The following is a 54,527-nucleotide window of genomic DNA, read 5'->3' on the forward strand; positions in this document are numbered from 1 at the left end:
GGCATTACAAGTTCCCCGGGGGCCGGGGAACCTGGGGCGGATTCAGGCCGGGCTGGCGCCTTCGCCCGCGAGCCGGCGATCAAGCTGGAAGCGCCAGCGCACGTAGAGCAGCGCCGAAGTGAACACGGCCAGGCTGGCGAACATCTCCAGCAGGCCGAACATTTGGCGGTTCGGGTCGTAGGCCGCCAGGGCGCCCTTGATGAAGTACAGGTTGACCACGAAGCACATCCACGAATGGCCACGGGCACTGCCGCTGAGCATGCCGGGGGCCATCAGCAGCAGCGGCACCAGCTCGATCAGCAGGATGACCCAGGGGCGGGCACCGTGCAGATCGGCCACCAGCAGGTAATACCCGCAAAGCAGCCCCACCAGGCCGAAGAAGCAGACCAGGCTGAGGATTCGCATCAGGCGGACCCGGGGCTCCAGCCATTCCACCGGGGGCAGGATCTTCGGCTTCTTAGCCACGGCCGTTCTCCAGTCGCAGGGCGGTTTTCGCCAGACGCAGGCCCAGGGCCCGGCACAGGGCAATCTCGTGTTCGTCCAGTGGGCTCTTGCCATCTGCTCCGGCATGGTGGCTGGCGCCATACGGCGTGCCGCCACCGCGGGTTTCCAGCAGGGCCGACTCGCTGTAGGGCAGGCCGGTGATCAGCATGCCGTGATGCAGCAATGGCAGCATCATCGATAGCAGGGTGGCTTCCTGGCCGCCATGCAGGCTGGCGGTCGAGGTGAACACGCCGGCAGGCTTGCCCACCAGGGCACCGGTCAGCCAGAGGTTGCTGGTACCGTCGAGAAAATACTTCAGCGGCGCTGCCATGTTGCCGAAGCGGGTCGGGCTGCCCAGGGCCAGCCCTGAGCAGTGCTTCAGATCGTCGAGGCTGGCGTACAGGGCGCCGCTGTCGGGGATGTCCGGGGTGACCGCCTCGCATTCCGCGGAGATCGCCGGGACAGTGCGCAGACGAGCCTCCAGGCCGGCCTGCTCGACGCCGCGGGCGATCTGCCGGGCCATCTCGTTGGTCGAGCCGTTGCGGCTGTAGTACAGGACCAGGATATAGGGCGCGCTCAAGGCAGGATCTCCAGCACGTTCTCCGGCGGCCGGCCAATGATGGCCTTGTCGCCGGCTTCGAGAATCGGCCGCTCCATGAGTTTCGGGTGCTGGGCAATGGCGGCGACCAGTTGCTCTTCGCTGAGGCTCGGGTCGGCCAGGTTGAGGGTCTTGTACTCGTCCTCGCCGGTGCGCAATAGCTGGCGCGCGCTGAGGCCGAGCTTGGCCAGAAGGCTGCGCAACTGGGCGGCATCCAGTGGGGTTTCCAGGTAGCGGACCACGGTCGGGGCCAGGCCGCGTTGTTCCAGAAGTTCCAGCGCACCGCGGGATTTCGAGCAGCGCGGGTTGTGATAAAGCGTCAGATCGGTCATGTGCGGGTCGCATCTTGCGTAAGGTGGCGGCTATTCTACCCGCGCGACGGGCACTCCTGAACCTTGGGAGTCGTTAGGTCGCAGCGACCCTGGGTCGACGGTTATTTTTCAAGACATCTTTCAAGACAGGAAACAGCGCATGGCAAGGCAATTGGCGGCGGTATTGGCGATCATCACAACCCTGCTGCTGGGCGGTTGTGGCAATGACTACGGGGTCGACCAGTATGGCCAGAAAGTCGCCGCCGAGCGTATCGACAAGCAGTGGCTGGTGCTCAACTACTGGGCCGAGTGGTGCGGGCCTTGTCGTACCGAGATCCCGGAACTCAATGCCCTGAACGAGCAGCTCAAGGGGCAGTCGGCATCGGTGATGGGGGTCAACTTCGACAATGTGCAGGGTGAAGAGCTAAAGAGCGCCAGCGAGAAGCTGGGGATCAAGTTTACCGTGCTGGCACGGAACCCCGCGGAGCTCTTCGATCTGCCACGCAGCGAGGCGCTGCCGGTGACCTACATCATCGACGACAAGGGCAAGGTACGTGAGCAGATGATGGGCGAGCAGACTGCAGCCGGCGTGCTGGCGAAACTGCAGGCCTTGCGCGGGCATTGAGGGCGCGAAGATCTGTAGCCGCTGCCGCGCAGTGCGAGCGCCCTCAAGTGACGCGGGGGCCTGAAACTCGCCAGAGATTCATCCAGGAACATCCTGGTGTCCCGTTCGCAACCTCGCGGGCTCGGCAGCGGCTAGCGCACTATCAGCCTTCTTCCAGCCACCAGCGCAACGGCTTGCCCTCGGCAGGCCAGAACCGCACCTGCTCGATCGGCGAGATGTCCCAGCGCTCAACGGTTTCCAGCGCCTGAAGGAAGCGCCGCTCCTGCTCCATCAACGCCGGTGCACAGAGTTTGCGGGTACTGCCGACCTTGCCAAAGATGAGTTTTTCGCCGTCCAGGGTGTAGGGCGCGAACCAGTGGTTGCAGCCGCCATTGCCATAGGCCCGACCGTCCTCGCCGAGCGTGATGGTCAGGTGGCTGTAATCGATCAGCGGACGCTCGCCAATCCATTCCAGGACGTAACTGCGGTCCTGCTGCAACTTCAGCGGCTCGGCGGCGCAGCCCAGCAGGCCGGCCCCCAGCGCCGCAGCCAGCATCAGGCGTTTCATTGGCCGGCCTGCTGGCATTTCGGACAGCGGTGATGCTCACCCTCGCTACGCCAGCCGAGCTCGGCAATGCGCGCGCTGGCGGCAGGCTTCTGGGCCTTGCTGCCCAGCTTGGCATCCACTGCGAACTCGAAGTCCAGGGTGGCGTCGCAGCTGTCGCAATTGACCTGCCACTGGTGGATCGCCAGTTCGCCGAATACCGGGCCACGCGCCACGGCGACCCACTGGCCGACGGGGTTGATCAAGTGGCGCACGGTGTCCACGGTCAGGCGCATGGAGAGGTCCTTGCTGCCCTTGAGGGTGACCAGAAGCACGTCGTCGGTACGGATCGAGCCACCGTTGCCGGTGACTTGATAGCGGCCGGGCACCAGGGCACGGCATTCGATCAGGGTGTGTTGCGGGTTCATCAGGTTGTAGCGGAAATCGTGTTCGACCATGGGTCCTCCAAATCTGCCGCGTATGCTAGCACGGGCCCCAGCGGCGCAGGTTGCGGGCAGGTGACCTTCGATCAGCCCGTGGCGCGGATTTCAGCCGTGGACCCGGTTCTGCGGCTGGCCAGCTGCCCAACTGGCGATGTTGCGCAAGGTGGTCTCGGCGATGGCCGCCAGGGCTTCGCGGGTCAGGAACGCCTGGTGCGCAGTGACTATCACGTTGGGAAAGGTCAGCAGCCGCGCCAGCACGTCATCCTGCAGGGGTAGATCGGAGCGGTCCTCGAAGAACAGTTGCGCCTCTTCTTCATAGACATCCAGCCCCAGGTAGCCCAGCTGGCCACTCTTGAGCGCCTCGATCAGCGCCGGGGTGTCCACCAGGCCGCCACGCCCGGTGTTGATCAGCATTGCTCCCGGTTGCATGTGGGCCAGGCTCTGCTGGTTGATCAGGTAACGGCTGTCCTCGGTCAGCGGGCAGTGCAGGCTGATGATCTGCGACTGGGCCAGCAGCTCGGGCAGGTCCAGGTAACGGGCACCGAGGGCTTCTACAGCGGGATTGGGGAAGGGGTCGTACGCCAGCAGCTGGCAGCCGAAGCCGGCCATGATCCGGGCGAAGGTGGCGCCGATCTGGCCGGTGCCGACAATGCCTACGGTCTTGCCTACCAGGTCGAAGCCGGTCAGGCCGTGCAGGGTGAAGTCGCCTTCGCGAGTGCGGTTGTAGGCCCGGTGCAGGCGGCGGTTGAGCGCCAGGATCAGGGCCACGGCATGTTCGGCGACCGCATGGGGGGAATAGGCCGGGACCCGCACCACATCCAGCCCCAGGCGCTGGGCCGCGCTCAGGTCGATGTGGTTGTAACCGGCCGAGCGCAGAGCGATCAGGCGGGTGCCACCGGCAGCCAGCTGTTCCAGTACCGGGGCACTGAGGTCGTCGTTGATAAAGGCACAGACCACTTCATGGCGTTCAGCCAGGGCGGCGGTATCCAGGCTCAGCCGGGCGGCCTGGAATTGCAGTTCGATGCCTGCTGGCAGTTGAGCGCCGAGGAAACTCTCGCGGTCGTAGTTCTGGCTGCTGAAAAGAATCGTACGCATGGCTGCATCCTTGTTCGGGGCGCCCAGCATGGCGGCTGGGCGCCGGGCAGGTCTTGCCCTGGGTCAGGCGTTGGTCCGCGCTTCGGCAGCCAGGCGGCCGATGGCGTGGTCCAGTTCATCCAGGGCGGCAAAGGCTTTGGCATCTTCCTGCTTGAGCAGGGTCTCGCTGCGCTGGCAGGCGGCGCGCAATTGCGGCACACCGCAGTAGCGGGTGGCACCGTGCAGGCGATGGACCCGTTCGATCAGGGCGTTCTGGTCATTGGCGGCCCGCGCTGCCTTGATGGCTTCGCGGTCGGCGTCCAGGGACGCCAGCAACATGGCCAGCATGTCCGCCGCCAGATCGGCCTTGCCGGCGGCCAGGCGCAGGCCTTCATCCTGATCCAGTACCTGCAGCTCCAGCCCCAGTTCCGGGCGCTCGCTGGCCCGCTCCGGGCCCTGGTTGCGCAGGGCCAGGCCGGTCCATTTCAGCACCACCTGGGCCAGTTGGCGCTCACTGATGGGCTTGGTCAGATAGTCGTCCATGCCGCTTTGCAGCAGGGCGCGCTTCTCGTTGGCCATGGCGTGGGCAGTAAGGGCGACGATGGGCAGCGGCGTACCGTGTCGCTCGCTTTCCCACTGGCGGATCGCCTCGGTACTCTGCCGGCCGTCCATGCCGGGCATCTGCACGTCCATCATTACCAGGTCGAAGGGTTCGGTCTGGATCGCGTTCAGCGCGGCGTAACCGTTGTCCACCGCCAGCACCTTGGCGCCCATGTCCTCCAGCAGGGTCTGGATCAGCAGCAGGTTGGCCGGGTTGTCATCGACACACAGCACTCGCGGCGCGCGGCTGGAAAGGGTTTCCTCCGGTTCGCTGCGAGCCCGGCGCGGGGTCACCAGGTCGGACAGGGCCCGGCGCAGCTTGCGGGTGCACGCGGGCTTGGCCTGCAACTGGCTGTGAGGGTTGGGCACCGACAGATGGAACAGTGTCTGTTCGGTGGTCGGGCACAGTACCAGGACCTTGCAGCCCAGGTGTTCGAGGTCCCAGATATGCTGGCTCAGGCGTTCCGGCGACATGTCGTTGGTGGTGATGCCCAGTACCGCCAGGTCGATGGCCTGTTCGCTCTGGTGCACGCCGGTAATGCCGTTGGTCAGGGCCTCCAGGGTATTGAACGGGGTCACCTCCAGGCCGCAGTCCTCCAACTGGTGTTGCAAGGCCTGGCGCGCCAGTTCGTGGTTTTCCAATACCGCCACGCGCCGCCCCAGCAGCGGCGGGCCGGGCAGGTCCTCGGCGTCGTCGCGGGTTTTCGGCAGGTTGAGGCTGATCCAGAACTCCGAACCTTCGCCCGGGGTGCTGTCGACACCAATCTCGCCGCCCATCTGTTCGATCAGGCGCTTGGAAATCACCAGCCCAAGCCCCGTGCCGCCGGGTTGCCGCGACAGCGAGTTGTCAGCCTGGCTGAAGGCCTGGAACAGGGCGCGTACATCCTGGTTCGACAGGCCGATACCGGTGTCCTGGATGCTGATGCGCAGTTGCACGCTGTCTTCGTGTTCTTCTTCCAGCATGGCCCGGGCGACGATAGTGCCTTCGCGGGTGAACTTGATGGCGTTGCTCACCAGATTGGTAAGAATCTGCTTGAGCCGCAGCGGGTCGCCCACCAGCGACAGCGGCGTATCGCGATAGACCAGGCTCACCAGTTCCAGCTGCTTGGCGTGGGCGGCCGGGGCGAGGATGGTCAGGGTGTCTTGCAGCAAGTCCCGCAGGTTGAACGGGATGCTGTCGAGCACCAGTTTGCCGGCTTCGATTTTCGAGAAGTCGAGGATCTCGTTGATGATGCCCAACAGGCTGTCGGCGGATTTCTCGATGGTGCCCAGGTAGTCCAGCTGGCGTGGTGTCAGCTCGCTTTTCTGCAACAGGTGGGTGAAGCCGAGAATGCCGTTGAGCGGTGTACGGATTTCATGGCTCATGTTGGCCAGAAATTCCGACTTGATCCGGCTGGCCTCCAGGGCCTCCTTGCGCGCCAGGTCCAGCTCGATGTTCTGGATCTCGATGGTTTCCAGGTTCTGGCGCACGTCTTCGGTGGCCTGGTCGATGCTGTGCTGCAATTCTTCCTGGGCATTCTGCAGGGTGCTGGCCATGCGGTTGATGCCCGAGGCCAGCTCATCCAGCTCCTGGCTGCCCAGGGGTGGCAGGCGGGTTTCCAGGTTGCCGTCCTTGAGTTGCGCCACGGCCTGCTTGATCTGGGTCAGCGGGTTGTTGATGGTGCGGCCCATGCGCACTGCCAGTAGGGCGGTGCCGGCCAGCCCGGCGGCAATCAACAGCAGGCTGGCGAACAGGCTGCGGTAGCCGCGCAGCAACATGCCACTGTGGGACAGCTCCAGTTCCACCCAGCCCAGCAGGCGGTCGGACTCATCGGGAATCAGGTCGCCGGCCAGGTTGCGGTGCCGGCCGAAGACCGGCAGTTGATAGCGGGTCGCGTCGCTGCCGGAGCGTTGCATCATGTGGCTGCTGTTACCGGCGGGAGGCGGGTTGAGCATGCTGGGGCCGGCGTGGGCCAGCAGGCTGCGATCCGGGGCAAGGAGCGATACGGCGCGCACGTCTTGCTGTTCCAGCGCCTGGGTGGCAATGCGCTCGAGCATCTGGGTGTTGTGGTTGCCCATGGCCGGGGCCACCAGGGAGGCCAGTTGTTCCGCGATCATCTCGCCACGCTGCAGGAGCTGGGTCTGCAGGTCCGAGAGCTGCATCCAGGTGAAGTAGCCGCCCAGCACCAAGGCCATCAGACTGGTTGGCAACAAGGTCAGCAACAGTACGCGGCCTTTGATTCCCAGTTTCTTGAGCACGCAACTCTCCTGCTTCCACGCTGTTTTGAAAGGTCTACGGGCACGTCCGTGATGCGCCACCTGCGCAGTGTAACGATTTGCCGGGGGCTGATCTTGGCAAATTGCGCCAGGGCGGCCGTCGCCTGAAATGCCTGAAGCCGGGCCGCGACCAAGGCACTGGTTGCCGCGATCCGGGCAATCTTGAATAATCGCCCAACTGAGAATCACTTGCAGAAGTCAATGACTCCCGTATCTGTTGAGCCGCCACGTATTCTGACCATTGAAGATGACCCGGTGCTGGGTGCCTATGTGCGCGAGCAACTGGAGCATTGTGGCTTTGCCGTGACCTGGTGCCAGAACGGCCCGGAAGGGCTGGGCATTGCCCGGCGCCGACCTTTCGATGTGGTGCTGCTGGATATCCTGTTGCCCGGAATGGATGGCCTGGAAGTGCTCACGCACTTTCGCCAGAGCCATTCCACGCCGGTGCTGCTGATGTCCGCCCTGGGAGCGGAAGCCGACCGAATCAGCGGTTTCCGCCTGGGGGCCGACGATTACCTGCCCAAGCCATTCAGCATGGCCGAGCTGCGTGTGCGCATCGAGGCCATCCTGCGCCGGGTCGCCCTGGACCGGCGACCGATGCCGCCGGTGCCCGTCAGCCTGGCCCAGAGCCTGCGCTTCGACGATGAGCGCAGCGACGTGTTCTTTGCCGAGCAATGGGCCGGCCTGACCCGCAGTGAATACCGCCTGCTGGATACCTTGCACCGCAATGGCGACGAGGTGTTGAGCAAGGCCTTCCTTTATCAGCATGTACTGCAACGCGGTTATGCGGCCCACGACCGCAGCCTGGACATGCATGTCAGCCAGATCCGCCGCAAGCTCAAGGCGCTGGGCTACAGCGAGCGTGAGCTGCGAACCGTGTGGGGCAAGGGTTATGTGCTGAGCGCCTTAGATGAACTGGTCTGATCTGCCGGGGCGGCATTCGCTGTTCTGGAAGCTGGCGTGCCTGTTGGTAGCTTTCTGCCTGTTGATGATCTGGCTGAGCTGGTCCTGGGGGCGTTATGTGGAGCAGAAGAACCTCTACCTCTCCGATGAGGCCAGAGCCACCTTGGGCAGCTACGCCCGCGAGGCCGAGCAGGCCTGGAAGGGCGGCCAGAGTGCCGGTGTCGATGCCTGGATCCAGCAGATCGCCAGCCGCGAGAAAACCTGGATCGGCGTGATTGGCAGTGACCTGCAATCCCTGAGCAGCTATCCGTTGACGCCGGCGGAGGCCCAGCGCCTGACCTTCCTGCGCGGTGCCGACTGGCCGGTGAGCCGGCACGCCCGGGGCCTGCCGTGGCTGAAAGTACCCTTTCCCGAGGATCCGTCCCTGGGCAGCCTGGTGATCGAGTTGCCGCAACGTTTCATGCCGGGGCGCTACCGGGTGTTCTGGCAGGTGATTACCAATGGGGTGATTCCCGGGCTGTTCACCTTGTTGCTGTGTGTCGGCCTGTATCGCTTGCTGGTGGTGCCGCTGAACCAGTTGCGCGAGCAGGCCAACGCCTGGCGGGCGGAGCAGTTGAACGTGCGGCTGTCCAGTGAAACCACCCAGCGTCGGGACGAGCTGGGCGAACTGGGACGGGCGTTCGATCAGATGTCCGAACGTCTGCAGAGTACCGTGGCGGTGCAGCAGCAGTTGTTGCGGGACCTGTCCCACGAGTTGCGCACCCCCCTGAGCCGCCTGCGCGTGGCCTGCGATGGCGAGCGTGATCTTGCCGCGCTGCGCGAACGCTTGGCGCGGGAGGTCGACGGCATGCAGCGCCTGGTGGAGGACAGCCTGCAACTGGCCTGGCTGGACACCGAGCGTGCGCCACTGCCGCAAGAGCAGATCCAGGTCCAGGCGTTGTGGGAGATGCTCAGCGAAAATGCCTGCTTCGAGAGTGGCTGGTCCGCGCAGCAGCTGTGTTGCGAGCTGGAGGCCGATTGCTGGGTTCGCGGGCACCTCAATACCCTGGCCCAGGCCCTGGAAAACATCCTGCGCAACGCTATTCGGCATTCGCCGGCCGGAGCACGGGTCAGCCTCGGAGGCCAGCGCGAGGGCAAGTACTGGCACCTGTGGCTGGATGACGAAGGGCCGGGGGTGGCTGAAGAGGATCTGGAAAGGATCTTCGCCCCCTTCACTCGTCTGGATGGGTCACGGCCGGGGGATGGCGGTTTCGGCCTGGGCCTGAGCATCGCCCGCAATGCCGTAGGGCGTCAGGGTGGGCAGTTGTGGGCGCAGAACCTGGCCCAGGGCTTGCGCATCCACGTGCGCCTGCTGGCGGCCTGAGGCTTGCCCTGGGCTGCCTTATTCCAATAAGCCATAAGGCTCGCACTTTGCGTGATATGGCGCTCGGTCGTTTGCCGGTATGATAGGCGCCCCCGCAGTCTGGATTGCGAATACGCCATGACCTTGCAGTACCCAACCATCGCCGATTGCGTCGGCAACACCCCCCTGGTCCGCCTGCAGCGCCTGCCCGGCGCCACCAGCAATACCCTGCTGCTAAAGCTCGAGGGCAACAACCCGGCGGGTTCGGTCAAGGACCGTCCGGCACTGTCGATGATCACCCGCGCCGAGTTGCGCGGGCAGATCCAGGCCGGCGATACCCTGATCGAAGCGACCTCGGGCAATACCGGCATCGCCCTGGCCATGGCTGCAGCGATCAAGGGCTACAAGATGATCCTGATCATGCCCGACAACTCCAGCGCCGAGCGCAAGGCGGCCATGACCGCCTACGGCGCCGAGCTGATTCTAGTCAGCCAGGAAGAAGGCATGGAAGGCGCCCGCGATCTGGCCGAGCGAATGCAGGCCGAAGGCCGCGGCAAGGTGCTCGACCAGTTCGCCAACGGCGACAACCCTGAGGCCCACTACAGCGGCACCGGCCCGGAAATCTGGCGCCAGACCCAGGGCAGCATTACCCACTTCATCAGCTCGATGGGCACCACCGGCACCATCATGGGCACCTCGCGTTACCTGAAGGAGCAGAACCCGGCGGTGCAGATCGTCGGTCTGCAGCCGATGGAAGGCTCGGCCATTCCCGGCATTCGCCGCTGGCCCGAGCAATACCTGCCGAAGATCTACCAGGCCAGTCGGGTCGACCGGATCGTCGACATGGCCCAGAGCGAGGCCGAAGACGTGACTCGGCGCCTGGCCCGTGAAGAAGGGATCTTCTGTGGCGTCTCTTCCGGCGGTGCGGTGGCAGCGATGCTGCGCCTGTCCCGGGAAGTGGAAAACGCGGTCATGGTCGCGATCATCTGCGACCGTGGCGATCGTTACCTGTCGACCGGCATTTTCGATGCGCCCAACTGATGGCTAAGCACGATAGAGGCCTGCGCTTCCAGCCGGCGGGCGGTAGCCGGGCGCCGCAGATTCCAGTGGGCAAGAAACAGCGTTTGACGATTCAGCGTCTGGCCAACGACGGCCGTGGCATTGCCTTTGTCGAAGGGCGTACCTGGTTTGTCAGCGGTGCCCTGGCCGGTGAAGAAGTCGAAGCTCGGGTGTTGGGCAGCCACGGCAAAGTGGTGGAGGCCCGTGCCGAGCGCATCTTCAACGCCAGTGATCTGCGTCGCCCGGCGGCCTGTGCCCATGCCGGGCGTTGCGGCGGTTGCAGTGTCCAGCACTTGCCCCATGACGAACAGCTTGCCCTGAAACAGCGCATGCTCGCCGAGCAGTTGTCCAAGGTCGCGGGTGTCGAGCCCGAGGCCTGGGCCGCCCCCTTGAGCGGCCCCGAGTTCGGCTATCGGCGCCGTGCCCGGGTGGCGGTGCGCTGGGACGCCAAGGTCAAGCAACTTGAGGTGGGTTTTCGCGCTGCCGGTAGCCAGGACATTGTCGCCATCGACGATTGCCCGGTGCTGGTACAGGCCTTGCAACCTGTCATGAACCGTTTGCCCGCCATGCTGCGACGCTTGAGCAAGCCTCAGGCATTGGGGCATGTGGAGTTGTTCAGCGGTTCGGCCCTGGCGGTGCTGTTGCGCCACATGGCGCCGTTGTCCGACAGCGACCTGACGATCCTCAAGGACTTCTGCGATTTCCATCAAGCGCAATTGTGGCTGCACGGTGAAGGCGAGCCGCAACCCTTTGATCCATCGCAGGCTCTGGGCTACCGCCTGGAGACCTGGGACCTGCACCTGGCGTATCGGCCGGGTGACTTCATTCAGGTCAATGCGGGGGTCAATGAAGCGATGGTCGCCCAGGCCCTGGAGTGGCTGGCGCCGCAAGCTGATGAGCGGGTGCTGGACCTGTTTTGCGGCCTGGGCAACTTTGCCTTGCCGTTGGCCCGACAGGTGCGGGAAGTGGTGGCGGTAGAGGGCGTAGCGACCATGGTGGCGCGCGCCGCGGAGAATGCCGCCAGCAACAATTTGCATAACACGCGCTTTTTTCAAGCCGATTTATCCCAGCCTTTAAGTGCTGCCGAGTGGGCCGATGCAGGCTTTTCTGCGGTACTCTTGGACCCACCTCGCGACGGTGCTTTCGAGGTGGTCCGCCAGCTGGCGACCCTCGGCGCCAAGCGGTTGGTCTATGTGTCATGCAACCCGGCAACTTTGGCCCGTGACACGGTCGAATTGATCAGGCAGGGCTATCGGTTAAAACGTGCCGGGATTCTCGATATGTTTCCTCAGACGGCGCATGTCGAGGCCATGGCGTTATTCGAAGCGAGCTAGGATGGCTTGTCTAATCCGACTGGTCTTTCGGGAGTGGCGCGCTGGCCCTGCGGGCCGCACCCGAGCGTTGAAGGTCAGCGATTTGACGCATTGAATGTGCGTCGTAGGGAAGGTAAAGCAAGATGGTACAGGTGAGAGCGCACCAGCCGATCAACACCGACGGCAGTATCAATCTCGAGGCATGGCTCGATCATACGGTCAGCGTCGACATGGCACTGGACCGTGAAGCCTTGAAAGAAGCCTGCGAGTTCGCCCGCGAGGCGGAACTGCAGCACATAGCAATGAAGAATCTCAGCCCCGAGGACGTGTCGAGTTTCAGCACGGGCCTGGAGATCGCCGAGATCCTCGCCGATCTCAAGCTGGATCAGGACTCCCTGGTTGCCGCGGTGCTCTACCGGGGTGTCCGCGAGGGCCAGATCCAGTTGCCGGCGGTCAGCCAGCGGTTTGGTCCGGTGGTCACCAAGCTGATCGATGGCGTGCTACGCATGGCGGCCATTACCGCCAGCCTCAGCCCCCGCCAGTCCCTGGTGCTGGGCACCCAGGCCCAGGTGGAAAACCTGCGCAAGATGCTGGTGGCCATGGTGGATGACGTGCGGGTTGCACTGATCAAGCTGGCCGAGCGTACCTGTGCGATTCGAGCGGTAAAAAGCGCCGACGAAGAAAAGCGCAACCGGGTTGCCCGGGAAGTCTTCGACATCTACGCACCCCTGGCTCACCGCCTGGGTATCGGGCATATCAAGTGGGAGCTGGAAGACCTGTCCTTCCGTTACCTGGAGCCCGAGCAGTACAAGCAGATTGCCAAGCTGCTGCATGAGCGGCGCCTGGATCGCGAGCGTTTCATCAGCGACGTGATGAACCAGCTGCAGAACGAACTGAAGGCCACCGGGGTCAACGCCGACATCAGTGGGCGGGCCAAGCACATCTATTCCATCTGGCGCAAAATGCAGCGCAAGGGCCTGGAGTTCAGCCAGATCTACGACGTGCGCGCAGTGCGGGTGCTGGTGCCGGAAATGCGCGATTGCTACACCGCGCTGGGCATCGTGCATACCCTGTGGCGGCACATCCCCAAAGAGTTCGACGACTACATCGCCAACCCCAAGGAGAACGGCTACCGCTCGTTGCACACGGCGGTGATCGGCCCTGAGGGCAAGGTGCTGGAAGTGCAGATCCGTACCCACGCCATGCACGAAGAGGCGGAGCTGGGGGTTTGCGCGCACTGGAAGTACAAGGGCACCGACGTCAAGTCCGGCTCCAACCATTACGAAGAGAAAATCTCCTGGTTGCGCCAGGTGCTCGAATGGCACGAGGAACTGGGGGATATCGGCGGTCTGGCCGAACAGCTGCGGGTGGATATCGAACCGGACCGGGTGTACATCTTCACCCCCGACGGTCACGCCATCGACCTGCCCAAGGGCGCCACGCCGCTGGATTTCGCCTACCGGGTGCACACCGAGATCGGCCACAACTGCCGGGGCGCGAAGATCAACGGGCGCATCGTACCGCTCAACTACAGCCTGCAGACCGGCGAGCAGGTGGAGATCATCACCAGCAAGCACGGCACGCCGAGCCGCGACTGGCTGAACCCGAACCTGGGCTATGTCACTACGTCCCGGGCGCGGGCGAAGATCGTCCACTGGTTCAAGCTCCAGGCCCGCGATCAGAACGTCGCCGCCGGCAAGACCCTGCTGGAACGCGAACTGAGCCGACTCGGCCTGCCACAGGTGGATTTCGACAAGCTGGCCGAGAAGGCCAACATGAAGATCGCCGAGGACATGTTCGCCGCTCTGGGCGCGGGCGACCTGCGCCTGGCGCAACTGGTCAACCTGGCCCAGCAACTGGTGGAGCCGGAGCGGGGCAACGAGCAACTGGAGTTGATTCCGCGCAAGGCTGCCGGCTACAAGCCGGGCAAGCGTGGCGACATCCAGATCCAGGGCGTGGGCAACCTGATGACCCAGATGGCCGGCTGCTGCCAGCCATTGCCGGGGGATGCGATCGTCGGCTACATCACCCAGGGCCGCGGCGTGAGCATTCACCGCCAGGACTGCGCCTCGGTGCTGCAACTGGCCGGGCGCGAGCCGGAGCGGATCATCCAGGTCAGCTGGGGGCCGGTGCCGGTGCTGACCTATCCGGTGGATATCATCATCCGCGCCTACGACCGTTCCGGCCTGCTGCGTGATGTGTCCCAGGTGCTGCTCAACGAGCGGATCAACGTGCTGGCGGTCAACACCCGCTCGAATAAGGAGGACAACACTGCGTTGATGTCCCTGACTATCGAGATCCCGGGGCTGGACGCGTTGGGTCGCCTGTTGGGGCGGATTTCCCAGTTGCCTAACATCATCGAGACCCGGCGCAACCGGACCCCCTGATGCCAGTATGAAATGGATGAACTGATGTACAGCCTTGAAGACCTGCTCCACCTCATGGCGCGCCTGCGCGACCCGCAGTACGGCTGCCCGTGGGACATCAAGCAGAACTACGCCAGCATCGTCCCCCACACCCTGGAAGAGGCCTATGAAGTGGCCGACGCCATCGAGCGCGGCGACTTCGACCACTTGCAGGGCGAGCTGGGGGACCTGCTGTTCCAGGTGGTGTACTACAGCCAGCTGGCCCGGGAGGAGGGGCGTTTCGAGTTCGACGCGGTGGTGGACGGCATCACGCGCAAGCTGATCCGCCGGCATCCCCATGTATTTCCCACCGGGGACCTGTACGCGCCGCTGGACATCCCGCGGCTCGATGAAGACCAGGTCAAGGAGCGTTGGGAGCAGATCAAGGCCGAGGAGCGCGCGGAGAAGTCCGAGGCTCCCCAGCAGTTGTCCCTGCTCGATGATGTGCCGGTGGCCTTGCCGGCCTTGTCCCGCGCCGCCAAGTTGCAAAAGCGTGCGGCCCAGGTCGGTTTCGACTGGCCCGAAGCCCTGCCGGTGGTGGACAAGGTTCGTGAAGAACTGGATGAAGTGCTGGAAGCCATGGCCGACAACGATGCGGCGGCGATCACCGATGAAATCGGCGACTTGCTGTTTGTCGTGGTCAACCTGGCCCGGCACCTCAAGGTCGACCCGGAAACCGCCCTGCGCGGTGCCAACGCCAAGTTCGACCGACGCTTCCGATTTATCGAGCAGGCATTGCGCGACACTGCCCGTCCCATGGAAGATTGCACCCTCGAAGAGTTGGATGCCCTGTGGGGCGAAGCCAAACGTCAGGAAAAGAATTTGCCCAGCTGTGGCTGAGGCCGTTGCCTAAGTGAGTAAGCACCATGAGCCTTTCCCTTCGCGACCAGTTGCTCAAAGCAGGGCTGGTCAACCAAAAGCAGGCCAAGCAGGTCAGCAAAGACAAACAGAAGCAGCAGCGCCTGGCCCACAAAGGCCAGATCGAACTCGATGACTCCCAGCAACGTGCGGCCCAGGAAGCCATGGCCGAGAAGGTCAAGCGCGACCAGGAGCTCAACCGTCAGCAGCAGGAAAAGGCCGAGCAGAAAGCCCGTGCGGCGCAGGTCAAGCAGTTGATCGAAGTGTCGCGGCTGCCCAAGCTGAACACCGAGGACTACTACAACTTCGTCGACGACAAGAAGGTCAAGCGCCTGTCGGTGAATACCCTTATGCGCAACAAGCTGAGCAGCGGCTCCCTGGCCATCGTCCACCATGGCGGCGGCTACGAGGTGATTCCGCGGGAAGCCGCGCTGAAGATCCAGGAGCGCGACCCACGCCGTATCGTGCAGCTCAATACGCCTACCGAAGCGCCGGATGAAGATGATCCGTACGCGGCCTACCAGATCCCCGACGATCTGATGTGGTAAGCCTTGAATAACGACAAACCCCGCTCATGGCGGGGTTTGTCGTTTGTGGGGGAGGCCGTTGATCCGCGTGGAGATCCCGGCACTCCGGCACTGAGGTCGAGTCAGGAGCTCTGGGGCGCGCGGTTCTGCTCGAGTTTTTCCAATTCAGCCTTGTAGCTGTGGGCGTCGCTCTCGGAGTGGAACATGCCCACCAGCATGTCTTGTTGATGTACATCCCATATCCGTACACCCGCGGCTACGCCTTCATGGGACATATGTGAATCGTCGCGTTCAGTTACTTTTACAGTCATCTGCTAGCTCCAATCTCTGTTGATCTGCAGCAAGGCGTGTGCAGGACTCTGTTATATATTTTGTTAGCTTGCTAAGTAAATTGCCTGTCGCTGCAACAAACCTTTGCAGAATCGAAGAGAATCCTGCAGCCCGCGTAAACCGTGACATTTCGCCGCAGGGCGTACCGCTTCATGACAAAAGTTTCATCTTCGAGGGCTTGTGCCGGGGCTTGCTGCGCGGGCGAGGAGCCAAATCCCGGGCAAAAAAAAGCCCCGCTTTCGCGAGGCTTCGAGACTGCTGCGGCTCAGCTGCCTTTGACCGTCTTGCCGTCAACGGTGCCGTTGAGGAGCATGATGTTGTACTCCTTGCCGTCGGTTTCTACTTGTTGCAGACGCACCAGCAGGTAATCCCAGTCCTTGGCGAACCACATCACGGTGATGCGTTTACTCTGTGTCGGGTCGCGAACGCGCTCGACCTTGATCGCATCGATCTGGCCAGCCTTGGTGTCAACCTTCTCCGAGCCCAGGACACGGAAGTCATAGGTGTCGACTTCACCGCCGTCGACCACTTGATAGCTCATGGTCTTCTTGCCGGCTGCCACATCGTGCTGCAGGGCCAACTGGTAGGTGGATTTATCCACCATGCCGGTGTTCAGCGGCAGCTTGACCGCATCACCACGGTCGGTGCCGGTGACCATCTTGGCTTTCCAGTCGAAATCCAGGTCGGCTTTCTTGGCTTTGCCCAGACCACCACGCTCGAAGCGATAGGACTGGGGCACCAGGGTGTCCTTGTCCAGGGTCAGGGTGCTTTCCTCGCTCAGGCTGGCGATCATCATCGATGCCTTGAAGCTGAGTTTCCACGCACCATTGGCGGTTTTTTCCAGGCTGCGTTCAGCAGTGCCGCTCATGGGCAGTTGCTTCCAGTCGGCGGTGTAGCTGGCGGAGAACGGGTGAAGGTCTGCCGCCTGCACAGCCGGCAGGGCGAACAGAGCGCAAGCGAAGAGCAGGGCGCGACGCATAAAATCTCCTAGGTTCGAATCAAATAGCCGCTGGCGGCCAGTATTTGACCATCCAGTAAAGCACCCTGACCGCCGAGCGTCAGCCGACCTTCGGCAAACCAGCGTACGGCCATGGGGTAAATCCGGTGTTCCTGGACGTGCACTCGCTGCGCCAGGCTCTGCGGCGAGTCGTGCAACTCTACCGGGATCACAGCCTGTACGACCAGAGGGCCGCCATCGAGTTCCTCGGTGACGAAGTGCACACTGCAGCCATGCTCCGTATCTCCGGCCTCCAGCGCCCGCTGATGAGTGTGTAACCCTTTGTATTTCGGGAGCAGCGAGGGGTGGATATTCAGCAGCCGGCCCTCGTAGTGGCGGACGAATCCGGCGCTGAGAATACGCATGAATCCGGCCAGGACCACCAGTTTGGGTTGGAAGGTATCGATCAGCTCGATCAGCCCCTGATCGAAGGCCTCCCGGCCTTCGAAGGCGGTGTGATCGAGGAAGCGGGTAGCGATACCCGCGTCCTTGGCGCGCTGTAGGCCATAGGCGTCAGCGCGGTTGGAGATCACGGCGGCGATGCGCACCGGGCTGTCGCCGGTGTGCACGCTGTCGATCAAGGCTTGCAGGTTACTGCCGGTGCCGGACAACAGCACCACAACATCACAGGTCGGCGACATCCGCTCTTGCATCAGTGAGCCTTGAGGTTCTTCAGCTCGACCTGGGCCGCGCCTTCGGCTGCGGTGGCGATCTGGCCGATGACCCATGGCTGCTCGCCCGCCTCGCGCAGGACCTTCAGGGCGTTCTCGACCTGATCCTGGGCCACGCAGATGACCATGCCCACGCCGCAGTTCAGCACGCGGTGCATTTCGTGCTCGTCGACGTTGCCTTTTTCCTGCAGCCAGTCGAAGACCGCCGGGCGCTGCCAGCTCGCCACGTCGACTACGGCCTGGGCGCCTTTTGGCAGCACGCGCGGGATGTTGTCCAGCAGGCCGCCACCGGTGATGTGGGCCATGGCCTTGACCGCGCCGGTGTCCTTGATCAGCTTCAGCAGTGGCTTGACGTAGATGCGGGTCGGCGCCATCAGCAGGTCGGTCAGTGGTTTGCCGTCCAGCTGGATGCTTTCGATGTTGGCGCCGGAGACTTCGATGATCTTGCGGATCAGCGAGTAGCCGTTGGAGTGCGGGCCGGAGGAGGGCAGGGCCAGCAGGGCATCGCCGGCGGCAACTTTCGAGCCGTCGATGATCTCGGCCTTTTCCACCACGCCTACGCAGAAGCCGGCCAGGTCGTAGTCTTCGCCTTCGTACATGCCGGGCATTTCAGCGGTTTCACCGCCCACCAGGGAGCAGCCGGACAGCTCGCAGCCAGCGCCGATGCCGGTTACCACTTGGGCTGCGGTATCGACGTTGAGCTTGCCGGTGGCGTAGTAGTCGAGGAAGAACAGCGGTTCGGCGCCGCAGACCACCAGGTCGTTGACGCACATGGCCACCAGATCGATGCCGATGCTGTCGTGCTTGTTCAGGTTCAGGGCCAGGCGCAGCTTGGTGCCGACGCCGTCAGTGCCGGAGACCAGCACCGGTTGCTTGTAGCCGGCCGGGATTTCGCAGAGGGCGCCGAAACCGCCCAGGCCGCCCATGACTTCCGGGCGCGCAGTGCGCTTGGCGACGCTCTTGATGCGTTCGACCAATGCTTCACCGGCGTCGATGTCTACACCGGCGTCTTTGTAGCTCAGGGAGGGTTGCTTGCTCATGATCCAGGCCTTTAGGGGGGATTCAGGGGTATCGACCGAATCAGTGAGACTGCCGGAAACACAGGAAAAGTGTTTCAGGGTGCCCAGCTGATGCCGGTCTGCGAAGGCGCGCGATTTTATCAGGCTTGAGGGGCAGCGGCCATCCTCGGGCCGACGGGGAGAGGCATATCCTGTTAAAAAAACCGCGATTGGCCGTGTTGGTGCTCCTGCCCATGCCTGTATAAGGTATAGCGCTCAAGTGGCTATCGTTATGACAGCGCGAAAACTATCGAGCGCCGGGTGAATGTTTTGCCCAAGCTTGTGGTCACAGCCTTGCTCGCCGCGGTTCAAGTGCGCTGTTTCAATCGTTTTCTGTCGTCGGGAATCTTCCATGCGTCTGGGTAAATTTCTGTTTGTGGGCTGTTTGTCATTGGTCAGCCTGGCGAGTCATGCCGAAACCCTCAATGGCCTGTATCAAGTGCGTGAGCCTGTGAGCAGCCAGTCGCCCGAAGAGCGCGACCAGGCCACGCAACGGGCCCTGGAAACCCTGGTGCTGCGCCTCACTGGCGACGCCAAGGCCGCCCAGGGGCCAGGGCTGGCGGCGATCCGCAAGGACCCGCAGCAGATCATCAGTCAGTACGGCTACGACGCCGGCCCGCCGGAAAGCCTGCAGGTGGATTTCGATCCGGTCACCACCGATCGCGCCCTGCGTCAGGCCGGGCTATCGCTCTGGGGCAACAACCGGCCGTCGATCATCGGCTGGTGGCTGAGTGATTCCACCGAAGGCTCGAGCCTGGTGGGTGATGGCCAGGCCAGCGCGGCGCCCTTGCGGCGTGCGGCTCAACATCGTGGCTTGCCCCTGCGCCTGCCGCTGGGGGATCTGAACGAGCAGATCGTCGCCACGGCGCCGAATCTTGAAGGTTCCGATCCGGCGCCGCTGCGTGAAGCCTCCGAGCGTTACGGTGCTGATGCGTTGCTGGCGGTACATGCCCGGGAAGAAGGTGGCCAATGGCAAGCCAAGTGGCGGCTGTGGCTGGGCGATCAGAAGGAGCAGGGCACTGTCCAGGGCGCCGATACCGCGGCCCTGGCCGATGGGGTGTTGCTGGCGGTGAGCCAGCGTCTGGCGCCCCGTTTCGTCACTCGTCCTGGTGCTTCCAGTGAGCAGTTGCTGGAAGTGCAGGGCATGACTCTGGAGCATTACGCGGCCCTTGGGCACTTGCTGGAGCCTTTTGGTGCGCAGTTGCAGAGCGTTGACGGTGATCGGATCGTCTATCGCGTCAACGGCAGTGCGGAGCAACTGCGGGCGCAACTGTCGCTGGCCAAGCTGCAAGAGATTCCGGCGAGTGAAGCGCCTGCGCCGCAAGCTCCTGTACAAGGCGCTGAAGGGGCCGCCCCGGTGGCGCCGCAGGCCCAACTGCGTTTTCGTTGGTAGCAGGTTGTTTCCTTCTATATAGAAGCTGGAGAGGTATATGGCTGATACGCGTCGTTGGGTCTGGTTGGGTGTCGTGCTCCTGGCCTGCGGGTTCGTCTACCTGCTGCACCCGATCCTCAGTCCGTTCCTGGTAGCGCTGTTGCTGGCCTACCTGTTCGATCCGCTGGTGGACCGGCTGGAGCAATGGGGGTTGTCGCGGACCTGGGGCGTGGTGGCGGTATTCGCCTTGTTCACCCTGATCGTCATGACCCTGCTGCTGGTGCTGGTGCCCATGCTGGCCAAGCAGTTGGTGCGGCTCTATGAACTGGCGCCGCAGATGCTCGATTGGGTTCAGCACAGCGCCATGCCCTGGGTGCAGTCCAAGCTCGGTCTGGCGGACGGCTTCTGGAAGTTCGACAAGGTCAAGGCGGCCATCAGCGAGCACATGGGCCAGACCACCGATATCGTCGGCGTGGTGCTGAGCCAGGCAACGGCTTCGGGCCTGGCGCTGATCGGCTGGCTGGCCAATCTGGTGCTGATCCCGGTGGTCAGCTTCTATCTGCTGCGGGACTGGGACTTGATGATGGCCAAGATCCGCAGCCTGTTGCCACGCAGCCGCGAAGAGCAGGTGGTGTCTCTGGCCGGGGAGTGCCATGAAGTGCTGGGGGCCTTTGTTCGCGGGCAATTGCTGGTGATGCTGGCTCTCGGGGTGATCTACGCCGCGGGCCTGATGCTGGTGGGGCTGGAGCTGGGGCTGTTGATCGGTCTGATTGCCGGTCTGGCGGCAATCGTGCCGTATATGGGCTTTGTCATCGGCATTGGCGCGGCGCTGATTGCCGGGCTGTTCCAGTTCGGTGGCGACCTGTATCCGATGATCGGCATTGTCGCGGTATTCATGGTGGGGCAAGCCCTTGAGGGCATGGTGTTGACGCCGTTGCTGGTGGGCGATCGCATCGGCCTGCACCCGGTGGCGGTGATCTTTGCCATTCTTGCCGGCGGCGAACTGTTCGGTTTTACCGGGGTGCTGCTGGCGCTGCCGGTGGCGGCGGTGATCATGGTGCTGGTGCGTCATGTGCATGATCTGTACAAGGATTCGGATCTCTACAGCGGTGCTGAAGACCCCGAGTTGTAAAGGGGCGCGCGGGCCTTCGTGACGGTTGGCGGCGTTTGGCCGGCCGTCAGGGTAGCTGTCAAGGAACGCCCTTCGATTGGGTTTGGCTGTCGCAAACCTTTGATTTTGCTTGTGGTCTGCTGCATTGTGCGCTCGGCGTCACGGGTATAAACTTTGCAAACTTTACACAGAGGCCACTAACGGTTCGTTTGGAACTGTTCAGTCAGCATGAAACCGATTCAGCTGCCCCTAGGTGTGCGTCTGCGTGATGACGCCACCTTCATCAACTACTACCCAGGCGCCAATGCCGCAGCACTCGGCTACGTCGAGCGCCTCTGCGAAGCCGACGCCGGTTGGACCGAAAGCCTGATCTACCTCTGGGGCAAGGATGGCGTGGGCCGCACGCACTTGCTGCAGGCCGCGTGCCTGCGTTTCGAGCAGTTGGGGGAGCCGGCGGTGTATCTGCCGCTGGCGGAGCTTCTGGATCGCGGTATCGAGATTCTCGACAACCTGGAACAGTACGAGCTGGTCTGCCTGGATGACCTGCAGGCAGTGGCTGGCAAGGCGGATTGGGAAGAAGCGCTGTTTCATCTGTTCAACCGCTTGCGCGACAGTGGTCGGCGCCTGTTGATCGCGGCCTCGACCTCGCCTCGCGAGTTGCCGGTGAAGCTGGCGGATTTGAAGTCCCGCCTGACCCTGGCGCTGATCTTTCAGATGCGCCCGCTCTCCGACGAAGACAAATTGCGTGCCTTGCAGCTAAGGGCATCCCGCCGGGGGCTGCATCTGACCGACGAGGTCGGGCATTTCATCCTGACCCGCGGTACTCGCAGCATGAGTGCCCTGTTCGAGCTTCTCGAGCGCCTCGACCAGGCTTCGTTGCAGGCCCAGCGCAAGCTGACCATCCCTTTTCTGAAAGAGACCCTGGGCTGGTAACGACAAGGCTTCCAGGGCTTTCTGGAGCGACCTTCGGCATATTCCAGGCGCCAGAAAACGCACCTTTGGAAGGGGTTCCAGGGGTGGGCGGACTTAAAATGGGCTTAAAGCCTTAGATGTACGGAAGAAACTCATAAGTCACATTCTGATCGATTGAATTTGCAAATGAGGGCGATAGAAGGCATAGTCGCGTCTTCTTTTATTTCAAGCCACGGTCGTGCCCATGCTAAATCGCTTCGCACCCCTCGTGCCTCTCGCACTCGTCACCCTGTTGTTTGGTTGCGCCTCCCACACTCCGGTGTCCCAGCAGCAACCTGTCCAGCAGGCTCAAGTCTCCGTCAAAAACCAGTCTTCCGCTGTTTATCAGGAAGAGCTGGCAACTGAAAAGGAACTGGCAGAGTTCTCTGACAGCAAGCCTTACCAGTTGCCAGTTCTGGCTGACAGCATCCTCGAGCGCGGCATGTCCCTGATTGGTACCCGTTACCGTTTCGGCGGTACCTCGGAAGCCGGCTTCGATTGCAGCGGTTTCATCGGTTATCTGTTTCGTGAAGAGGCGGGCATGAACCTGCCGCGTTCCACTCGCGAAATGATCAACGTGAAAGCGCCTCTGGTAGCGCGCAACAATCTCAAGCCGGGTGATCTGCTGTTCTTCAGCACCAACGGCCGTGGGCGCGTCAGCCACGCAGGTATCTACCTGGGCGATGACCAGTTCATCCACTCCAGCAGCCGTCGCAGTGGCGGTGTGCGGGTCGACAGCCTGGGCGATAGCTACTGGAGCAAGACCTTCATCGAAGCCAAGCGCGCACTCGCCATGGCTCCAACCGTGGTCACTGCACGTAAATAAGCGGACTATTTGTAGGGCGAAGTTAAAGTCTTACTTGAAGTTTGGCGTGTAGGCGCTAGAATCCTGATCTATTGTTGAAACTAACCGCGTAAGCCTTGCTTACGCGGTTTTGTTTTCAGTGCCACGGCAGAGAAAGCCGCATCCCGATCAGGATTGTCCAGCTTATGTCGACCTCAGCCCGTTTCGCTCTCATTGCCCTCGCAGCGCTGCTCAGCGCCTGTGCCAGCCGTACCCCGCCGCCTGCGCCTGTGGTGCGTGCTCCGGTGTTCAACTCCTCCCAAACCTTCTCTCCGGTTGCCGAAGACGTGCTATTCCGCGCCCTTGGACTGGTGGGCACGCCTTATCGCTGGGGCGGCAACACCCCGGATTCCGGTTTCGACTGCAGTGGCCTGATCGGTTACGTCTACCGCGATGCGGCGGGTATTTCCCTGCCGCGTTCAACCCGGGAAATGATCGGCATGCAGGCGCCGGACGTGGGCAAGAACGCGCTGCAGACCGGCGACCTGATCTTCTTCGCCACCAATGGCGGCTCCCAGGTCAGCCATGCGGGCATCTACGTGGGTGAAGGGCGCTTCGTGCATGCGCCGGCCACTGGCGGCACGGTGAAGCTCGACAGCCTGTCCAAGGCCTATTGGCAGAAGGCCTACCTGAGCGCCAAGCGCGTCCTGCAGCCAGAACACCTGGCGCGCAATCCCTAATCTTCTCTGGTCGAGGTGCCTGTGACCGCTCGGACGCTGAACCTCGACGATGCTCTCTACCATTACCTGCTGGACGTTTCCCTGCGTGAAACGCCCCTGCTGCGTCGTCTGCGGGATGAAACCCAGGCATTGCCCACCGCCCGTTGGCAGGTGGCGCCCGAGCAGGGCCAATTCCTCGCATTGCTGGTGAAGTTGACCGGCGCCCGTCGCGTGCTGGAGGTCGGCACTTTCACCGGCTATAGCGCCCTGTGCATGGCCCAGGCGCTGCCTGAAGACGGCTCTCTGATCTGCTGCGACATTCCCGGCGACTACAACGCTACGGCCCTGCGCTACTGGCAGGAGGCGGGGGTGGGCCAGCGTATAGAACTGCGCCTGGCCCCGGCCCTGGATACCCTGGCCAGCCTGGAGCGAGCGGGGCAGCTTGGCTGTTTCGACCTGATCTTCATCGATGCCGACAAGGCCAACTACCCGGCCTACCTGGAGGCTGCGCTGGGCCTGTTGCGAGTTGGCGGGCTGCTGGTGTTCGACAACACCCTGTGGAGCGGGCGCGTGCTGGAGACCGATTCCCTGAGCGAGGATACCCGAGCCATCCAGGCGCTCAATCGCGCCTTGAAGGATGACTCGCGTATCGATCTGTCGCTGCTGCCGCTGGGAGATGGTCTGACGCTGTGCCGCAAGCGTTGAGCCTAGGGGGCTTTGGCGGCGGAGACTCGCCAGATCTTGTTGCCGACATCGTCGGCCACCAATAACCCGCCTTGCTGGTCGATCACCACTCCGACCGGGCGTCCCATGGCTTTCTCGTCGGCATTGAGAAAGCCGCTAAGCACATCGATCGGCGCTCCATTGGGCTTGCCGGCGCTGAATGGCACGAAAATCACCTTGTAGCCGCTATGGGGCTTGCGATTCCAGGAACCGTGCTGGCCGATGAAGGCGCCTTCGGTGAAGGGGGCGGGGAGCTTGCTGCCGTCGGCGAAGGTCAGCCCCAGCGACGCGGTGTGCGGGCCTACCGCGTAGTCCGGGGCGATGGCCTTGGCCACCAGGTCGAGGTTCTGCGGTTTGACCCGTACATCCACATGTTGCCCGTAGTAGCTGAAGGGCCAGCCATAGAACGCGCCATCCTTGACCGAGGTGATGTAGTCCGGCACCAGGTCGCTGCCGATTTCGTCCCGCTCGTTGACTGCGGTCCAGAGTGCGCCGCTGGCCGGCTCCCAGGCCAGGCCATTGGGGTTGCGCAGGCCGGTGGCGAACAGGCGGTGCTGGCCGCTTTCACGGTCCACCTCCCAGATCGCCGCCCGGCCTTGCTCCTTGTCCAGGCCGTTTTCGCCGACGTTGCTGTTGGAGCCCACGGTGACGTAGAGCTTGCTGCCGTCCTTGCTGGCGATGACGTTCTTGGTCCAGTGATGGTTGAGGGTGCCGCCGGGCAGGTCGACCACCTTGGTGGCGGCTGCGCTGATCTGGGTGTCGCCGCTCTGGTAGGGAAAGCGCAGTAGCTTGTCGGTATCGGCCACATACAGGTCATTGCCCACCAGAGTCATGCCAAAGGGCGAATTGAGGTTCTCCAGAAACACTGTGCGGGTCTCCGCCACGCCATCGTGATCCTGGTCCCTTAGCAGGGTGATGCGGTTGGCGCTGGGCACGGCCGCCCCGGCACGGCCCATGACCTTGCCGGCGATCCAGCCGCGAATGCCCTGGCTGTCATCCGGTTTGGGCGGGGCGTTGGTTTCCGCCACCAGCACATCGCCATTGGGCAGGACGTAGAGCCAGCGTGGATGGTCGAGGTTCTCGGCGAAAGCCTTGACCTGGGTGCCGGCCGCGGCCTGGGGTTTTGCGCCTTGCGGCCAGCCGATGGCGGGGGCGATGTTGACCGTGGGGATCAGCGTCGGGTTGGGTTCCGGCAGCTTGGGGTTGGGGCCGGTGCCGTCGGACACCTGCAGGCTGGAAGTTTCGCCGCAGGCGGCGAGGCCGGCGGCGATGGCGATCAGTAGGCTGTGCTGAAGCTTGAGCATGCGAATTTCCCTATGAGTGCACGGACGTCGTAGTCATAGAGAAGCATAGCCAGTCGATGGTTCCGCCTGATCAGCGGGCCTCCTTGAAGAGCACGGCGACGCCCGGGTGGTAGTGGCCGGCCTCGTTGTGCAGCTTGCGATACGCGTAGGGGAAGTACCAGGCCACGGCGCAGCAGTGCTCTTTCTGCAGTTCGTCGAGCATGTCCTGGAGCTCTTCCGGCGTAGCGCTGTGCTGGGATTTTTGTGGGGCAACGAACAGGCAACCCAGTCTCAGGTCGCTGGCGTAGCTGATCTTTTTTGCATCCTGGGCAACGTCCAGCAGTGCCTGGGTCAGGTTCAGGCTGTTGACCCTTGGCCAGCGCTGGGTGGCGTGGATGTAGGCGCGCTCTTCCTTGGTGGCCAGGTACAGGTCGGTGCGGGCGTTGCGCGCACCTTCTTCCTGCTGTTTCCTGCTGGGGCTGTGTTCCAGGCTGACCATCTCGGCCATCCAGGCCGACGCGCTGAGCAGCCCGAGATTGGCCTGCTCGTCGAACCAGTAGGGCGTTTCGTTATCGCCGCGAACCGCGTTGTAGCGATCGATGCAATCGAACCAGCGTTCCAGCATCGGGCGCAGGAATTCCAGCTTCGGATTGCTGATGATCATGCCTTGCATCGAACTCACCCCTTATTGTTGTGTGGTTGGCGCCTGGGGCGCTGAAAAGTGGCTATTTGATATCATTGCTCTGAGTGTGGCACAAGATTGGCGTCAGTTTATTGATGCAGTGCAGTTTTGTGCTGGGGGCGACGGCCGGCTTTAATTGACGCTCCACCCCCAACCCTCTAACCTTCGCGACTTGTTTCAGGTGCTCTGTGGCCCGTGGCCGACAGAGTGAAACAGGGAAGCCGGTCAGGGTCTGTTCCAGTGATGGAGCCGACGACGATTCCGGCGCTGCCCCCGCAACGGTAGATGAGTCAAGACTGCGCCTGACGCCACTGTGTCAATGACACGGGAAGGCGCGCAGTCCGGCAGCCATGCCGCTCATGAGCCCGGAGACCGGCCTGATCCATCCAACGGCATCACGGTGGGCGATGCCAGGCTAGCGCCGTCTGTTCCTTTTCCCTGCCCCCCGTTCCCCAGCCCCAACGGAGAGCTGCCCCATGAGTGAATCCCCCGATCGTGACGAGCGCCATCTGGCGCGCATGTTGCGCAAAAAAGCCGTGATCGATGAACGCATTGCCAACTCGCCCAACGAATGCGGCCTGCTGCTGGTATTGACCGGCAACGGCAAGGGCAAGAGCAGCTCGGCCTTCGGCATGCTGGCGCGGTCCATGGGCCACGGCATGCAGTGTGGCGTGGTGCAGTTCATCAAGGGGCGTAACAGCACCGGCGAAGAACTGTTCTTCCGGCGTTTCCCCGAGCAGGTGCGCTTTCACGTGATGGGCGAAGGCTTTACTTGGGAAACCCAGGATCGCCAGCGCGATATCGCTGCGGCTGAAGCCGCCTGGGCGGTTTCCAGGGAGTTGCTGAGCAACCCGGATATTGGCCTGGTGGTGCTCGACGAGCTGAACATTGCCCTCAAGCACGGCTACCTGGACCTGGATCAGGTGCTCAGTGACCTGCAGGCCCGTCCGCCCATGCAGCATGTGGTAGTGACCGGTCGCGGCGCCAAGCCGGAGATGATCGAGCTGGCCGATACCGTGACCGAGATGGGCATGGTCAAGCACGCCTTCCAGGCCGGGATCAAGGCGCAGAAAGGTGTCGAGCTGTGAGCGTGAATTCATGACTGATGTTCGTCATTGCCCGGCAGTGTTGATCGCCGCACCGGCTTCCGGCCAGGGCAAGACCACGGTGACCGCGGCCCTGGCCCGCTTGCACCGCAACCAGGGGCGCAAGGTCCGGGTCTTCAAGTGCGGCCCGGATTTTCTCGACCCGATGATTCTTGAGCGCGCCAGTGGTGCCGCGGTGTACCAGTTGGACATGTGGATGGTGGGCGAGCAGGAAAGCCGCCGTCTGCTCTGGGAGGCGGCGGGAGAGGCCGACCTGATTCTGATCGAAGGGGTCATGGGCCTGTTCGATGGCACCCCTTCCAGCGCCGATCTGGCGCGGCATTTCGGCGTGCCGGTGCTGGGGGTGATCGATGGCACCGCCATGGCCCAGACCTTCGGCGCCCTGGCTTTGGGCCTGGCGCGCTACCAGCCGGACCTGCCGTTTGCCGGGGTGCTGGCCAACCGGGTTGGTACCCTGCGCCATGCGCAGTTGCTGGAAGGCAGCCTGACGGAAGGCTTGCGCTGGTATGGCGCCTTGTCCCGGGAAACCGATATCGAGCTGCCCAGCCGCCATCTGGGGCTGGTGCAGGCCAGCGAGTTGAATGATCTGGACCTGCGCCTGGATGCCGCCGCCGAGGCCCTGGCCAGCAGTTGCCAGGTGGAACTGCCGCCAGCGGTGAGTTTTGCCGCACCCACGCCGGTGGCTTGCGCGCCGCTGCTCAAGGGCGTGCGGATTGCCGTGGCGCGGGACGAGGCGTTTGCCTTCACCTATGGCGCCAGCCTCGATCTGTTGCGAGCCATGGGGGCGCAGTTGAGCTTCTTCTCGCCGATCCACGATACCCAGCTGCCCGACGCGGACAGCCTGTACCTGCCCGGCGGCTATCCCGAATTGCACCATCAGGCCCTGGCCCGCAACAGCAGCATGCTGCAGGCCATTCGTGCCCATCACGCGGCCGGCAAGCCGCTGCTCGCCGAGTGCGGCGGCATGCTCTACCTGCTGGACTCCCTGACCGATGTCGAAGGCCAGCGTGCCGAGCTCCTGGGCCTGCTGCCCGGAGATGCGGTAATGCAGAAGCGCCTGGCGGCACTGGCCTTGCAGGCGGTGGATTTGCCCGAAGGCAGTCTGCGCGGCCACACCTATCACCATTCCCTGACCAGCACCGAGCTGCTGCCCATCGCCCGTGGGCTCAGCCCCAACGGCGGGCGCGGCGCGGAAGCGGTGTATCGCCAGGGACGGATGACGGCCTCTTATGTGCACTTCTATTTCCCGTCCAATCCGGCGGCGGTGGCGGCGTTGTTTGCGCCGGGCGCGCCTGTTGAGCCGGTTTTAGCCGAGGGCGTGGCGGGTGAGTGAGCAGGGGTTCTCTGAGGCGCAGCGCGAGGGGGTCTACCGGGCCATCGCCGAGCGCCGCGACATGCGTCATTTCGCGGGTGGCAGTGTCGAGCCGGCAGTGTTGCGGCGCTTGCTGGAAGCAGCGCATCAGGCGCCCAGTGTCGGGTTGATGCAGCCCTGGCGTTTTATTCGCATCAGCGACCGCCTGTTGCGCAAGCACATCCAGCAGTTGGTGGAGGTGGAGCGGGTGCGCACCGCCCAAGCCCTGGGTGAGCGTTCCGACGAGTTCATGAAGCTCAAGGTCGAAGGCATCAACGATTGTGCCGAGGTGCTGGTGGCCGCCTTGATGGATGACCGCGAACGACACATCTTCGGCCGTCGGACCCTGCCGGAGATGGACCTGGCGTCCCTGTCCTGCGCCATCCAGAACCTGTGGCTGGCGGCCCGCAGCGAAGGCTTGGGAATGGGGTGGGTGTCTTTGTTCGATCCTCAGGCCCTGGCCGATCTGCTGGGGCTGCCGGCAGGTGCCAAGCCCGTGGCCGTGCTGTGCCTGGGCCCGGTCACCGAATTCTACCCGGCGCCGATGCTGGCCCTGGAAGGCTGGGCGCAACCGCGGCCGCTGAGTGAGTTGTTGTATGAGAATTACTGGGGAGTGAGTCAATGAGTGTGGCCTTGCTGAGTGTCGCCGGGGTCGCGCTGGATGCGCTGCTGGGCGAACCCAGGCGCTGGCATCCGCTGGTGGCGTTCGGCCGTGTGGCCGATCGTATCGAGCAACGTTTCAACTCCGCCGGCCGTGGCTGGCGCAGCCATGGCGTCACCGCCTGGGTGCTGGCGGTGGTGCCCCTGACCCTGGTGGCCACAGCGCTGTCCTGGTTGCCCTACGTCGGCTGGCTGGTGGAAATCCTGGCGTTGTACTGCGCCTTGGGCCTGCGCAGCCTCGGCGAGCATGTGGAGCCGGTGGCCCAGGCGTTGCGCAGTGACGATCTGGAAGAAGCGCGCCGCCGGGTGGGGTTTCTGGTGAGTCGCCAGACCAGTGAACTGGACGCCACCGAAGTGGCCCGCGCGGCCACCGAATCGGTGCTGGAAAACGGCAGCGACGCGGTGTTCGCCGCGCTGTTCTGGTTTGCCGTGGCCGGCGCGCCCGGGGTGGTGCTCTACCGTCTGAGCAATACCCTGGATGCGATGTGGGGCTACCGCAACGAGCGCTTCGAACGCTTTGGCTGGGCTGCGGCGAAGATTGACGACCTGCTCAATTACATTCCCGCGCGCCTGGTGGCCCTGACTTACGCCTTGCTGGGCAAGACCCGGCTGGCACTCAAGTGCTGGCACCGCCAGGGCCCGACCTGGGACAGCCCGAATGCTGGCCCGGTGATGGCGGCCGGGGCGGGCGCCCTGGGAGTGGAGCTGGGTGGCGCAGCGATTTATCACGGTGAGCTGCATCAGCGCCCGCAACTGGGTGAAGGCGAGCCGGCCAGTGCCGGTTCCATTGATCGTGGCTGGCAGCTGGTGCAGCGGGGTGTCTGGCTGTGGCTGCTGATTCTTTGCCTGGGGGCTGAATTCTATGCTTGAGCACGGCGGACGACTGCGCAAGGCGGCCGAGCAATACGGGATTGCCGAAGATGCCTGGCTGGACTTGTCCAGCGGGTTGGCGCCCTGGCCGTTTCCCCTGCCGCCCATTGCGCTGCGTGCCTGGGCGCGCCTGCCGGAAACCGATGACGGACTGGAACAGGCGGCCCGCGAATACTACGGCGCCAGTGAAGTGCTGCCGGTGGCCGGCTCCCAGGCAGCAATCCAGTTGCTGCCGCGCTTGCGTCGAGCGGGCAAGGTCGGTGTGCTGTCGCCCTGTTATGCCGAACATGCCGAAGCCTGGCGCCGCAGCGGCTACCGGGTACGCGAAGTGCTGGAGCAGGAAGTGGATTTCTTCCTCGACAGCCTCGATGTGCTGGTGGTGGTCAACCCGAACAACCCTACCGGACTGAGCCTGACCCCGGAGCGCCTGCTGGACTGGCACGCGCGCCTGGCTCAGCGTGGCGGCTGGCTGGTGGTGGACGAAGCCTTCATGGATAACACCCCGCACCTGAGCCTGGCCCGCCACGCCCATCAGGTGGGGCTGATTGTGTTGCGTTCGTTCGGCAAGTTCTTTGGTCTGGCCGGAGTACGCCTGGGTTTTGTCCTGGCCGAGCGCCGGCTGCTCAAACTGCTGGCGGAGCAGGTCGGACCCTGGGCGGTCAGCGGGCCGACCCGGGTGGTGGGGCAGGCCTGCCTGCGCGATACCCAGGGGCACGCCCGGCAAAGGTTGCGCAGCGAAGCGGCGAGCGAGCGTTTGGTTGAAGTCCTCGAGCGCCATGGTCTCAAGCCCCAGGGCGGTTGTGCGCTGTTTCAGTGGCTGATCAGTGCCGAGGCCGAATCGCTTTATCACTTCATGGCGCGCCGCGGCATTCTCCTGCGGCTGTTTACCCATAACAGCAGCCTGCGCTTCGGCCTGCCCGCCGAGGAGGCCGATTGGGATCGCCTGGAACAGGCGCTGCAGGCCTATCGCAAGGAATATCCATGAGCACTCTGATGGTTCAAGGCACCACCTCGGATGCCGGCAAGAGCACCCTGGTGACGGCCCTGTGCCGTTGGCTGCGGCGCCAGGGTGTCAGCGTGGTGCCGTTCAAGCCCCAGAACATGGCCCTCAACAGTGCGGTGACTGCCGATGGCGGCGAGATCGGTAGGGCCCAGGCCGTCCAGGCCCAGGCGGCCAATCTGGCGCCCCACACCGACATGAACCCGGTGCTGCTCAAGCCCAACAGCGATACCGGCTCTCAGGTAATCATTCACGGCCGCGCCGTGACCAGCATGAACGCGGTGGCCTATCACGACTACAAGGCCATCGCCATGCAGGCCGTACTGGCTTCCCATGAGCGCCTGAAAAGCGCTTATCAGGTGGTGATGGTGGAAGGCGCCGGCTCGCCGGCGGAGATCAACCTGCGGGCCGGCGATATTGCCAACATGGGCTTTGCCGAGGCGGTGGACTGCCCGGTGCTGCTGATCGCCGACATCAACCGCGGTGGAGTCTTCGCCCATTTGGTGGGCACCCTGGAACTGCTGTCTCCCAGTGAGCAGGCCCGGGTAAAGGGCTTCATCATCAACCGCTTTCGTGGCGACCTGGCGTTGCTGCAACCGGGCCTGGACTGGCTGGAGGCCCGCACCGGCAAGCCGGTGATCGGCGTGCTGCCCTATGTCCTGGACCTGCACCTGGAAGCCGAGGACGGTATCGACCAGCGCCAGGTGGGTAAGGTCGAACAGTTGCTCAAGGTGGTGGTGCCGGTGCTGCCGCGCATCAGCAATCACACGGATTTCGATCCGTTGCGCCTGCATCCTCAGGTCGACTTGCAATTCATCGGCCCCGGCCAGGCGATTCCTGCTGCCGATCTGATCATCCTCCCCGGCTCGAAAAGCGTACGGGGCGATCTGGCCTACCTGCGCAGCAACGGCTGGGATCGGGCGGTTGCCCGCCACCTGCGCTACGGCGGCAAAGTGCTGGGCATCTGTGGAGGCCTGCAAATGCTTGGCGAGCAGGTGCATGACCCGCTCGGGCTCGAAGGCGCTGCGGGCTCCAGCCCCGGCCTGGGCCTGCTGGCATTTGAAACCGTGCTCGAAGAAGAGAAGCAGCTGCGTAACGTCAGCGGTCGCCTGAGCCTGGAGAATGCCGCTGTCAGTGGTTATGAAATTCACGCCGGGGTCACTCGCGGGCCGGCCCTGGAGCTTGCCGCCGTGCAACTGGACGACGGTCGCAGCGATGGCGCCTGCAGCGCCGACGGGCAGATCCTCGGCACCTACCTGCACGGTCTGTTCGAAACCCCTGCGGCCTGCAGTGCGCTGTTGCGCTGGGCCGGGCTCGAAGCGGTGCAGGAGGTGGATTACCACGCCTTGCGTGAACGCGATATCGAGCGTCTGGCGGATCTGGTGGAGTATCACCTGGACACCGCTGCACTGCGTCGGCTCTGTGGCCTTTGAGCGCTCAACCCAGGCCGTCTTCCCTATCAGAGGTGCCCAAGCATGTTGCAACTGATCCTCGGCGGTGCCCGGTCCGGCAAGAGCCGCCTCGCTGAAAAGCTCGCCGGCGACAGCGCCCTGGCGGTGACCTACATCGCCACCAGCCAGCCCCTGGATGGCGAGATGAATCAACGCATTGCCCATCATCGCGATCGGCGTCCGGCCCATTGGGGTTTGATCGAGGAGCCGCTGGAGCTGGCTCGTGCGCTGCAGGAATCTGCCGGCGAAGGGCGCTGCCTGCTGGTGGACTGCCTGACCCTGTGGCTGACCAACCTGCTGATGCTTGAGGACCCCGAGCGCCTGGCCGCCGAACGCGAGGCCTTGTTGCAGTGTGTGGCGAGCTTGCCGGGGGAGATCATTTTTGTCAGCAACGAAACCGGAATGGGTGTCGTGCCGCTGGGCGAATTGACTCGCCGCTATGTGGATGAAGCCGGTTGGCTGCATCAAGCCCTGGCCGAGCGTTGTCAGCGAGTGGTGCTGACGGTCGCCGGCCTGCCCCTGACTTTGAAAGGAACTGCGTTATGAGTAACTCCTGGTGGCTGGAACCGTGCAAGGCAATCGACACCCAGATGGTCGAGCAGGCCTTGGCGCGTCAGCAGCAACTGACCAAGCCGGCCGGCTCTCTCGGGCGCCTGGAGCCACTGGCGGTACGCCTGGCGGGCCTGCAAGGACGGTTCAAGCCCGGCATCGAGCGGCTATGGATCGCCATCTTCGCCGGTGACCATGGGGTGGTGGCCGAGGGCGTTTCCGCCTACCCGCAGGAAGTCACCGGGCAGATGTTGTTGAACTTCGTCAGCGGCGGAGCGGCCATCAGCGTGCTGGCCCGGCAACTGCAGGCGCAACTGGAGGTGGTGGATCTGGGAACAGTGACGCCAGGCTTGAACCTGCCGGGGGTGCGCCACCTGAACCTGGGGCCCGGCACGCAGAATTTTGTCCAGGGGCCGGCGATGACCCGTGCACAGGGCGAGCAGGCCCTACAAGCCGGCCGCGACAGCGCGCTGCGGGCTCATGCCGACGGCGCCCAGCTGTTTATCGGCGGTGAAATGGGCATCGGCAATACCACCGCGGCCAGTGCCATTGCCTGTGCCCTGCTGGGTATTCCAGTGGCACAACTGGCCGGGCCGGGCACCGGCCTGAATGCCGAGGGGGTCAATCACAAGGCGCAGGTTATCGAGCGTGCCCTGGCGCTGCACGATGCCTCTCGCGGCGATGCCTTGCAGACCCTGTTCAACCTGGGTGGCTTTGAAGTGGCGGCGCTGGCGGGGGCTTACCTGGCGTGTGCCCAGGAGGGCATTGCGGTGCTGGTGGACGGTTTCATCTGCAGCGTCGCCGCGTTGGTGGCGGTGCGTCTGAATCCGGCCTGCGCGCCCTGGTTGCTGTTCGCCCACCAGGGCGCCGAGCCCGGGCACCGGCATGTGCTGCAGACCCTGCAAGCCGAACCCTTGCTGGACCTGGGCCTGCGCCTGGGTGAAGGCAGCGGCGCCGCCCTGGCAGTGCCGTTGCTGCGGCTGGCCTGTGACCTGCACGGGCAGATGGCGACTTTCGCCGAAGCAGCGGTTGCGGATCGTCCGGCATGACCTTGTACCTGGACCTGTTGCGCCACGGTGAAACCGAACTGGGTGGTGGCCTGCGCGGCAGCCTGGACGATGCGTTGACTGCAACGGGCTGGCAACAGATGCGCGAAGCCGTCCAGGGGCGGGGGCCCTGGGACCGGGTACTGAGTTCGCCATTGCAGCGCTGTGCGCGTTTCGCCCAAGAGCTGGCGGGGCAGTTGCAGTTGCCGCTGAGCCTTGAGCCCGACCTTCAGGAGCTGCACTTTGGCGCCTGGGAAGGGCAGAGCGCGGCGGCGCTGATGGAAACCGACGCCGATGACCTGGGGCGTTTCTGGGCCGATCCCTATGCATTCACCCCGCCTGGGGGCGAGCCGGTAGAGCTGTTCTCCCTGCGGGTGCTGGGGGCGATAGAGCGCTTGTACCAGGCCTGCGCCGGGCAGCGTGTGCTGCTGGTCAGCCATGGCGGGGTCATGCGCTTGCTGCTGGCCCGGGCTCGAGGGCTGCCGCGCCAGCAGTTGTTGAACGTTGAAGTGGGTCATGGCGCGCTGTTTCGCCTGCAGGTCGCCAGCGAAGGCCGGATGAGCGAGGAGGGCTGAGATGTTGCCGTTCTGGATTGCCTTGCAGTTTCTCAGCAGCCTGCCGGTCCGCCTGCCGGGCATGCCTCGGCCTGAAGAGCTGGGCCGCTCGCTGTTGTTCTATCCGTTGGTGGGGCTGCTGTTCGGCGTGCTGTTGTGGGGGCTGAATGCCATGCTGGGTGGTGTTCCCCTGTTGCTGCATGCGGCCTTGCTGTTGACCGCCTGGGTCCTGCTCAGCGGTGGTCTGCACCTGGATGGCCTGGCGGACAGTGCCGATGCCTGGCTGGGGGGCTTTGGCGATCGAGAGCGGACTCTGAGCATCATGAAGGACCCCCGTAGTGGTCCGATCGCCGTGGTGACCCTGGTGCTGGTGCTGCTGCTCAAGTTCACCGCCCTGGTGGCGCTGATCGAACAGCAGCAGGGCTTTGCCTTGTTGCTGGCGCCGCTGATCGGCCGCGGGGCATTGCTGGGCCTGTTTCTCTGCACGCCTTATGTGCGTGCCGGTGGGCTGGGGCAGGCGCTGGCTGACCACCTGCCACGTTTGGCCGGGCGGCAAGTGCTGGGCCTGAGCGTACTGGCCTGTTTGCTGCTGGGGGGCTACAGCGGGTTATGGGCAGTGCTGCTGGCCACTGTGCTGTTCTTCTGGCTGCGGCAAGTGATGATGCGGCGCCTGGGTGGTACCACTGGAGACACTGCCGGGGCTGTGCTTGAACTGTTGGAAACTGCCGTATTGCTCGGGGTGGCGCTGTTTTGAGTGGAGCACGGGATTGACGATTTTCATGAAAAATCTTGCCTTGGAATAATCACGGGTATATACACGCATCATGCTTCCCTCTCAGTGTTTGTGCACCAACCTGCGTCGCGCCGCCCGTGGCGTCAGCAGGTACTACGACGGCGCCCTTGATGGCTTCGGGATCAACGTTGCCCAGTATTCTCTGCTGAACAACCTGCTGCGCCTTGATCAGCCAAGCATTTCCAGCCTGGCGGAAGCCATGGGGCTGGATCGCAGCACGCTCGGGCGCAATGTGCGGGTCCTGGAAGCTGCAGGGCTGGTGCGCCTGCAGGAAGGCGACGATCAGCGAAACCGGCTGGTGCTGTTGACCGAGGCCGGGCATGAGCGGCTGGTGGCGGCCTTGCCTGCGTGGGAAGCGGCTCAGCAGCGGTTGATCGATCGCCTGGGGGTGGAAAAGCGTGAAACCTTGTTGGCCTTGCTGAACGAACTGTCTTGAGCGCCTTTCGTTCGACTATAAGCGGGTACATACCCGTAACTGGAGAATAAAAATGTCATCGATGTGGCGTACTAGTGGCTGGGTGCTTCTCGGCAGCGCATTGATCCTGGCCTTGTCGCTGGGGATAAGGCATGGCTTCGGCCTGTTCCTGCCGCCCATGAGCGCGCAGTTTGGCTGGGGGCGCGAAGTCTTCGCCTTCGCCATTGCCCTGCAGAACCTGATCTGGGGGCTGGCCCAGCCTTTTACCGGAGCCTTGGCCGATCGTTTTGGTGCGGCGAAAGTGGTGCTGGTGGGTGGCGTGCTGTACGCGGTCGGGCTGGTGTTCATGGGGCTGTCGGATTCGGCCCTGACCCTGTCCCTGAGTGCCGGGCTGCTGATCGGCATAGGTCTGTCGGGTACGTCCTTCTCGGTAATTCTCGGTGTTGTCGGCCGCGCCTTGCCGCCGGAAAAACGCAGCATGGGCATGGGGATTGCCAGTGCGGCAGGTTCCTTCGGTCAATTTGCCATGCTCCCCGGAACCCTGGGGCTGATCGGCTGGCTGGGCTGGTCTACGGCGCTGCTGGTGCTGGGCTTGCTGGTGGCCTTGATCGTGCCATTGGTGAGCATGCTCAAGGACAAACCGCTGCCGGCGCTGGGGCATGAGCAGAGCCTCATGGAGGCCTTGCGTGAAGCCTGTTCCCATTCAGGGTTCTGGCTGTTGGCATTCGGCTTTTTCGTCTGTGGCTTCCAGGTGGTGTTCATCGGCGTGCACCTGCCGGCGTATCTGGTGGACCAGCACTTGCCGGCGACCGTGGGCACCACGGTGCTGGCCCTGATTGGCCTGTTCAATATCTTTGGTACCTATACCGCCGGCTGGCTGGGTGGGCGGATGTCCAAGCCGCGCCTGCTGACGGGCCTGTATCTGCTACGGGCGGTGGTGATCGGGCTGTTCCTGTGGTTGCCGGTGACTCAGACCAGCGCCTACTTGTTCGGCATGGCCATGGGTTTTCTCTGGCTGTCCACCGTGCCTTTGACCAACGGCACCGTGGCCACCTTGTTTGGCGTGCGCAACCTGTCCATGCTCGGCGGCATTGTGTTCCTGTTCCACCAATTGGGGTCTTTCCTTGGTGGTTGGCTGGGGGGCGTGGTGTATGACCGTACCGGGAGCTACGACTTGATCTGGCAGGTGGCGATTCTCCTTAGTCTGTTGGCTGCAGCACTGAACTGGCCGGTGCGCGAGCGGCCGGTGGCGCGTTTGCAGGCCAGCGCGGCATGAACCGCTGGCTGCTGCGCGGTGCCGGCCTGGGCCTCGGCATTCTATTGTTGCTGCTGGCCTGGTGGGGCTGGCACCGGGGCGGGCTGGCGCTGATGCAGTTGGGCATGGGCGCTTGCTAGGGGAACGAGGGGGCGAGTAACGTCGTAGCCCGACACTTTGACAAGGATTCTGGACATGGCTATGCGCTGGTTTGCGGTTCCAGCTTTACTCGCGACCTTGGCCGGCTCGGCATGGGCGGCGGACTGTCCGCCCCTGTTGCAGGGCTCCTTGCCCAAATTGCACGCCAAGGAATCCATCGATCTGTGCCAGCGCTTTGCCGGCAAGCCGCTGGTGGTGGTCAATACGGCGAGCTTCTGCGGGTTTGCTCCGCAATTCAAAGGCCTCGAGGCGCTGTACCAGCGTTACAAGGATCAAGGGCTGGAAGTGGTGGGCGTGCCCTCCAATGACTTCAAGCAAGAGTCCAAGGATGGCGCGGAGACTGCCAAGGTCTGCTATGTCAATTACGGCGTGACCTTCACCATGACCGAGCCGCAGAAGGTTCGGGGGGCGGATGCGGTGCACCTGTTCAAGGTGCTGGCGCAGCAGAGCAGCGCGCCGAAGTGGAATTTCTATAAATACGTGGTGGATCGCCAGGGCAATGTGATTGCCAATTTTTCCAGCCTGACCAAGCCGGACAATCCGGAATTCATCGAAGCGGTGGAGAAGGCATTGGCGTCGAAATCCTGAGAAAGCCTATTCATTAGCCAATAAAAAACCCGCATCTGCGGGTTTTTTATTGGTTTGAAACTGCGCGTCCTAGAGTTCGTTAGAACTTGTAGGTGGCGCCTAGGCCGTAGCCCCATGCGCTGTTCTGGTAAGTAGCGCTGTAGGCATTGCCTTTGCCGGTCCTGTTGACGTTGACGTCTTCTTCCTTCAGGTAGGAAACCGCCAGGTCCAGAGTCAGGTCTTCAGTCGGGCTGTAGCCGGCACCGAAGCTGATGGCCTTACGGTCACCGGTAGGGATACGTACGGAACGGTCGGTGTTGTTGGTTGGCGCCTGGTCAACCGAGAGGCCGCTGCGCAGAACCCACTCTTTGTTGACCTTGTAGGAAACACCAACAGCCGAGGCCCAGGTGTCGTGCCAGTTCTGTGGCTCGGTGATGGTGCCGATCGGGCCTCTGGAACCGCCAAGCAGGGCAGGAACACCTTCGTTGTTCACGGTGATGTCTTTCAGGCGGCTCCAGCGAGTCCAGGTGCTACCTGCGTAGACGGTCCACTGGTCATCCAGTTTCTGGGTGACAGAGAAGTCGACGACTTCCGGAGTGGTGATGTCCAGCGAGGCGTCGTACCGGCCGCCATTGAACGGACCGAAGCCCGGGCCGGCGATGTTGGTGTGGCCTTCCAGCTTGTACTTGACCTTCGAGTGGTAGGTCAGGCCCAGGCGAGTAGTGTCGGTAGGCTGGACGATGATGCCGACGTTGTAGCCGATGGCGGTATCGTCACCCTTGATCTTCACGCTGCCATCATTGCGGCCGAAGAGCGCAGGGTTTGGAAACGGGGTCGCGGAAGTCAGTTCACCGCTCAGGCGGTTGATGGTCGGGCCGAAGCCGATCGATACCATGTCATTGAAGGCATAGCTGACGGTCGGTTGCAGGGTGACGACCTTGACTACGCTCTTGTCGCCGTAATAACGGCTGGCAGAAGTGGACTCATAGTTGGTAACCAGGCCGAAGGGTGCATAGGCGCCCAGACCCAATGCCCAGCCGTTGCCCAGTTGTTTGACGAAAAACCCCATAGGAACGCTGGTGAACGGAACCATGTCGCCGTCGCTGGTGCCGCCGGGTGGGCCGCCCTTGACGTTTTTCAGGTTGGTCTTGGCATCGATTGCCGCTACACCGACCGTTACCTGGTCACGTTGCAGCAGGGACATGCCGGCAGGGTTACCGTAAACGGTGCTGGCATCTTCGGCAGAAGAGGAACGACCCGCGAAGCCGGTACCCATGCCGCTGATGCTTTGTTCGTTAAGAGCAAAACCGCTGGCGAAAAGTTGGGTAGAGGCAAGTGCAACCGCGAGACTTATGGTGGATTTGAGCATTACTTTTTTCATTATTAGAACTCCTGGTGATCACCGAGGCGAAAATTACCAACATTTCGATCTCGGCGCTATAGGCTGCAACAGTTGATTTAGAGCGGTTTTGTAGGACAATCCGACCAAAATCGGCTTCTTTCTCCGATTTTGCAAAAGTCGTTGTCAGCAGGCGACCTGGTTTAACGGTGCAATGCAGGTCTGCCAGGCGTAGGCGAAATCTCTTAAACGTCCTTGTGGTTGAAAGGTCTTCCTCCAGATGCGGGCCATGCCGAGCAGGTCGTCGGCAGCGGGGAGCGGCGTGTGTTGCTCTTCCACCAGCAACCAGGCAATGGCGGTGGCGTAACGCAGGTTGACGGTCAGTTCCAGGTGCGGCCCGCTGAGGAACGCATGCTGGCTGGCCAGCCCGCGAACCAGGCTGGCCCGTTCCGGATCCAGTGCCAGGTACTGGTCCCAGAGGGCTTGATGGCGCAACTCGGTGATGCGGTAGAGGCCGTGGCCACGACGATCGTGCAGGGCTGAGCCCAGCGCCGATTGGCTGGCGGCAATGCCCAGCAGCAGGACTTCAGCGGTTTTGCTATGGCTGCCCAGGTACATCAGCGTCGGGCGGATCACATAGCGGCACAACTCGCTGGCGGCGATACCCATAAAGCCCTCGAAGCGTGAAATGGCCGGCGAAACCTGAAGGGCGCTTGGCAGCAAAAAAGGATCAGGTTTGCCGGAAGCGGTTCAGGCCGCTTGAGTTGAAGTGTAGTGTCATATCTGTGCTGTAAAGGACTGTTTTTAAAATATTTCCGTCCTCTTGTTATAAGCCTTATATCGATTGGTACTTTGCTCTGTAGGGTAAATGGGCAAATCGCAGGCAATAAAAAGCCCCGCGATCAGGCGAGGCTTTTCAGGGTTTTCAGCAGTTCGGCGTATCAGGCAACCAGTGCCTGGCGCGCACGTTCGATCACTGCCTGCAGCGGTTCGGCGCTGGAATACTGGTCGGGATACAGGCGTTCGCTGTGACGGGCGATCCCATGTTCGTTGACCAGGGTGAAGCTGAAGCAACCTTTGCGAGCGGCCATGATCAGGCAGTTCAACGGTGCAAAGGCGTGGGTTAGGGTGCGAATGGCATCCTGAGTCTGGATTTGAGTAGACATAATTATTAGGTGTTCCTACAAATGACACGGTTAAGAACCGTGCAACGTTAAAACGTTCCAGTAAACGTCGACCAGCATTGGTCAAACGAAGAACCTGACTGGAACAAAGCAGCCAGTTGCAGCGCGTTGATTGGTTGCGCTAGGGCTGGCAGGTAGGTACTTAGGAGGGCAGGCAACACAGCAAGGGCAAAGGTTCGGGGCCCAGGGTGGAGATCCTGATCAATTTGCAGGTTGGTTCGGTCAGAGTAAATGGCTCGAGCACTGCCGTTGAATTCGTATCAAGGGCGATAGGGTGAGCTTTACCTGGAAACCATCGAGGTGGTCGGTCCTTGGTGTTCGACGTTGTGCTCGGTTGGAGACGCTGTCGATGGGACTTGTTCGACCAGAATTGACTTTCAGCTTGGTACTAACGGCGAGAATTCTATTGAGTTGAACGACATAATGCAAGTGTGCTAGGAAAAAACTTTCAGAAGAGGCCAGAGTCTCAAGCATCGGCTGTGTAACCGTTGCTGTTGTGGCGTGTACGAAAACAGTGCGTTACCGGCGTTAATCTGCGCAAGGTTGTGCACACTTGTTGCGCAGCGTGTCACCCCGTTGTCACCTTCCCCAACGCCTGCCCCCTAGCCTGTCTCGAGAATTTAAGTCAATGATAAACATCGCTTTTTTTTACTGGTGAAAAAATCGTCAGTTTGACTGCAAGGCCCGTCTCATGGGGCTTTGGGAGGGTTGTGGAGGGGTTGTCCACTGAGTTATCCACAGCTTCTGTGGATTGTCCCAAGCGCTTGCTCTAGGACGGGCGTGCTGGCTCTTTTAGGCTTTACCCGGGCGAAAAAAGGAGTAGAGTGGCGCGCCTTCCGATCTGCCCCACAGTGCTTTATGAAGTTTCGCTCCGTATCACCTTCTGTTACCGCGACCCCTGCCAGTGTTACCGAACCCAAGCGGTTTTCCCTGCGCGTTGCTCTCTGGCTGTTGGACAGCCCGCGCCTTGGTCACAACCCCAACGTCAAGCATTTTGCTGGACGCCTGCTCAAGCAGCCGGCCCGGGAAGGCGTGGTCGCGGCGCAGAGTCGCCTGGGCCAGCTGATGTGCCGCGAATGCGGCAACGCCCGTGATCGTCGCATCGGCCATGACCTGTTGCGCCAGGCTGCCCGTGCCGGCGACCGCCGTGCGCAACTGGAGCTGGGCCGGATCGAAGACTGAGCTGTCCAACACTCGGACGCTTGGTTAACCTTCATTTCTTCTTTCTACAGCAGGAATCGCTATGGCTATGGACTTGACCAGCTTGCTGCTTGGCCTGGCGGGAGCGGCGCTGCCGCTACTGGTTCTGGCCTGGCAACTGCAACGCCGGGCCAGTTCCAGCCAGACTGAGCTGAGCCTGCTGGAAGAGCGCCTGGCCACGGCCCAATTGGCCCAGGAGGGGTTGGCAGCACAGTTGGATGCCAGCCGCGATGAAGTCAGCGACCTGAGCCAGGCCAATGCTCTGAAGCAGGCGGACCTGGCAGCCCTGCGCCGCGAGGTCGAATTGCTGCAGATCGAGCGCGATAACGCCCGTGATGCCGCCCACGCCTGGAACCTGGAACGGGCCGCCAAAGAAAACGAATTGCGCCGGCTGGATGCCCTGGCGGCGTCCTTGAATGCCGAGCTTCGTGAGCAGCAGGACAGCCACCAGCAGCGCCTGACCGATCTGCAAGGCTCGCGGGATGAGTTGCGCGCCCAGTTCGCCGAGCTGGCGGGCAAGATCTTCGATGAGCGCGAACAGCGTTTCGCCGAGACCAGCCAGCAGCGCCTTGGGCAGTTGCTGGACCCGCTCAAGGAGCGCATCCAGTCCTTCGAGAAGCGGGTCGAGGAAAGCTATCAGGCCGAAGCCCGGGAGCGCTTCTCCCTGGCCAAGGAGCTGGAGCGCCTGCAACAGCTGAACCTGCGCCTGAGCGATGAGGCCACCAACCTGACCCGTGCCCTCAAGGGCCAGAAGACTCAGGGCAACTGGGGCGAGCTGATTCTGGAGCGAGTGCTGGAGCACGCCGGCCTGGAAAAGGGCCGCGAGTATCAGACTCAGGTCAGCCTCAAGGGCCCGGATGGCGAGCGCTTCCAGCCTGACGTGCTGATCATGTTGCCGGGTGACAAGCAGGTGGTAGTGGATTCCAAGGTCAGCCTCACGGCTTACCAGCAATACGTCGGTAGCGACGATCCGCAGGTCGCCCAGGCGGCTCTGAAACAGCACGTGCTGTCCTTGCGCAATCATGTCAAAGGTCTGGCCGGCAAGGATTACAAGCGCCTTGAAGGCTTGCACAGCCTCGATTTCGTGCTGCTGTTCGTGCCCATCGAGGCAGCGTTTTCCGCGGCTCTGCAGGCCGAGCCGAATCTGTTCCAGGAAGCCTTTGACCGGCATATCGTGATCGTCAGCCCAACCACGTTGCTGGCCACCTTGCGGGTGATCGACAGCCTGTGGAAGCAGGAACGCCAGAGCCAGAATGCCCGGGAGATCGCTGAGCGCGCCGGCTGGCTGTACGACAAGTTCGTGCTGTTTATCCAGGACCTGGATGAAGTGGGCAATCGCCTGCAACAACTGGACAAGGCCTACGCCGCTGCGCGTAACAAGCTGACTGAAGGGCGTGGCAACCTGGTCAGCCGTAGCGAGCAGCTCAAGCTGCTCGGCGCCCGGGCCAGCAAGAGCTTGCCGGCGGACTTGCTGGAGCGGGCCATGACCGACGCCGAAGGACGCGAGCTGGAATTGCCGGAGTAATCCGCCAAAGGCCCGTCAGCCCAGGGGCAGGTGCCGGCTCAGCAGGGCGCGCAAGGCCGCCGGCTTCACCGGCTTGGCCAGATAGTCCAGGCCCGCTGCATGGACCTGGGCGACCATTTCAGGGCGCCCATCGGCACTGATCACGACCCCCGGTACCGGCTCGCCCAGTTGCGTGCGCAGCCAGGCCATGACCTCGGTCCCGGTCTCGCCGTTATCCAGGTGGTAGTCCACCAGGGCCAGTTGCGGGCGGATGCCTTCTTTGAGCAGCGCCGCGCATTCCTCGCGGTTGCGGGCGGTCCAGACCTGGCAGCCCCAGCGGGTGAGCAGGCTGTTCATGCCGATCAGAATGCTGTCTTCATTATCGACGCAGAGCACTTGCCCGCCATTGAGGGGCTGGCCGTTGAGCTCGGCTGCCTTGCCTGGAGCCACCACGCTGCTGCGGGCCAGGGGCACGCTGACGCTGAATACGCTGCCTTTGCCGGGCCAGGAACGTACCTGCAACGGATGGCCGAGCACCCGGCACAGGCCATCGGCAATCGCCAGGCCCAGGCCCAGGCCTTTCTCGGCGCGGGTCTGGTGGCTGTCCAGGCGCTTGAATTCTTCGAAGATCACCTGCTGCTTGTCCTGGGGAATACCCGGCCCCCGGTCCCAGACTTCCAGGCTCAACGTTTCACCACGGCGGCGCACTCCCAGCAAAACGGGGCCCTTGGCGTAACGGAAGGCATTGGTCAGAAAGTTCTGCAGCACCCGACGTAGCAGCTTGCTGTCGCTGTCGATGCGCAGATGGCTGCCGCGCACCCGGAACTGCAAGCCCTGTTCCTGGGCCAGGGCCTTGAATTCGGCTCCCAGGGTGTCGAACAGTTCGTTGAGGGCAAAGGGCTTGCGATCAGGGGTGATCTTGCCGTTTTCCAGGCGCGAGATGTCCAGCAGGTCGCTGATCAGGTCCTCGGCGGAGCGCAACGAACTGTCCAGATGCTGCACCAGTTGCTGGGCTTCGGCGGACAGGCCGTCGTCCTGGTGGGACAGGGCCGCGGAGAACAGGCGCGCGGCGTTCAGCGGTTGCATCAGATCGTGGCTGACCGCGGCCAGAAAACGCGTCTTCGACTGGTTGGCCGCTTCCGCCGTGCCCTTGGCCTCAGTCAGTGCTGCGTTGAGTTGCGACAGTTCGTGGGTACGCTCAGCCACTCTTTGTTCCAGCCCTTCATTGGCCTCGGTGAGGGCCTGCTCGGCTTCGCGGAACGGGGTGATGTCGGTGAAGCTCATGACAAAGCCGCCGCCGGGCATGGGGTTGCCGATCAGTTCGATGACCCGGCCATTGGGGAACAGCCGCTCGGAAGTATGAGCCCGACCCTGGCGCATCCAGTGCAGGCGCCGGGCCACATGGACTTCTGCCTCGCCAGGTCCGCACAGGCCGCGCTCGGCATTGTGACGAATGATGTCGGCAATTGGCCGGCCCACGCTGATCAGCCCATCGGGGTAGTTGAACAGCTCCAGGTAGCGGCGGTTCCAGGCCACCAGCTTCAGCGACTGATCGACCACGCTGATGCCTTGGGTAATGTTTTCAATCGCCCCTTGCAGCAGGGCCCGGTTGAACTGCAGCACCTCGGACGCTTCGTCGGCGATGCGCACCACGTCTTCGAGCTGCATCTCCCGGCCTTCAATGGCGGCCTTGACCACCGCGCGGGTGGAAGAGGCGCCGAGCACACCGGCCAGCAGGCGCTCGGTATGGGCGATCCACTCGCCGTCGGCATTCTGGTTCGGGTTGAAGCCTTTGCCCTGACGATAGGCGAAGCGGATGAAGCTCTGGCGCGCACGTTCCTCACCGACAAAACGCGCGGCCAGTTTCAGCAGGTCGTCGATCTGTACCGCCAGCATCGAGCGGGAGCTGAGGCGGCCGCTGATTTCCTGGCCGATGAAGCGTCCGGCCTGCCAGTGCTCGGAGACTCGGGTGCGCGAGAGCACCGAGACCCAGGCGAACAGGGTGAAGTTGCCCGCCAGGGACAGCACTACGCCTTGGGTCAGCGGGGTGATCGGCAGGTTCAGCGGATTGCCGTGCAGCCAGGCCAGGCCAGGGAAACTGCTCAGGGACCAGCCCAGGCTGTGGGCGGCGATGGGCAGGATCAGGGTGTAGAACCAGATGAAGGTACCGGCAGCCAGGCCGGCGAATACACCGCGGCGGTTGGCCTGTTTCCAGTACAGCGCCCCGAGCATGGCCGGTGCCAGCTGGGTCACGGCGGCGAAGGCGATCTGGCCGATGGTGGCCAGGCTGGCGGTGGAGCCCAGCAGGCGATAGCTGACGTAGGCCAGCAACAGGATGACCACGATGCTCACCCGGCGCACCGAGAGCATCCAGTGGCGGAAGACTTCGAACGGCCGCTCGGCATTCTTGTGGCGCAACAGCCAGGGCAGCAGCATGTCGTTGGAGACCATGGTGGACAGCGCCACGCTGGCGACGATCACCATGCCGGTGGCCGCCGAGGCGCCGCCGATGAATGCCAGCAGAGCCAGGGCGGGGTGGGCCTGGGCCAGGGGCAGGCTGATGACGAAGGAGTCCGGCAATACGCTGCTGGGCAGGAGCATCTGCCCGGCGAGGGCGATGGGCACCACGAACAGCGCGGCGAGGGCCAGGTACGCCGGGAACACCCATTTGGCCAGGCGCAGATCCTGGGGTTCGATGTTTTCCACCACGGTGACGTGGAACTGCCGCGGCAGGCAGATGATCGCCATCATCGCCACTCCGGTCTGCACCACCATCGACGGCCAGTTGATGGTTTCCTTCCAGTACTGCTCCAGTCGCGGAGCCAGCATGGCCTGGTTGAACAGGTCGTCGAAGCCGTCATAGAGGCCGAAGGTGACGAAGGCGCCGACGGCGAGAAAGGCAAACAGCTTGACCAGGGATTCGAAGGCAATCGCCAGCACCATGCCGCGGTGGTGCTCGGTGGCATCGAGGTTGCGGGTCCCGAAGACGATGGTGAACAGGGCCAGGATCAGCGACACGATCAGCGCCGTGTCCTGGGCGCGGGTGCCCATGGCGTCTGCACCAGCACCGATCAGCAGGTTGACCCCAAGCACGATGCCCTTGAGCTGCAGGGCGATGTAGGGCAGTACCCCCACCAGGCAGATCAGTGCCACCACCACCGCCAGCGACTGGGATTTGCCATAGCGGGCAGCAATGAAGTCGGCGATCGAGGTGATGTTCTCCTGCTTGCTGATCATCACCATCTTCTGCAGCACCCAGGGGGCGAACACCAGCAGCAGGATGGGGCCGAGGTAGATCGGCAGGAAGGCCCAGAGCTGCTCGGCCGCCTGGCCCACCGCGCCAAAGAAGGTCCAGCTGGTGCAGTAGACCGCCAGCGACAGGCTGTATACCCAGGCCCGCACCCGCGGCGGAAGTGGCGCGCTGCGGCGGTCACCGTAGAAGGCGATGGCGAACATGATGGCCATATAGGCCAGGGCAACGGCGGCGATCAGCCCGCTGGACAACGACATGGAAACTCCGGAACAAAGACACCGGGCACCTCAGCCCGGCCAGACAGTCTGGCACGATGTTGGATTGGCGTCAGTGTCGACCAAGGTATCAGCGCGGCCTGATGTCGCAGGGCTGAGCCGAGGCGGGGAAGGGCTACGGCTGCAGAGCGATCTCGATCAGTTCATGGAGTTCCTGAACCGGCAGTGGCGTGGCGGAGAACAGGATGCGAAACACTGTGGGTGCTACCAGCAGGTTCAGCAGGCGGTCGATGTCCGGCAGGTTTTCCGTGTGGCCCTGATAGCGCTCGAGGATGCACTGCAACTGCCCGCTGAGGATGGTCACGCAATAGCCCGGGGTCGCGCTGCATTGCACATCGCGCATCATGTTGCGCCCGGGCTCCGAGCTCATTTCGTCCAGATACTGTTCGGCCCAGGCCCGCAGGTCGCCGCGCAGGCTGCCGGTATTGGCCGGTTCGCTGTCCGGGCGCATTCGTTCCAGGGCGACATCGGCCAGCAGGGCCGACAGGTCGCCCCAGCGCCGGTAGATGGTCGACGGAGTGACGCCTGCTCGGGCGGCGATCTGCGGCACGGTGAGGGACGAGCGATCCTGCTCTTCAAGGAGCTCGCGGACCGCGGTGTGAATGGATTCCTGGACCCGGGCGCTACGGCCGCCGGGGCGCAAACCTTCTTTGATAGCCATGGGGCGGCACCTTAACACAAAGAATTTGCTTTAAGCATTGGCGGGTAGCACACTGCGCAAAAGCAAAATATTAGCTTTAGTGGAGCGAGCTTATGTCCGGTGCTATCGACACTTGCGTGTCCAACCGTCGCAGTCTGGTGTTTCTGGCCATTACCCTGTTGAGTTTTCTGGCTGCCTCCAGCGTACCGACCCCGCTGTACCACCTGTATCAGGAAAACCTGCACTTTTCCCCGGCGGTGCTGACCTTGATATTCGGGGTCTACGCGATAAGCCTGCTGGCGGCTCTGCTGACCGTAGGGTCGCTGTCGGATCACCTGGGGCGGCGACCGGTGATTTTTGTCGCCTTACTGCTCAATATCCTGGCGATGTTGCTGTTCATCAATGAAAGCGGAGTGCAGTGGCTGATTGCTGCGCGGGTGATGCAAGGCTTTGCCACCGGCATGGCCACCAGTGTGCTGGGGGCGGCCCTGCTGGATACCGATCGCCAGCAGGGGCCGTTGGTCAATAGCGTTGCGCCGCTATTGGGCATGGCCTGTGGTGCCATGGGGGCCAGCCTGTTGGTGGAGTTTGCGCCCTGGCCGCTGCAATTGAGCTACTGGCTGCTGCTCGGGGTGTTCGTGCTCCAGGCCGGGTATGTCTGGCGCTTGCCGGAAAGTGTCAGCCCGCAACCCGGTGCCTGGGCGTCGCTGAAACCCACGCTGCATGTGCCGGTGCAAGCGCGGCGCGCGTTATGGCTGGCCTTGCCGGTGGACGTGGCGGTGTGGGCGGTGGGCGGCTTCTATCTGTCGCTGGCGCCTTCGCTGGTCCGTGCGGCGACCGGCTCCACCTCGAACCTGATCGGCGGTGGCCTGGTGGCGGTGCTGACACTCAGCGGCGCGCTGATGATCTATTCCCTGCGTCAGCGTCCTGCAGACAGGGTGCTGCGCCTGGGCGCCGGGATGCTGGCGACGGGAGTGATGCTGATCCTCGCTGCGGTGCATAGCGCCAGCCTGCCGTTGTTCTTCTTTGGCACCTTGGTGCTGGGCAGCGGCTTTGGTGCCGGTTTTCTCGGTGCGCTGCGCAGTGTGGTGCCACTGGCCCTGCCTCATGAGCGTGCGGGCCTGATGTCGGCGTTTTATGTGCTGAGCTATCTGGCCTTCTGTCTGCCGGCGTTGTTGGCTGGCAACCTGACCCGCAGCTTCGGCCTGATCGCTACTACCGACGGCTATGGTGCGGTACTGGTTCTCTTGTCCCTCGGGGCACTGCTGGCCCTGATGCGCCAGCGCCCGGTGACGGCGTGTGGGGCGTCGGGGCTTTGAGCCCGAGGCTTCAAGGGCTTCGGGATTGTGCCTGGGAAGCCGCAGGGGAGAGGTGCTGTACGCCAATCAGATACGGGCGTGTCGCCGGGCGCGGTCCGATTGCGGTGATCGCTCCTGGGGCCGTGCATAGATGTTTATCTGCAAAATAGATAACAGATAGAGAAATTACCCGTTATATAGATATTCGATTAGGTTCTACCATGTTTCCTACCTCATCGGAGGACAGGAGACACGACCATGACATGCCCCAATAGCGTTAAAACCGGCCACTGGCCATTGAGCCATCTGCCGCATCCCCTCGAAGCCATTCGCCAATTCACCCCCAACTGGTTCGCCGCCACCATGGGCACCGGGGTTCTGGCCTTGGCGCTGGCCCAGTGGCCGGCCGAGGTTCCCGGCTTGCACCAGGTGGCAGAGGGTTTCTGGTGGCTGACCATCGCCCTGTTCCTGTTGTTTACCGCGATGTATACCGCACGCTGGGTACTGTTCTTCGACGAGGCGCGGCGGATTTTCGGGCACTCCACGGTCTCGATGTTCTTCGGCACCATCCCCATGGGCCTGGCGACCATCATCAATGGCTTGCTGGTGTTCGGCATACCTCGCTGGGGCGATGGTGTGGTGGAGGTGGCGCAACTGCTGTGGTGGCTGGATGTGGCCATGTCCCTGGCCTGCGGGATCCTGATTCCCTACATGATGTTCACCCGCCAGGAACACAGCATCGACCAGATGACCGCGGTCTGGCTGCTACCGGTGGTGGCGGCCGAAGTGGCGGCGGCCAGTGGCGGCCTGCTTGCGCCTCATCTGCTGGATGCCCACGGGCAGTTGGTAATGCTCAGCACCAGCTACGTGCTGTGGGCCTTTTCGCTGCCGGTGGCGTTCAGCATCCTGACCATCCTGCTGTTGCGCATGGCGCTGCACAAACTGCCCCATGAAAGCATGGCGGCGTCGAGCTGGCTGGCCCTGGGGCCAATCGGCACCGGTGCCCTGGGCATGCTGGTGCTGGGCGCCGATGCACCGGCGATCTTCGCCGCCAATGGCTTGCCCGGCGTCGGTGAGATTGCCGCCGGCCTGGGCCTGGTGGCGGGGCTCACACTGTGGGGGTTCGGTCTGTGGTGGATGTTGATGGCCGTGCTCATCACCCGCCGTTACCTGCGCGAAGGCATACCCTTCAATCTTGGCTGGTGGGGCTTTACCTTTCCTCTGGGCGTGTATTCGCTGGCCACCCTTAAACTGGGCAGCACCTTGCACCTGGGGTTTTTCAGTGTGTTTGGCGCCGTACTGGTGGCGGCGCTGGCGGTGATGTGGCTGATCGTGGCCAAGCGCACGGTGCAGGGGGCTTATAAAGGAGAGCTGTTTGTCTCGCCGTGCATTGCGGGGTTACGGAAATAATCGGCAAAGATAGGTAAGGTTGTGGCCTGGATCGATATTCGACATTCCAATAACAGTATCCACGCCACTCAGGGACATGGAAGATGAGTCACCCTTCGCAGTTCACCTTGCTTCGCAAGCGGCGGTTCCTGCCGTTTTTCATCACGCAATCCCTCGGTGCCTTCAACGACAACATCTTCAAGCAGTCGCTGATCCTGGCCATTCTCTACAAGCTGAGCATCGAGGGTGACCGGTCGATCTGGGTCAACCTCTGTGCCTTGCTGTTCATCCTGCCGTTCTTCCTGTTTTCCGCCCTGGCCGGGCAGTTTGGCGAGAAGTTCGCCAAGGACTCGCTGATCCGCCTGATCAAACTGGGGGAGATCGCGATCATGGTGGTGGGGGCGGTGGGCTTCGCCTTCGATCACCTGTCGCTGATGCTGGTGGCCCTGTTCGCCATGGGCACCCACTCGGCGCTGTTCGGCCCAGTGAAGTATTCGATCCTGCCCCAGGCCTTGCGTGAAGAGGAATTGGTGGGAGGCAACGGCCTGGTGGAAATGGGTACGTTCCTGGCGATCCTGGCCGGCACTATCGGCGCTGGGGTCATGATGTCCTCGGAGCATTACGCGCCGATAGTCTCCAGCGCCATGATCGGTGTGGCGGTACTGGGCTACCTGGCCAGCCGCGCCATTCCCCGGGCTGCCGCGGCGACCCCGGAGATGCGCCTGAACTGGAATATCTTCAGCCAGTCCTGGGCCACCTTGCGCCTGGGGCTGGGGCAGACCCCGGCGGTGTCGCGCTCGATTGTCGGCAACTCCTGGTTCTGGTTCGTCGGCGCCATCTACCTGACCCAGATTCCGGCCTATGCCAAGGAATGGATGCACGGCGACGAGACCGTGGTAACCCTGATCCTGACGGTGTTCTCGGTGGGGATTGCCGTAGGTTCGATGCTGTGCGAGAAGCTGTCGGGGCGCAAAGTTGAGATCGGTCTGGTACCGTTCGGCTCCTTTGGCCTGACGGTGTTCGGCCTGCTGCTGTGGTGGCATTCCGGTGGTATCCCGGAAAGCGCCACGGGTCATGGCTGGATTGAAGTGCTGGGTTTTGCCCATGCCTGGTGGGTGCTGTTCGATGTCCTTGGCCTGGGGATCTTCGGTGGCTTCTATATAGTGCCGCTGTATGCCCTGATCCAGTCCCGTACCCCGGAAAACGAGCGGGCCCGGGTGATAGCCGCCAACAACATTCTCAATGCGCTGTTCATGGTGGTCTCGGCGATTGTCTCTATCGTGATGCTGAGCATGGTCCAGCTGACCATTCCCCACCTGTTCCTGGTGGTGTCGCTGCTCAACATTGCGGTCAACGTCTACATCTTCAAGGTGGTGCCCGAGTTCAGCATGCGTTTCATGATCTGGCTGCTCAGCCATTCCATGTACCGCGTCGAGCATCGCAATCTGGAGTTGATCCCTGATGAAGGTGCTGCCCTGCTGGTGTGCAACCACGTGTCTTTCGTCGATGCCTTGCTGATTGGCGGTGCGGTGCGTCGGCCGATTCGCTTCGTCATGTACTACAAGATCTACAACCTGCCGGTGTTGAACTTCATCTTCCGTACCGCTGGAACCATTCCCATCGCCGGTCGGCATGAAGACCTGCAGATCTATGAAAAAGCCTTCCAGCGCATTGCCCAGTACCTGCGCGATGGCGAGCTGGTGTGCATTTTTCCCGAGGGCAAGCTGACTGCCGATGGCCAGATCAACGAGTTCAAGGGCGGGCTGACACGGATTCTCGAGGAAACCCCGGTGCCGGTGATTCCCATGGCTCTGCAAGGCTTGTGGGGCAGCTTCTTCAGTCGCGATCCGAGCAAGGGTTTCTTCCACCGCTTCTGGTCGCGAGTGACCCTGGTGGCCGGGCCATCGGTGGCGGTGGACGCGGCCGAACCGGCGCAGTTGCAGGCCATGGTGGCGCAGTTGCGGGGCCCATGGCGCTAGCTGCCGGATACGAAAACGCCCGCACATTTGCGGGCGTTTTCATTTCTGCCTGGGCTTTTCAGCTGGCGCTGACTTTCAGGCCCACCAGGCCGGCGATGATCAGCGCCACGCTGACCAGGCGCACCAGAGCCATGGATTCGCCAAACAGGATGATGCCGGCGATCACCGTGCCGACGGCGCCGACTCCGGTCCAGATGGCATAGGCCGTGCCCAGGGGCAGTTCCTTCATCGCCAGGCCCAGCAGGCCGAGGCTGATGGCCATGGCAATGATGGTCAGGGCGGTGGGCAGCGGGCGGCTGAAGCCATCGGTGTATTTCAGGCCGACGGCCCAGCCCACTTCAAACAAACCGGCAAAAAACAGAATGATCCAGGACATGCCTACCTCATCGGTTGATGGGGTCGTCCCCGGAGTTGATCGCTCGAATGAGTCGCGAGGTCGTCCTCGCGATGCGCAGTATACTGCCCACTCTCACGTGGGCGAGTATTTTTTTCCTCAGTCATGGCCTCGCTGTATTTCCAGCTTTTGTTCGGCTGGATCTTCCATTCGCCGGAAATAGGTCGAGAGCAGGGCCCCGGAAATGTTGTGCCAGACGCTGAACAAGGCGCTGGGTACCGCCGCCAGTGGCGAGAAATGAGCGCTGGCCAGGGCCGCGCCCAGGCCGGAGTTCTGCATGCCGACTTCCAGGGCCAGGGATTTTCGTTGCGCCAGTGGCAGCTTGAACAGACGCCCCGTGAAGTAGCCCAGCAGGTAGCCGAAGCTGTTGTGCAGCATCACCACGGCCATGATCAGCAGGCCTGACTCGGCGATTTTCGCCTGGCTGGCGGCCACCACCGCGGTGACGATGATGACGATGCTCACCACGGAAACCAGCGGCAGTACTTCCACCGCGTGCTGCACCCGCTGGCCCAGCAGGCGCTGGGCCAGCACTCCCAGCACGATCGGTAGCAGCACCACTTGCAGGATCGACCAGAACAGCTCCATGAACGAGACCGGTAGCCAGGCCGAGGCCAGCAACCAGATCAGCGCCGGGGTCAGCAGTGGGGCCAGTAGAGTGGTAACCGCTGCAATGGCCACCGACAGCGCCAGGTCGCCGCGGGCCAGCCAGGTCATCACGTTGGAAGAGGTGCCGCTTGGGCAGCAGCCGACCAGGATCACCCCTACGGCGATTTCCGGCGGCAGGTGAAATGCCTGGCAGAGCACCCAGGCCACCCCGGGCATGATCACGAAATGGGCCACCACTCCCAGGGCCACGCGCCATGGGTGGCGGGCCACTTCGGCGAAATCTTCGAGTTTCAGGGTCAGGCCCATGCCGAACATCACCAGGCCCAGCAGCGGCACGATGGCGCCCTTGAGACCGACGAACCAGCCAGGCTGGAAGAATGCCAGGATGGCGAAGATCAGTACCCAGTAAGCGAAGGTGTTGCCGACAAAGCGGCTCAGTGCAGCCAGTGCGCGCATGACCTGTTCCTTATTATGTGAAAACGCCACCGAAGGCGGTGGCGTCTAGTGCGTAGCGGTTATCCGGGCAAGGCGTCAGATGCCCTGCGGAATCTCCTCGCCGCCCAGGGCTTCGAACAGCGCCGGCAGGAAGTCGCCGAAGGTCAGCATCATCAGGGTGAAGCTGGCATCCTGCTGGCCGAGGGCTTCATCACCGCCGTCCTGTTCCGCCTGATCCTGCAGCAGGTCTTCGAACTTCAGGCGCTTGACCACCATTTTGTCGTCGAGCATGAAGGACAGTTTGTCCTGCCAGGCCAGGGACAGTTGAGTGACCACCTTGCCGGTGCTCAGGTGCAGCTGGATTTCCTCGCCGGTCAGGTCCTGGCGCTTGCAACGCACGATGCCGCCGTCCTCGTGGGTGTCGCGTAGTTCGCACTCGTCGAGTACGAAGAAGTCGTCGGCGGCTTTCTGGGTCTTGACCCAGTCGGTCATGATCGCGGTGGGAGCGATCTTCACGGTCAGCGGGCGAACCGGCAGGGTGCCGAGGACTTCGCGCAGGGTGGAGAGCAGGTCTTCGGCGCGCTTCGGGCTGGCCGAGTTGACCAGGATCAGGCCCTGTTTCGGGGCAATGGCGGCGAAGGTCGAGGAGCGACGGATAAACGCACGGGGCAGGAAGGCCTGGATGATTTCATCCTTGATCTGGTCGCGTTCCTTCTTATAGACCTTGCGCATCTGTTCGGCTTCGATCTCTTCGACCTTTTCCTTCACCGCATCGCGCACCACGCTGCCAGGCAGGATGCGTTCCTCCTTGCGCGCGGCTACCAGCATGAAGTCCTGGCTGACGTGAACCAGCGGGGCGTCTTCACCTTTGCCGAAAGGGGCGACGAAACCGTAAGTGGTCAACTCCTGGCTTGCACAGGGGCGCGCCAGTTTGGTCGCCAGTGCAGTTTCCAGCGCCTCAGCATCAAAAGGCAGATCTTGGGTCAGGCGATAGATCAGCAGGTTTTTGAACCACATGGGGTGAATCTCTCCTTATACAAAGGAGGGCATTATTCTCTTCGCTGCTGCTCAGGCCAACCCTTCGCTAAGCCTTTGGAAGGCCTGAAAAAATTATTATAAAAAGTGCTTGCCAGAGTGGGGGCTGCTCCGTAGAATGCGCGCCACACCGAACGTGAAGGGTGATTAGCTCAGCTGGGAGAGCGTCTGCCTTACAAGCAGAATGTCGGCGGTTCGATCCCGTCATCACCCACC

54 protein-coding genes, 1 tRNA gene and 1 riboswitch are annotated in these 54,527 nt (G+C 62.9%); of the genes, 34 read left to right on the forward strand and 21 right to left on the reverse strand.

All coding sequences use genetic code 11. From position 1 onward, the window contains the following. Nucleotides 1-42: 42 nt before the first annotated feature. The 3 genes from AC1RL5_RS22455 to arsC are packed head-to-tail and all read right to left on the reverse strand — an operon-like array spanning nucleotide 43 to nucleotide 1,413. Nucleotides 43-465 (reverse strand): DUF2069 domain-containing protein, encoded by a 423-nt coding sequence (locus tag AC1RL5_RS22455; RefSeq protein WP_041752482.1) that lies wholly within the window; start codon nucleotides 463-465, stop codon nucleotides 43-45. Next, nucleotides 458-1,063: an NAD(P)H:quinone oxidoreductase gene (wrbA, locus tag AC1RL5_RS22460; protein WP_041752480.1), complete on the reverse strand. Its 606-nt coding sequence runs from the start codon at nucleotides 1,061-1,063 to the stop codon at nucleotides 458-460. Before wrbA ends, AC1RL5_RS22455 begins: the two co-directional genes overlap by 8 nt. Beyond that, on the reverse strand, nucleotides 1,060-1,413 hold the full coding sequence (gene arsC, locus AC1RL5_RS22465; RefSeq protein WP_041119496.1) for an arsenate reductase (glutaredoxin): 354 nt from the start codon (nucleotides 1,411-1,413) through the stop codon (nucleotides 1,060-1,062). The genes wrbA and arsC overlap by 4 nt, the downstream gene beginning before the upstream one ends. 139 nt (nucleotides 1,414-1,552) lie before the next feature. On the opposite strand from arsC, the gene AC1RL5_RS22470 reads away from it, so the two are divergent. After that, the gene (locus AC1RL5_RS22470) at nucleotides 1,553-2,017 is read left to right on the forward strand and encodes a TlpA disulfide reductase family protein (RefSeq protein WP_011062718.1); all 465 of its coding nucleotides are present in this window, start codon (nucleotides 1,553-1,555) and stop codon (nucleotides 2,015-2,017) included. A 142-nt stretch (nucleotides 2,018-2,159) separates the two neighbouring features. Here AC1RL5_RS22470 and AC1RL5_RS22475 read toward each other — a convergent pair whose 3' ends face one another. From AC1RL5_RS22475 to AC1RL5_RS22490, 4 genes are all read right to left on the reverse strand, one after another. After that, nucleotides 2,160-2,564: an META domain-containing protein gene (locus tag AC1RL5_RS22475; RefSeq protein WP_093407640.1), complete on the reverse strand. Its 405-nt coding sequence runs from the start codon at nucleotides 2,562-2,564 to the stop codon at nucleotides 2,160-2,162. Next, nucleotides 2,561-2,998 (reverse strand): hypothetical protein, encoded by a 438-nt coding sequence (locus AC1RL5_RS22480; protein ID WP_011062716.1) that lies wholly within the window; start codon nucleotides 2,996-2,998, stop codon nucleotides 2,561-2,563. The genes AC1RL5_RS22475 and AC1RL5_RS22480 overlap by 4 nt, the downstream gene beginning before the upstream one ends. Before the next feature lie 90 nt (nucleotides 2,999-3,088). Continuing rightward, complete coding sequence (locus AC1RL5_RS22485) at nucleotides 3,089-4,078, reverse strand: 2-hydroxyacid dehydrogenase (protein ID WP_093407644.1); 990 nt, start codon at nucleotides 4,076-4,078, stop codon at nucleotides 3,089-3,091. A gap of 63 nt (nucleotides 4,079-4,141) precedes the next feature. Continuing rightward, nucleotides 4,142-6,895, reverse strand: coding sequence for a response regulator (locus AC1RL5_RS22490; RefSeq protein WP_011062714.1), 2,754 nt, complete (start codon nucleotides 6,893-6,895; stop codon nucleotides 4,142-4,144). A 219-nt stretch (nucleotides 6,896-7,114) separates the two neighbouring features. Here AC1RL5_RS22490 and AC1RL5_RS22495 point away from each other — a divergent pair, with 219 nt between their 5' ends. The 7 genes from AC1RL5_RS22495 (at nucleotide 7,115) to AC1RL5_RS22525 (ending at nucleotide 15,341) form a co-directional block, all read left to right on the forward strand. Then, the gene (locus AC1RL5_RS22495; protein ID WP_011062713.1) at nucleotides 7,115-7,837 is read left to right on the forward strand and encodes a response regulator transcription factor; all 723 of its coding nucleotides are present in this window, start codon (nucleotides 7,115-7,117) and stop codon (nucleotides 7,835-7,837) included. Further along, on the forward strand, nucleotides 7,824-9,179 hold the full coding sequence (locus AC1RL5_RS22500; protein ID WP_492589416.1) for a histidine kinase sensor domain-containing protein: 1,356 nt from the start codon (nucleotides 7,824-7,826) through the stop codon (nucleotides 9,177-9,179). The genes AC1RL5_RS22495 and AC1RL5_RS22500 overlap by 14 nt, the downstream gene beginning before the upstream one ends. 117 nt (nucleotides 9,180-9,296) lie before the next feature. Further along, nucleotides 9,297-10,199: a cysteine synthase CysM gene (gene cysM / locus AC1RL5_RS22505; protein WP_011062711.1), complete on the forward strand. Its 903-nt coding sequence runs from the start codon at nucleotides 9,297-9,299 to the stop codon at nucleotides 10,197-10,199. After that, nucleotides 10,199-11,551, forward strand: coding sequence for a 23S rRNA (uracil(1939)-C(5))-methyltransferase RlmD (rlmD, locus tag AC1RL5_RS22510; protein ID WP_123576910.1), 1,353 nt, complete (start codon nucleotides 10,199-10,201; stop codon nucleotides 11,549-11,551). Before cysM ends, rlmD begins: the two co-directional genes overlap by 1 nt. A gap of 122 nt (nucleotides 11,552-11,673) precedes the next feature. After that, on the forward strand, nucleotides 11,674-13,917 hold the full coding sequence (gene relA, locus AC1RL5_RS22515; protein WP_093407663.1) for a GTP diphosphokinase: 2,244 nt from the start codon (nucleotides 11,674-11,676) through the stop codon (nucleotides 13,915-13,917). 24 nt (nucleotides 13,918-13,941) lie between these two features. Then, the gene (gene mazG / locus AC1RL5_RS22520; RefSeq protein WP_011062708.1) at nucleotides 13,942-14,775 is read left to right on the forward strand and encodes a nucleoside triphosphate pyrophosphohydrolase; all 834 of its coding nucleotides are present in this window, start codon (nucleotides 13,942-13,944) and stop codon (nucleotides 14,773-14,775) included. A gap of 26 nt (nucleotides 14,776-14,801) precedes the next feature. Beyond that, nucleotides 14,802-15,341, forward strand: coding sequence for a DUF2058 domain-containing protein (locus tag AC1RL5_RS22525; protein WP_011062707.1), 540 nt, complete (start codon nucleotides 14,802-14,804; stop codon nucleotides 15,339-15,341). A gap of 101 nt (nucleotides 15,342-15,442) precedes the next feature. On the opposite strand, the gene AC1RL5_RS22530 is transcribed toward AC1RL5_RS22525, so the two are convergent. The 4 genes from AC1RL5_RS22530 to purM form a co-directional block, all read right to left on the reverse strand. After that, entirely contained in the window at nucleotides 15,443-15,631 is a 189-nt protein-coding gene (locus tag AC1RL5_RS22530; protein WP_011062706.1) for a hypothetical protein, read from the reverse strand. A 284-nt stretch (nucleotides 15,632-15,915) separates the two neighbouring features. Next, the gene (locus AC1RL5_RS22535; RefSeq protein ID WP_011062705.1) at nucleotides 15,916-16,629 is read right to left on the reverse strand and encodes a DUF3108 domain-containing protein; all 714 of its coding nucleotides are present in this window, start codon (nucleotides 16,627-16,629) and stop codon (nucleotides 15,916-15,918) included. 8 nt (nucleotides 16,630-16,637) lie between these two features. Further along, complete coding sequence (gene purN / locus AC1RL5_RS22540) at nucleotides 16,638-17,288, reverse strand: phosphoribosylglycinamide formyltransferase (protein ID WP_072450691.1); 651 nt, start codon at nucleotides 17,286-17,288, stop codon at nucleotides 16,638-16,640. Nucleotides 17,289-17,299: 11 nt separating this feature from the next. Continuing rightward, nucleotides 17,300-18,358, reverse strand: coding sequence for a phosphoribosylformylglycinamidine cyclo-ligase (purM, locus tag AC1RL5_RS22545; RefSeq protein WP_145712424.1), 1,059 nt, complete (start codon nucleotides 18,356-18,358; stop codon nucleotides 17,300-17,302). Between the two features lie 370 nt (nucleotides 18,359-18,728). Here purM and AC1RL5_RS22550 point away from each other — a divergent pair, with 370 nt between their 5' ends. From AC1RL5_RS22550 to AC1RL5_RS22575, 6 genes are all read left to right on the forward strand, one after another. Continuing rightward, the gene (locus tag AC1RL5_RS22550; protein WP_093407679.1) at nucleotides 18,729-19,769 is read left to right on the forward strand and encodes a DUF2066 domain-containing protein; all 1,041 of its coding nucleotides are present in this window, start codon (nucleotides 18,729-18,731) and stop codon (nucleotides 19,767-19,769) included. Between the two features lie 37 nt (nucleotides 19,770-19,806). Next, on the forward strand, nucleotides 19,807-20,880 hold the full coding sequence (locus AC1RL5_RS22555) for an AI-2E family transporter (RefSeq protein ID WP_011062701.1): 1,074 nt from the start codon (nucleotides 19,807-19,809) through the stop codon (nucleotides 20,878-20,880). Nucleotides 20,881-21,087: 207 nt separating this feature from the next. Further along, complete coding sequence (gene hda, locus AC1RL5_RS22560) at nucleotides 21,088-21,792, forward strand: DnaA regulatory inactivator Hda (RefSeq protein ID WP_007898944.1); 705 nt, start codon at nucleotides 21,088-21,090, stop codon at nucleotides 21,790-21,792. A 223-nt stretch (nucleotides 21,793-22,015) separates the two neighbouring features. Continuing rightward, complete coding sequence (locus tag AC1RL5_RS22565) at nucleotides 22,016-22,636, forward strand: C40 family peptidase (RefSeq protein WP_015636644.1); 621 nt, start codon at nucleotides 22,016-22,018, stop codon at nucleotides 22,634-22,636. 164 nt (nucleotides 22,637-22,800) lie between these two features. After that, nucleotides 22,801-23,334 (forward strand): C40 family peptidase, encoded by a 534-nt coding sequence (locus AC1RL5_RS22570; RefSeq protein ID WP_011062699.1) that lies wholly within the window; start codon nucleotides 22,801-22,803, stop codon nucleotides 23,332-23,334. A 21-nt stretch (nucleotides 23,335-23,355) separates the two neighbouring features. After that, nucleotides 23,356-24,018, forward strand: coding sequence for a class I SAM-dependent methyltransferase (locus AC1RL5_RS22575; protein ID WP_011062698.1), 663 nt, complete (start codon nucleotides 23,356-23,358; stop codon nucleotides 24,016-24,018). Between the two features lie 2 nt (nucleotides 24,019-24,020). Here the strand turns inward: AC1RL5_RS22575 and AC1RL5_RS22580 are convergent, their stop codons facing one another. Together AC1RL5_RS22580 and AC1RL5_RS22585 are read right to left on the reverse strand one after the other, a co-directional pair. Then, complete coding sequence (locus AC1RL5_RS22580) at nucleotides 24,021-25,340, reverse strand: PQQ-dependent sugar dehydrogenase (RefSeq protein WP_072442785.1); 1,320 nt, start codon at nucleotides 25,338-25,340, stop codon at nucleotides 24,021-24,023. Between the two features lie 70 nt (nucleotides 25,341-25,410). Beyond that, nucleotides 25,411-25,992 carry a hypothetical protein gene (locus AC1RL5_RS22585; protein WP_072450688.1) on the reverse strand — a complete coding sequence of 194 codons (582 nt, stop codon included), beginning with the start codon at nucleotides 25,990-25,992 and terminating at the stop codon, nucleotides 25,411-25,413. Nucleotides 25,993-26,163: 171 nt separating this feature from the next. Then, nucleotides 26,164-26,396, forward strand: a riboswitch (cobalamin riboswitch). Nucleotides 26,397-26,477: 81 nt separating this feature from the next. Here AC1RL5_RS22585 and cobO point away from each other — a divergent pair. The 14 genes from cobO to AC1RL5_RS22655 all read left to right on the forward strand — a co-directional run bounded on the left by cobO (nucleotide 26,478) and on the right by AC1RL5_RS22655 (nucleotide 37,798). Further along, a complete protein-coding gene (gene cobO / locus AC1RL5_RS22590; protein WP_015636640.1) occupies nucleotides 26,478-27,089 on the forward strand; it encodes a cob(I)yrinic acid a,c-diamide adenosyltransferase in 612 nt (203 codons plus the stop codon). Nucleotides 27,090-27,099: 10 nt separating this feature from the next. Further along, a complete protein-coding gene (locus AC1RL5_RS22595) occupies nucleotides 27,100-28,440 on the forward strand; it encodes a cobyrinic acid a,c-diamide synthase CobB (protein WP_072450687.1) in 1,341 nt (446 codons plus the stop codon). After that, the gene (gene bluB, locus AC1RL5_RS22600) at nucleotides 28,433-29,083 is read left to right on the forward strand and encodes a 5,6-dimethylbenzimidazole synthase (RefSeq protein WP_072450686.1); all 651 of its coding nucleotides are present in this window, start codon (nucleotides 28,433-28,435) and stop codon (nucleotides 29,081-29,083) included. The genes AC1RL5_RS22595 and bluB overlap by 8 nt, the downstream gene beginning before the upstream one ends. Further along, nucleotides 29,080-29,988, forward strand: a complete 909-nt coding sequence (cbiB, locus tag AC1RL5_RS22605) for an adenosylcobinamide-phosphate synthase CbiB (protein WP_015636637.1) — start codon at nucleotides 29,080-29,082, stop codon at nucleotides 29,986-29,988. Before bluB ends, cbiB begins: the two co-directional genes overlap by 4 nt. Beyond that, nucleotides 29,981-30,973, forward strand: a complete 993-nt coding sequence (cobD, locus tag AC1RL5_RS22610; protein WP_011062691.1) for a threonine-phosphate decarboxylase CobD — start codon at nucleotides 29,981-29,983, stop codon at nucleotides 30,971-30,973. Before cbiB ends, cobD begins: the two co-directional genes overlap by 8 nt. Beyond that, nucleotides 30,970-32,421: a cobyric acid synthase gene (locus AC1RL5_RS22615; protein ID WP_103406939.1), complete on the forward strand. Its 1,452-nt coding sequence runs from the start codon at nucleotides 30,970-30,972 to the stop codon at nucleotides 32,419-32,421. Before cobD ends, AC1RL5_RS22615 begins: the two co-directional genes overlap by 4 nt. 42 nt (nucleotides 32,422-32,463) lie before the next feature. Beyond that, nucleotides 32,464-32,985 (forward strand): bifunctional adenosylcobinamide kinase/adenosylcobinamide-phosphate guanylyltransferase, encoded by a 522-nt coding sequence (gene cobU, locus AC1RL5_RS22620; RefSeq protein WP_103406940.1) that lies wholly within the window; start codon nucleotides 32,464-32,466, stop codon nucleotides 32,983-32,985. Next, on the forward strand, nucleotides 32,982-34,037 hold the full coding sequence (cobT, locus tag AC1RL5_RS22625) for a nicotinate-nucleotide--dimethylbenzimidazole phosphoribosyltransferase (protein ID WP_103406941.1): 1,056 nt from the start codon (nucleotides 32,982-32,984) through the stop codon (nucleotides 34,035-34,037). The genes cobU and cobT overlap by 4 nt, the downstream gene beginning before the upstream one ends. After that, nucleotides 34,034-34,609, forward strand: coding sequence for an alpha-ribazole phosphatase family protein (gene cobC / locus AC1RL5_RS22630; protein ID WP_072450682.1), 576 nt, complete (start codon nucleotides 34,034-34,036; stop codon nucleotides 34,607-34,609). The genes cobT and cobC overlap by 4 nt, the downstream gene beginning before the upstream one ends. A 1-nt stretch (nucleotide 34,610) precedes the next feature. After that, entirely contained in the window at nucleotides 34,611-35,342 is a 732-nt protein-coding gene (locus tag AC1RL5_RS22635; RefSeq protein ID WP_093407702.1) for an adenosylcobinamide-GDP ribazoletransferase, read from the forward strand. A 70-nt stretch (nucleotides 35,343-35,412) separates the two neighbouring features. Further along, a complete protein-coding gene (locus AC1RL5_RS22640; RefSeq protein ID WP_015636631.1) occupies nucleotides 35,413-35,817 on the forward strand; it encodes a MarR family winged helix-turn-helix transcriptional regulator in 405 nt (134 codons plus the stop codon). Between the two features lie 52 nt (nucleotides 35,818-35,869). After that, nucleotides 35,870-37,072 carry an MFS transporter gene (locus tag AC1RL5_RS22645; RefSeq protein ID WP_047337533.1) on the forward strand — a complete coding sequence of 401 codons (1,203 nt, stop codon included), beginning with the start codon at nucleotides 35,870-35,872 and terminating at the stop codon, nucleotides 37,070-37,072. Further along, the gene (locus AC1RL5_RS22650; protein WP_015636629.1) at nucleotides 37,069-37,191 is read left to right on the forward strand and encodes a hypothetical protein; all 123 of its coding nucleotides are present in this window, start codon (nucleotides 37,069-37,071) and stop codon (nucleotides 37,189-37,191) included. Before AC1RL5_RS22645 ends, AC1RL5_RS22650 begins: the two co-directional genes overlap by 4 nt. 55 nt (nucleotides 37,192-37,246) lie before the next feature. Next, nucleotides 37,247-37,798 (forward strand): glutathione peroxidase, encoded by a 552-nt coding sequence (locus AC1RL5_RS22655; RefSeq protein ID WP_015636628.1) that lies wholly within the window; start codon nucleotides 37,247-37,249, stop codon nucleotides 37,796-37,798. 79 nt (nucleotides 37,799-37,877) lie between these two features. Here the strand turns inward: AC1RL5_RS22655 and AC1RL5_RS22660 are convergent, their stop codons facing one another. The 3 genes from AC1RL5_RS22660 to AC1RL5_RS22670 form a co-directional block, all read right to left on the reverse strand. Continuing rightward, the gene (locus AC1RL5_RS22660; RefSeq protein WP_011062682.1) at nucleotides 37,878-39,158 is read right to left on the reverse strand and encodes an OmpP1/FadL family transporter; all 1,281 of its coding nucleotides are present in this window, start codon (nucleotides 39,156-39,158) and stop codon (nucleotides 37,878-37,880) included. A 144-nt stretch (nucleotides 39,159-39,302) separates the two neighbouring features. Continuing rightward, entirely contained in the window at nucleotides 39,303-39,785 is a 483-nt protein-coding gene (locus AC1RL5_RS22665) for a hypothetical protein (protein ID WP_072450679.1), read from the reverse strand. Between the two features lie 272 nt (nucleotides 39,786-40,057). Next, complete coding sequence (locus AC1RL5_RS22670) at nucleotides 40,058-40,282, reverse strand: hypothetical protein (RefSeq protein WP_011062680.1); 225 nt, start codon at nucleotides 40,280-40,282, stop codon at nucleotides 40,058-40,060. A gap of 876 nt (nucleotides 40,283-41,158) precedes the next feature. On the opposite strand from AC1RL5_RS22670, the gene AC1RL5_RS22675 reads away from it, so the two are divergent. Next, the gene (locus AC1RL5_RS22675) at nucleotides 41,159-41,482 is read left to right on the forward strand and encodes an SEL1-like repeat protein (protein WP_011062679.1); all 324 of its coding nucleotides are present in this window, start codon (nucleotides 41,159-41,161) and stop codon (nucleotides 41,480-41,482) included. Nucleotides 41,483-41,657: 175 nt separating this feature from the next. Further along, nucleotides 41,658-43,025: a DNA recombination protein RmuC gene (locus AC1RL5_RS22680; protein ID WP_162865008.1), complete on the forward strand. Its 1,368-nt coding sequence runs from the start codon at nucleotides 41,658-41,660 to the stop codon at nucleotides 43,023-43,025. Nucleotides 43,026-43,040: 15 nt separating this feature from the next. On the opposite strand, the gene AC1RL5_RS22685 is transcribed toward AC1RL5_RS22680, so the two are convergent. Both AC1RL5_RS22685 and AC1RL5_RS22690 read right to left on the reverse strand, forming a co-directional pair. After that, nucleotides 43,041-46,514, reverse strand: a complete 3,474-nt coding sequence (locus AC1RL5_RS22685; RefSeq protein ID WP_093407711.1) for a hybrid sensor histidine kinase/response regulator — start codon at nucleotides 46,512-46,514, stop codon at nucleotides 43,041-43,043. 133 nt (nucleotides 46,515-46,647) lie between these two features. Next, complete coding sequence (locus AC1RL5_RS22690; RefSeq protein WP_047337532.1) at nucleotides 46,648-47,193, reverse strand: TetR/AcrR family transcriptional regulator; 546 nt, start codon at nucleotides 47,191-47,193, stop codon at nucleotides 46,648-46,650. A 92-nt stretch (nucleotides 47,194-47,285) separates the two neighbouring features. On the opposite strand from AC1RL5_RS22690, the gene AC1RL5_RS22695 reads away from it, so the two are divergent. The 3 genes from AC1RL5_RS22695 to AC1RL5_RS22705 all read left to right on the forward strand — a co-directional run bounded on the left by AC1RL5_RS22695 (nucleotide 47,286) and on the right by AC1RL5_RS22705 (nucleotide 51,838). Beyond that, nucleotides 47,286-48,491, forward strand: coding sequence for an MFS transporter (locus tag AC1RL5_RS22695; RefSeq protein WP_072450677.1), 1,206 nt, complete (start codon nucleotides 47,286-47,288; stop codon nucleotides 48,489-48,491). Nucleotides 48,492-48,728: 237 nt separating this feature from the next. Continuing rightward, nucleotides 48,729-49,880 carry a TDT family transporter gene (locus AC1RL5_RS22700; protein ID WP_072450676.1) on the forward strand — a complete coding sequence of 384 codons (1,152 nt, stop codon included), beginning with the start codon at nucleotides 48,729-48,731 and terminating at the stop codon, nucleotides 49,878-49,880. Between the two features lie 83 nt (nucleotides 49,881-49,963). Beyond that, nucleotides 49,964-51,838, forward strand: coding sequence for an MFS transporter (locus AC1RL5_RS22705; protein ID WP_145712435.1), 1,875 nt, complete (start codon nucleotides 49,964-49,966; stop codon nucleotides 51,836-51,838). 58 nt (nucleotides 51,839-51,896) lie between these two features. Here AC1RL5_RS22705 and sugE read toward each other — a convergent pair whose 3' ends face one another. From sugE to rdgC, 3 genes are all read right to left on the reverse strand, one after another. Next, complete coding sequence (sugE, locus tag AC1RL5_RS22710) at nucleotides 51,897-52,214, reverse strand: quaternary ammonium compound efflux SMR transporter SugE (RefSeq protein ID WP_011062672.1); 318 nt, start codon at nucleotides 52,212-52,214, stop codon at nucleotides 51,897-51,899. A 117-nt stretch (nucleotides 52,215-52,331) separates the two neighbouring features. Continuing rightward, the gene (locus AC1RL5_RS22715) at nucleotides 52,332-53,297 is read right to left on the reverse strand and encodes a bile acid:sodium symporter family protein (RefSeq protein ID WP_011062671.1); all 966 of its coding nucleotides are present in this window, start codon (nucleotides 53,295-53,297) and stop codon (nucleotides 52,332-52,334) included. Between the two features lie 75 nt (nucleotides 53,298-53,372). Continuing rightward, complete coding sequence (rdgC, locus tag AC1RL5_RS22720) at nucleotides 53,373-54,293, reverse strand: recombination-associated protein RdgC (protein ID WP_011062670.1); 921 nt, start codon at nucleotides 54,291-54,293, stop codon at nucleotides 53,373-53,375. A gap of 159 nt (nucleotides 54,294-54,452) precedes the next feature. Between rdgC and AC1RL5_RS22725 the strand changes: the two genes are divergently transcribed. Continuing rightward, a tRNA-Val gene (locus AC1RL5_RS22725) sits at nucleotides 54,453-54,525 on the forward strand. The last annotated feature ends 2 nt before the right edge of the window (nucleotides 54,526-54,527 follow it).

The organism is Pseudomonas sp. GW822-FHT06D10 (assembly GCF_058799535.1).

Coding starts and splice junctions, on each gene's coding strand:
- sugE (WP_011062672.1), bottom strand. CDS start 52,214: ATGTCCTGGATCATTCTGTTTTTTGCCGGTTTGTTTGAAGTGGGCTGG.
- purN (WP_072450691.1), bottom strand. CDS start 17,288: ATGTCGCCGACCTGTGATGTTGTGGTGCTGTTGTCCGGCACCGGCAGT.
- AC1RL5_RS22555 (WP_011062701.1), top strand. CDS start 19,807: ATGGCTGATACGCGTCGTTGGGTCTGGTTGGGTGTCGTGCTCCTGGCC.
- cobU (WP_103406940.1), top strand. CDS start 32,464: ATGTTGCAACTGATCCTCGGCGGTGCCCGGTCCGGCAAGAGCCGCCTC.
- AC1RL5_RS22660 (WP_011062682.1), bottom strand. CDS start 39,158: ATGAAAAAAGTAATGCTCAAATCCACCATAAGTCTCGCGGTTGCACTT.
- AC1RL5_RS22640 (WP_015636631.1), top strand. CDS start 35,413: ATGCTTCCCTCTCAGTGTTTGTGCACCAACCTGCGTCGCGCCGCCCGT.
- AC1RL5_RS22530 (WP_011062706.1), bottom strand. CDS start 15,631: ATGACTGTAAAAGTAACTGAACGCGACGATTCACATATGTCCCATGAA.
- AC1RL5_RS22655 (WP_015636628.1), top strand. CDS start 37,247: ATGGCTATGCGCTGGTTTGCGGTTCCAGCTTTACTCGCGACCTTGGCC.
- mazG (WP_011062708.1), top strand. CDS start 13,942: ATGTACAGCCTTGAAGACCTGCTCCACCTCATGGCGCGCCTGCGCGAC.
- AC1RL5_RS22495 (WP_011062713.1), top strand. CDS start 7,115: ATGACTCCCGTATCTGTTGAGCCGCCACGTATTCTGACCATTGAAGAT.
- AC1RL5_RS22525 (WP_011062707.1), top strand. CDS start 14,802: ATGAGCCTTTCCCTTCGCGACCAGTTGCTCAAAGCAGGGCTGGTCAAC.
- AC1RL5_RS22645 (WP_047337533.1), top strand. CDS start 35,870: ATGTCATCGATGTGGCGTACTAGTGGCTGGGTGCTTCTCGGCAGCGCA.
- cobO (WP_015636640.1), top strand. CDS start 26,478: ATGAGTGAATCCCCCGATCGTGACGAGCGCCATCTGGCGCGCATGTTG.
- AC1RL5_RS22570 (WP_011062699.1), top strand. CDS start 22,801: ATGTCGACCTCAGCCCGTTTCGCTCTCATTGCCCTCGCAGCGCTGCTC.
- AC1RL5_RS22690 (WP_047337532.1), bottom strand. CDS start 47,193: ATGGCTATCAAAGAAGGTTTGCGCCCCGGCGGCCGTAGCGCCCGGGTC.
- AC1RL5_RS22670 (WP_011062680.1), bottom strand. CDS start 40,282: ATGTCTACTCAAATCCAGACTCAGGATGCCATTCGCACCCTAACCCAC.
- rlmD (WP_123576910.1), top strand. CDS start 10,199: ATGGCTAAGCACGATAGAGGCCTGCGCTTCCAGCCGGCGGGCGGTAGC.
- AC1RL5_RS22475 (WP_093407640.1), bottom strand. CDS start 2,564: ATGAAACGCCTGATGCTGGCTGCGGCGCTGGGGGCCGGCCTGCTGGGC.
- rdgC (WP_011062670.1), bottom strand. CDS start 54,293: ATGTGGTTCAAAAACCTGCTGATCTATCGCCTGACCCAAGATCTGCCT.
- cobC (WP_072450682.1), top strand. CDS start 34,034: ATGACCTTGTACCTGGACCTGTTGCGCCACGGTGAAACCGAACTGGGT.
- relA (WP_093407663.1), top strand. CDS start 11,674: ATGGTACAGGTGAGAGCGCACCAGCCGATCAACACCGACGGCAGTATC.
- cobD (WP_011062691.1), top strand. CDS start 29,981: ATGCTTGAGCACGGCGGACGACTGCGCAAGGCGGCCGAGCAATACGGG.
- AC1RL5_RS22635 (WP_093407702.1), top strand. CDS start 34,611: ATGTTGCCGTTCTGGATTGCCTTGCAGTTTCTCAGCAGCCTGCCGGTC.
- AC1RL5_RS22675 (WP_011062679.1), top strand. CDS start 41,159: ATGAAGTTTCGCTCCGTATCACCTTCTGTTACCGCGACCCCTGCCAGT.
- AC1RL5_RS22665 (WP_072450679.1), bottom strand. CDS start 39,785: ATGGGTATCGCCGCCAGCGAGTTGTGCCGCTATGTGATCCGCCCGACG.
- AC1RL5_RS22565 (WP_015636644.1), top strand. CDS start 22,016: ATGCTAAATCGCTTCGCACCCCTCGTGCCTCTCGCACTCGTCACCCTG.
- AC1RL5_RS22535 (WP_011062705.1), bottom strand. CDS start 16,629: ATGCGTCGCGCCCTGCTCTTCGCTTGCGCTCTGTTCGCCCTGCCGGCT.
- AC1RL5_RS22485 (WP_093407644.1), bottom strand. CDS start 4,078: ATGCGTACGATTCTTTTCAGCAGCCAGAACTACGACCGCGAGAGTTTC.
- cbiB (WP_015636637.1), top strand. CDS start 29,080: ATGAGTGTGGCCTTGCTGAGTGTCGCCGGGGTCGCGCTGGATGCGCTG.
- cysM (WP_011062711.1), top strand. CDS start 9,297: ATGACCTTGCAGTACCCAACCATCGCCGATTGCGTCGGCAACACCCCC.
- AC1RL5_RS22695 (WP_072450677.1), top strand. CDS start 47,286: ATGTCCGGTGCTATCGACACTTGCGTGTCCAACCGTCGCAGTCTGGTG.
- AC1RL5_RS22685 (WP_093407711.1), bottom strand. CDS start 46,514: ATGTCGTTGTCCAGCGGGCTGATCGCCGCCGTTGCCCTGGCCTATATG.
- AC1RL5_RS22650 (WP_015636629.1), top strand. CDS start 37,069: ATGAACCGCTGGCTGCTGCGCGGTGCCGGCCTGGGCCTCGGCATTCTA.
- AC1RL5_RS22615 (WP_103406939.1), top strand. CDS start 30,970: ATGAGCACTCTGATGGTTCAAGGCACCACCTCGGATGCCGGCAAGAGC.
- hda (WP_007898944.1), top strand. CDS start 21,088: ATGAAACCGATTCAGCTGCCCCTAGGTGTGCGTCTGCGTGATGACGCC.
- AC1RL5_RS22580 (WP_072442785.1), bottom strand. CDS start 25,340: ATGCTCAAGCTTCAGCACAGCCTACTGATCGCCATCGCCGCCGGCCTC.
- AC1RL5_RS22480 (WP_011062716.1), bottom strand. CDS start 2,998: ATGGTCGAACACGATTTCCGCTACAACCTGATGAACCCGCAACACACC.
- AC1RL5_RS22715 (WP_011062671.1), bottom strand. CDS start 53,297: ATGCGCGCACTGGCTGCACTGAGCCGCTTTGTCGGCAACACCTTCGCT.
- purM (WP_145712424.1), bottom strand. CDS start 18,358: ATGAGCAAGCAACCCTCCCTGAGCTACAAAGACGCCGGTGTAGACATC.
- AC1RL5_RS22705 (WP_145712435.1), top strand. CDS start 49,964: ATGAGTCACCCTTCGCAGTTCACCTTGCTTCGCAAGCGGCGGTTCCTG.
- AC1RL5_RS22700 (WP_072450676.1), top strand. CDS start 48,729: ATGACATGCCCCAATAGCGTTAAAACCGGCCACTGGCCATTGAGCCAT.
- AC1RL5_RS22470 (WP_011062718.1), top strand. CDS start 1,553: ATGGCAAGGCAATTGGCGGCGGTATTGGCGATCATCACAACCCTGCTG.
- AC1RL5_RS22595 (WP_072450687.1), top strand. CDS start 27,100: ATGACTGATGTTCGTCATTGCCCGGCAGTGTTGATCGCCGCACCGGCT.
- cobT (WP_103406941.1), top strand. CDS start 32,982: ATGAGTAACTCCTGGTGGCTGGAACCGTGCAAGGCAATCGACACCCAG.
- AC1RL5_RS22585 (WP_072450688.1), bottom strand. CDS start 25,992: ATGCAAGGCATGATCATCAGCAATCCGAAGCTGGAATTCCTGCGCCCG.
- arsC (WP_041119496.1), bottom strand. CDS start 1,413: ATGACCGATCTGACGCTTTATCACAACCCGCGCTGCTCGAAATCCCGC.
- AC1RL5_RS22500 (WP_492589416.1), top strand. CDS start 7,824: ATGAACTGGTCTGATCTGCCGGGGCGGCATTCGCTGTTCTGGAAGCTG.
- AC1RL5_RS22550 (WP_093407679.1), top strand. CDS start 18,729: ATGCGTCTGGGTAAATTTCTGTTTGTGGGCTGTTTGTCATTGGTCAGC.